Origin of the sequence: Nitrosomonas sp. (assembly GCF_020852615.1) — a bacterium.
Taxonomy (GTDB): domain Bacteria; phylum Pseudomonadota; class Gammaproteobacteria; order Burkholderiales; family Nitrosomonadaceae; genus Nitrosomonas.
In genome coordinates, this window is the sequence record NZ_JADZAJ010000024.1 from 1 (window position 1) to 57671 (window position 57671).

Annotated in this window: 50 protein-coding genes, 1 pseudogene and 1 riboswitch (1 of these 52 running past the window's edge); of the genes and pseudogenes, 33 read left to right on the forward strand and 18 right to left on the reverse strand. The window is 51.2% G+C overall.

Going from position 1 to position 57671, the window contains the following annotated elements; all coding sequences use genetic code 11:
• A partial coding sequence (locus IT527_RS05740) for a YraN family protein (protein ID WP_292967629.1) occupies window positions 1–262 on the reverse strand: 262 nt, incomplete at its 3' end.
• Window positions 263–370: 108 nt separating this feature from the next.
• Entirely contained in the window at window positions 371–2158 is a 1788-nt protein-coding gene (locus IT527_RS05745) for an ABC transporter ATP-binding protein (RefSeq protein ID WP_292967573.1), read from the reverse strand.
• Between the two features lie 215 nt (window positions 2159–2373).
• Here IT527_RS05745 and rsmI point away from each other — a divergent pair, with 215 nt between their 5' ends.
• Both rsmI and pyrC read left to right on the forward strand, forming a co-directional pair.
• Window positions 2374–3246: a 16S rRNA (cytidine(1402)-2'-O)-methyltransferase gene (rsmI, locus tag IT527_RS05750; protein WP_292967574.1), complete on the forward strand. Its 873-nt coding sequence runs from the start codon at window positions 2374–2376 to the stop codon at window positions 3244–3246.
• A 126-nt stretch (window positions 3247–3372) separates the two neighbouring features.
• Window positions 3373–4458, forward strand: a complete 1086-nt coding sequence (pyrC, locus tag IT527_RS05755; RefSeq protein ID WP_292967575.1) for a dihydroorotase — start codon at window positions 3373–3375, stop codon at window positions 4456–4458.
• Window positions 4459–4521: 63 nt separating this feature from the next.
• On the opposite strand, the gene IT527_RS05760 is transcribed toward pyrC, so the two are convergent.
• The 6 genes from IT527_RS05760 to IT527_RS05785 all read right to left on the reverse strand — a co-directional run bounded on the left by IT527_RS05760 (window position 4522) and on the right by IT527_RS05785 (window position 10638).
• Window positions 4522–5118 (reverse strand): FABP family protein, encoded by a 597-nt coding sequence (locus tag IT527_RS05760; protein WP_292967576.1) that lies wholly within the window; start codon window positions 5116–5118, stop codon window positions 4522–4524.
• A gap of 133 nt (window positions 5119–5251) precedes the next feature.
• Window positions 5252–6337: a sulfate ABC transporter ATP-binding protein gene (locus tag IT527_RS05765; RefSeq protein ID WP_292967577.1), complete on the reverse strand. Its 1086-nt coding sequence runs from the start codon at window positions 6335–6337 to the stop codon at window positions 5252–5254.
• Window positions 6334–7212, reverse strand: coding sequence for a sulfate ABC transporter permease subunit CysW (cysW, locus tag IT527_RS05770; RefSeq protein WP_292967578.1), 879 nt, complete (start codon window positions 7210–7212; stop codon window positions 6334–6336). Before cysW ends, IT527_RS05765 begins: the two co-directional genes overlap by 4 nt.
• A 9-nt stretch (window positions 7213–7221) precedes the next feature.
• Window positions 7222–8085, reverse strand: a complete 864-nt coding sequence (gene cysT / locus IT527_RS05775) for a sulfate ABC transporter permease subunit CysT (RefSeq protein WP_292967579.1) — start codon at window positions 8083–8085, stop codon at window positions 7222–7224.
• Window positions 8086–8118: 33 nt separating this feature from the next.
• The gene (locus IT527_RS05780; RefSeq protein ID WP_292967580.1) at window positions 8119–9126 is read right to left on the reverse strand and encodes a sulfate ABC transporter substrate-binding protein; all 1008 of its coding nucleotides are present in this window, start codon (window positions 9124–9126) and stop codon (window positions 8119–8121) included.
• A gap of 27 nt (window positions 9127–9153) precedes the next feature.
• On the reverse strand, window positions 9154–10638 hold the full coding sequence (locus tag IT527_RS05785) for an alginate export family protein (RefSeq protein ID WP_292967581.1): 1485 nt from the start codon (window positions 10636–10638) through the stop codon (window positions 9154–9156).
• Window positions 10639–11148: 510 nt separating this feature from the next.
• Here IT527_RS05785 and IT527_RS05790 point away from each other — a divergent pair.
• Window positions 11149–12282, forward strand: a complete 1134-nt coding sequence (locus tag IT527_RS05790; protein ID WP_292967582.1) for an alkene reductase — start codon at window positions 11149–11151, stop codon at window positions 12280–12282.
• A 116-nt stretch (window positions 12283–12398) separates the two neighbouring features.
• On the forward strand, window positions 12399–13241 hold the full coding sequence (gene rpoH / locus IT527_RS05795) for an RNA polymerase sigma factor RpoH (protein WP_292967583.1): 843 nt from the start codon (window positions 12399–12401) through the stop codon (window positions 13239–13241).
• A gap of 62 nt (window positions 13242–13303) precedes the next feature.
• Here the strand turns inward: rpoH and IT527_RS05800 are convergent, their stop codons facing one another.
• Window positions 13304–14014, reverse strand: a complete 711-nt coding sequence (locus IT527_RS05800; protein ID WP_292967584.1) for a type 1 glutamine amidotransferase — start codon at window positions 14012–14014, stop codon at window positions 13304–13306.
• Between the two features lie 233 nt (window positions 14015–14247).
• Here IT527_RS05800 and IT527_RS05805 point away from each other — a divergent pair, with 233 nt between their 5' ends.
• The 10 genes and pseudogenes from IT527_RS05805 to IT527_RS05845 all read left to right on the forward strand — a co-directional run bounded on the left by IT527_RS05805 (window position 14248) and on the right by IT527_RS05845 (window position 26036).
• The gene (locus tag IT527_RS05805; protein WP_292967585.1) at window positions 14248–15642 is read left to right on the forward strand and encodes a DUF2868 domain-containing protein; all 1395 of its coding nucleotides are present in this window, start codon (window positions 14248–14250) and stop codon (window positions 15640–15642) included.
• Window positions 15642–17096 (forward strand): DUF3482 domain-containing protein, encoded by a 1455-nt coding sequence (locus IT527_RS05810; RefSeq protein WP_292967586.1) that lies wholly within the window; start codon window positions 15642–15644, stop codon window positions 17094–17096. Before IT527_RS05805 ends, IT527_RS05810 begins: the two co-directional genes overlap by 1 nt.
• A 582-nt stretch (window positions 17097–17678) precedes the next feature.
• Window positions 17679–18344: a hypothetical protein gene (locus IT527_RS05815; protein ID WP_292967587.1), complete on the forward strand. Its 666-nt coding sequence runs from the start codon at window positions 17679–17681 to the stop codon at window positions 18342–18344.
• A 36-nt stretch (window positions 18345–18380) separates the two neighbouring features.
• Window positions 18381–19073 carry a hypothetical protein gene (locus IT527_RS05820; RefSeq protein WP_292967588.1) on the forward strand — a complete coding sequence of 231 codons (693 nt, stop codon included), beginning with the start codon at window positions 18381–18383 and terminating at the stop codon, window positions 19071–19073.
• A gap of 6 nt (window positions 19074–19079) precedes the next feature.
• Window positions 19080–20441: a hypothetical protein gene (locus IT527_RS05825; protein ID WP_292967589.1), complete on the forward strand. Its 1362-nt coding sequence runs from the start codon at window positions 19080–19082 to the stop codon at window positions 20439–20441.
• Window positions 20438–20671 (forward strand): annotated as a pseudogene (locus IT527_RS09720) (carboxypeptidase-like regulatory domain-containing protein); the annotation flags it as partial. The gene IT527_RS05825 and the pseudogene IT527_RS09720, both read left to right, overlap by 4 nt.
• A gap of 264 nt (window positions 20672–20935) precedes the next feature.
• Window positions 20936–22528 (forward strand): hypothetical protein, encoded by a 1593-nt coding sequence (locus IT527_RS05830; RefSeq protein WP_292967590.1) that lies wholly within the window; start codon window positions 20936–20938, stop codon window positions 22526–22528.
• A gap of 11 nt (window positions 22529–22539) precedes the next feature.
• Window positions 22540–23652 carry an aminotransferase class I/II-fold pyridoxal phosphate-dependent enzyme gene (locus tag IT527_RS05835; RefSeq protein ID WP_292967591.1) on the forward strand — a complete coding sequence of 371 codons (1113 nt, stop codon included), beginning with the start codon at window positions 22540–22542 and terminating at the stop codon, window positions 23650–23652.
• 28 nt (window positions 23653–23680) lie between these two features.
• Window positions 23681–25180 (forward strand): peptidoglycan-binding protein, encoded by a 1500-nt coding sequence (locus IT527_RS05840; protein ID WP_292967592.1) that lies wholly within the window; start codon window positions 23681–23683, stop codon window positions 25178–25180.
• Window positions 25181–25229: 49 nt separating this feature from the next.
• Window positions 25230–26036 (forward strand): amidohydrolase family protein, encoded by an 807-nt coding sequence (locus tag IT527_RS05845; protein WP_292967593.1) that lies wholly within the window; start codon window positions 25230–25232, stop codon window positions 26034–26036.
• Between the two features lie 26 nt (window positions 26037–26062).
• On the opposite strand, the gene IT527_RS05850 is transcribed toward IT527_RS05845, so the two are convergent.
• The 3 genes from IT527_RS05850 to ppc form a co-directional block, all read right to left on the reverse strand.
• Window positions 26063–27436 carry a sigma 54-interacting transcriptional regulator gene (locus tag IT527_RS05850; protein ID WP_292967594.1) on the reverse strand — a complete coding sequence of 458 codons (1374 nt, stop codon included), beginning with the start codon at window positions 27434–27436 and terminating at the stop codon, window positions 26063–26065.
• Between the two features lie 274 nt (window positions 27437–27710).
• Window positions 27711–29732, reverse strand: coding sequence for an integrase (locus tag IT527_RS05855; protein ID WP_292967595.1), 2022 nt, complete (start codon window positions 29730–29732; stop codon window positions 27711–27713).
• A gap of 228 nt (window positions 29733–29960) precedes the next feature.
• Window positions 29961–32762, reverse strand: a complete 2802-nt coding sequence (gene ppc / locus IT527_RS05860; RefSeq protein ID WP_292967596.1) for a phosphoenolpyruvate carboxylase — start codon at window positions 32760–32762, stop codon at window positions 29961–29963.
• Window positions 32763–32888: 126 nt separating this feature from the next.
• Here ppc and hemC point away from each other — a divergent pair, with 126 nt between their 5' ends.
• The 3 genes from hemC to IT527_RS05875 all read left to right on the forward strand — a co-directional run bounded on the left by hemC (window position 32889) and on the right by IT527_RS05875 (window position 35995).
• Window positions 32889–33815, forward strand: a complete 927-nt coding sequence (hemC, locus tag IT527_RS05865) for a hydroxymethylbilane synthase (protein ID WP_292967597.1) — start codon at window positions 32889–32891, stop codon at window positions 33813–33815.
• 3 nt (window positions 33816–33818) lie between these two features.
• On the forward strand, window positions 33819–34637 hold the full coding sequence (locus IT527_RS05870) for a uroporphyrinogen-III synthase (protein WP_292967598.1): 819 nt from the start codon (window positions 33819–33821) through the stop codon (window positions 34635–34637).
• A gap of 188 nt (window positions 34638–34825) precedes the next feature.
• Window positions 34826–35995 carry a heme biosynthesis protein HemY gene (locus IT527_RS05875; RefSeq protein ID WP_292967599.1) on the forward strand — a complete coding sequence of 390 codons (1170 nt, stop codon included), beginning with the start codon at window positions 34826–34828 and terminating at the stop codon, window positions 35993–35995.
• Between the two features lie 3 nt (window positions 35996–35998).
• Here the strand turns inward: IT527_RS05875 and IT527_RS05880 are convergent, their stop codons facing one another.
• A complete protein-coding gene (locus tag IT527_RS05880) occupies window positions 35999–37045 on the reverse strand; it encodes a CDP-6-deoxy-delta-3,4-glucoseen reductase (RefSeq protein ID WP_292967600.1) in 1047 nt (348 codons plus the stop codon).
• 29 nt (window positions 37046–37074) lie between these two features.
• On the opposite strand from IT527_RS05880, the gene IT527_RS05885 reads away from it, so the two are divergent.
• The 6 genes from IT527_RS05885 (at window position 37075) to IT527_RS05910 (ending at window position 41966) form a co-directional block, all read left to right on the forward strand.
• The gene (locus IT527_RS05885) at window positions 37075–37974 is read left to right on the forward strand and encodes an SDR family oxidoreductase (RefSeq protein ID WP_292967601.1); all 900 of its coding nucleotides are present in this window, start codon (window positions 37075–37077) and stop codon (window positions 37972–37974) included.
• 75 nt (window positions 37975–38049) lie between these two features.
• Entirely contained in the window at window positions 38050–39270 is a 1221-nt protein-coding gene (locus IT527_RS05890; RefSeq protein ID WP_292967602.1) for a type II secretion system F family protein, read from the forward strand.
• A gap of 175 nt (window positions 39271–39445) precedes the next feature.
• Entirely contained in the window at window positions 39446–40306 is an 861-nt protein-coding gene (locus tag IT527_RS05895) for an A24 family peptidase (RefSeq protein ID WP_292967603.1), read from the forward strand.
• A 2-nt stretch (window positions 40307–40308) separates the two neighbouring features.
• Window positions 40309–40920 carry a dephospho-CoA kinase gene (gene coaE, locus IT527_RS05900; protein WP_292967604.1) on the forward strand — a complete coding sequence of 204 codons (612 nt, stop codon included), beginning with the start codon at window positions 40309–40311 and terminating at the stop codon, window positions 40918–40920.
• Window positions 40921–40990: 70 nt separating this feature from the next.
• Complete coding sequence (gene zapD, locus IT527_RS05905; protein WP_292967605.1) at window positions 40991–41746, forward strand: cell division protein ZapD; 756 nt, start codon at window positions 40991–40993, stop codon at window positions 41744–41746.
• 28 nt (window positions 41747–41774) lie between these two features.
• Window positions 41775–41966, forward strand: a complete 192-nt coding sequence (locus IT527_RS05910) for a DNA gyrase inhibitor YacG (RefSeq protein ID WP_292967606.1) — start codon at window positions 41775–41777, stop codon at window positions 41964–41966.
• Window positions 41967–42000: 34 nt separating this feature from the next.
• Here IT527_RS05910 and lplT read toward each other — a convergent pair whose 3' ends face one another.
• Window positions 42001–43266, reverse strand: coding sequence for a lysophospholipid transporter LplT (gene lplT / locus IT527_RS05915; protein WP_292967607.1), 1266 nt, complete (start codon window positions 43264–43266; stop codon window positions 42001–42003).
• A 194-nt stretch (window positions 43267–43460) separates the two neighbouring features.
• Here lplT and nhaC point away from each other — a divergent pair, with 194 nt between their 5' ends.
• From nhaC to IT527_RS05955, 8 genes are all read left to right on the forward strand, one after another.
• Window positions 43461–44879, forward strand: coding sequence for a Na+/H+ antiporter NhaC (gene nhaC / locus IT527_RS05920; RefSeq protein WP_292967608.1), 1419 nt, complete (start codon window positions 43461–43463; stop codon window positions 44877–44879).
• A 599-nt stretch (window positions 44880–45478) separates the two neighbouring features.
• Window positions 45479–46282, forward strand: coding sequence for a carbonic anhydrase family protein (locus tag IT527_RS05925; protein WP_292967609.1), 804 nt, complete (start codon window positions 45479–45481; stop codon window positions 46280–46282).
• A gap of 332 nt (window positions 46283–46614) precedes the next feature.
• A riboswitch (glycine riboswitch) is annotated at window positions 46615–46713 on the forward strand.
• A gap of 91 nt (window positions 46714–46804) precedes the next feature.
• Window positions 46805–47884 (forward strand): glycine cleavage system aminomethyltransferase GcvT, encoded by a 1080-nt coding sequence (gene gcvT / locus IT527_RS05930; RefSeq protein ID WP_292967610.1) that lies wholly within the window; start codon window positions 46805–46807, stop codon window positions 47882–47884.
• A 77-nt stretch (window positions 47885–47961) separates the two neighbouring features.
• Window positions 47962–48351, forward strand: coding sequence for a glycine cleavage system protein GcvH (gcvH, locus tag IT527_RS05935; RefSeq protein ID WP_292967611.1), 390 nt, complete (start codon window positions 47962–47964; stop codon window positions 48349–48351).
• A 64-nt stretch (window positions 48352–48415) separates the two neighbouring features.
• The gene (gene gcvPA, locus IT527_RS05940; protein ID WP_292967612.1) at window positions 48416–49774 is read left to right on the forward strand and encodes an aminomethyl-transferring glycine dehydrogenase subunit GcvPA; all 1359 of its coding nucleotides are present in this window, start codon (window positions 48416–48418) and stop codon (window positions 49772–49774) included.
• 66 nt (window positions 49775–49840) lie between these two features.
• Window positions 49841–51292, forward strand: a complete 1452-nt coding sequence (gene gcvPB / locus IT527_RS05945) for an aminomethyl-transferring glycine dehydrogenase subunit GcvPB (protein ID WP_292967613.1) — start codon at window positions 49841–49843, stop codon at window positions 51290–51292.
• A gap of 31 nt (window positions 51293–51323) precedes the next feature.
• A complete protein-coding gene (locus IT527_RS05950; RefSeq protein ID WP_292967614.1) occupies window positions 51324–52259 on the forward strand; it encodes a carbohydrate kinase family protein in 936 nt (311 codons plus the stop codon).
• Between the two features lie 168 nt (window positions 52260–52427).
• Window positions 52428–53234: a lysophospholipid acyltransferase family protein gene (locus tag IT527_RS05955; RefSeq protein ID WP_292967615.1), complete on the forward strand. Its 807-nt coding sequence runs from the start codon at window positions 52428–52430 to the stop codon at window positions 53232–53234.
• Here IT527_RS05955 and IT527_RS05960 read toward each other — a convergent pair.
• From IT527_RS05960 to IT527_RS05970, 3 genes are read right to left on the reverse strand one after another with little or no spacing between them, the layout of a single operon-like run.
• Window positions 53182–53982: a symmetrical bis(5'-nucleosyl)-tetraphosphatase gene (locus tag IT527_RS05960; RefSeq protein ID WP_292967616.1), complete on the reverse strand. Its 801-nt coding sequence runs from the start codon at window positions 53980–53982 to the stop codon at window positions 53182–53184. The two genes, IT527_RS05955 and IT527_RS05960, sit on opposite strands and share 53 nt — an antisense overlap.
• An 8-nt stretch (window positions 53983–53990) precedes the next feature.
• A complete protein-coding gene (gene dapB, locus IT527_RS05965) occupies window positions 53991–54797 on the reverse strand; it encodes a 4-hydroxy-tetrahydrodipicolinate reductase (RefSeq protein WP_292967617.1) in 807 nt (268 codons plus the stop codon).
• Window positions 54794–55282 (reverse strand): outer membrane protein assembly factor BamE, encoded by a 489-nt coding sequence (locus IT527_RS05970; RefSeq protein WP_292967618.1) that lies wholly within the window; start codon window positions 55280–55282, stop codon window positions 54794–54796. The genes dapB and IT527_RS05970 overlap by 4 nt, the downstream gene beginning before the upstream one ends.
• Before the next feature lie 212 nt (window positions 55283–55494).
• Between IT527_RS05970 and fur the strand changes: the two genes are divergently transcribed.
• Complete coding sequence (gene fur, locus IT527_RS05975) at window positions 55495–55935, forward strand: ferric iron uptake transcriptional regulator (protein ID WP_292967619.1); 441 nt, start codon at window positions 55495–55497, stop codon at window positions 55933–55935.
• A 52-nt stretch (window positions 55936–55987) separates the two neighbouring features.
• Window positions 55988–56557, forward strand: coding sequence for a hypothetical protein (locus tag IT527_RS05980; RefSeq protein ID WP_292967620.1), 570 nt, complete (start codon window positions 55988–55990; stop codon window positions 56555–56557).
• A gap of 73 nt (window positions 56558–56630) precedes the next feature.
• Here the strand turns inward: IT527_RS05980 and IT527_RS05985 are convergent, their stop codons facing one another.
• A protein-coding gene (locus tag IT527_RS05985) for a ferric reductase-like transmembrane domain-containing protein (protein ID WP_292967621.1) crosses the window boundary here: on the reverse strand, window positions 56631–57671 show its 3' portion. The gene runs 351 nt beyond the window's last position; 1041 of the gene's 1392 nt are visible here — the last part of the coding sequence; its start codon lies off the right edge, out of view — the gene reads right to left on this strand; it ends in the stop codon at window positions 56631–56633.

Genomic DNA, 57671 nt, shown 5'->3' on the forward strand with positions numbered 1-57671 from the left:
CATGCATTGCCAGATAATGCCGGGCGGCGCGTATCAGTTTAAGCTGCTTGGCGGTGGTGATGCTGGCGGCTGCGCCACCAAACCGGTTGCCGGAACGCATCCGGACTTCAACGAATACCACCGTGTTGCCTTCCTGCATGATCAGGTCGATTTCACCGAAGCGGCAGCGGTAGTTGCTTTCCAGCAACGTCAGTTTCTGCTGCTGGAGGAAGATTGCTGCCCGCTGCTCGGCATCGCTGCCTTTGTTGCCTGCGGATGACATGGGTGTATTTGTCGTTATTGGCAAAAGATGCTGGATTACTTCATCCTTTCAGGATTCGCAAAGATGGCTTTTTTACGGTTATGCGCCACATTCGGAAGAATCCATTTTTTATCCATGTGCTCTCATCTTTTCCCCGGTTTGCACCTGCCACAGGTTGGTGTACAGACCGTTTTGTGACAGGAGAGCTTCGTGTGTGCCGGTTTCCACGATTTCACCCTTGTCCAGTACATAAATACAGTGGGCGTTACGGATGGTGGACAGGCGGTGGGCAATCACAATGGTGGTACGGCCAACGGTAATGTGTTCCAGAGAACGCTGGATGGCGGCTTCTGTTTCGTTGTCCACTGCGGAAGTGGCTTCATCGAGCACCAGCACCGGCGGATTCTTGAGAACAGCGCGAGCAATCGAGATGCGCTGCCGCTGGCCGCCGGAGAGTTTCTGCCCGCGTTCTCCCACGATGGTCTGATAACCATCGGGCAGTTCCATGATGAAATCATGTGCTTCGGCTGCTTTGGCTGCGGCAATGACAGCTTCCATACCGGCGTCAAACGTGCCATACGCGATATTTTCATACACCGTGCCGTGGAACAGGTAAACATCCTGACTGACCAGTCCGATGGATTTGCGCAGATCATGCAAGCGCAGGTCATGAATATCATGGCCATCCAGCAGGATGCGGCCCCGTTGCGGTTCGTAAAAACGCAGCAGCAGTTTAACGATCGTACTTTTGCCGCTGCCGGTGGCGCCGACCAGCGCAATCGTTTGCCCGGCATGAACAGTCAGGGAGAGATGGTTCAGTGTTGAGGCGCGCCGCTCATAGTTGAAGCTGACATCATCAAAGACGATTTCACCGCTGACCCGTTCAGTCACCAGCGTTTGCGGCCCGTCCACAATGGTCGGCTCAGCCTGCAGTAAATCCAGCACACGATGGGTGGAAGCCATTGCGCGCTGGAACAGATCCAGTGTTTCTCCCAGACGGGTAAGTGGCCACAGCAGACGTTGTGTCATGAATACCAGAATACTGTATGCACCAACATTGAGTTCGCCGCCGGCAGCCATTAACCCCGCTGCAACCATAATGGCGCTGAAACCGAGTGCGATCACCATGCGGATGATGGGGACGAATGCAGCACTTAACGAGATGGCATGCTGGTTCTTTTCCAGATAAATCCGGCTCTCACGTTCAATCTGGCCAAGTTCATGCTGTTCGGCGGTATAGCTTTTGATAGTGGCAATTCCACCCAGATTATTGGACAGGTAGCTGTTCAGGATACTGACCTGTTCGCGCATGGCGAGGTAGCGCGGGGCAATGCGCTTCTGGAACAGCCATGAACCGGCAACGACAAATGGCATGGGCAGTAACGCCATCCATGCCACACCCGGGGTCAGGTAGATGAACATGCCACCCACGGTAATGACGGTGGTGAGCAGCTGGATGAGATCATTCGCTCCCACATCCAGAAACCGCTCCAGCTGGTTGATGTCATCGTTCAGGATGGCCATCATTCCCCCGGTGCTGCGTGCCTCAAAATAGGCCAGTTCCAGTTTCTGGACGTGGTTGTAGGCATCCAGGCGCAGCGTATGCTGGATGCTCTGTGCCAGGTTGCGCCAGCAGAGCTTGAGCAGATACTCCCAGATGGATTCAAACCCCCAGACGATAAACGTGATTGCGGCCAGTATCCACAGCTGGGTGGAGACATCCGGGTACCCCAGCCGGGCGAATACGGAAGATTTCTGGTTGACGACAATATCCACCGCCATACCGATCAGGACAGGCGGGGCCAGATCGAACAGTTTGTTGAGAATCGAAAATAGTGTGGCGAGCCAGATGCGGCCGCGAAAAGCACTGCCGTAGTGCAGCAGGCGAACCAGCGGAGAGGTTGAGTGACTGGACATGGGATCGGGTTGGCTGATATTCAAATGGATTGATGGAAAAGTGGACTGATGGAATCAGGTGCTGCGGCAGATTGTCTGTTGTTTTGTTTGTCGCTTTATTTGCTGACCTATCCTTCCATCGGCAGCATCCGGTACATTGGAAAAGCGGGATAACTGCCGTATAGTGCGGCCACGCCCACCGGCAAATAACAGAACTCATGTTTCATCATCAGAATATGCCAGCTGCTGCAGGAATAGCCAAAGGAACATTATATGTGGTTGGCACACCCATCGGGAATTTGCGCGACATTACCCTGCGTGCGCTGGAAGTGTTGTCGGCAGTTGACTGCATCGCAGCTGAACACGTCCAGCACGCACAAAAACTGCTGGCCGGACATACACTGCCCGCCACATCCCGCATCTTGCCGCTGCATCAGCATAATGAAGGCAATGCGGCAGAGAAAATCATCGGGCTGTTACGAAGCGGCAAATCAGTGGCACTGATTTCCGATGCCGGCACGCCGGCCATTTCTGATCCGGGCGCCTTGCTGGTGCAGCAGGTGCTGGCACAACATTTTCCGGTTGTGCCGGTTCCCGGCGCCAGTGCGGCATTATGTGCCTTATCCGCTTCCGGGCTGATTGCGCCGCATTTTTTCTTTTATGGATTTTTACCGGCAAAAAGCGGGGAGCGTCAGCGCAAGCTGGCCGGTTTGAAAACGCTATACGCCTGTATCCTGGTTTTTTATGAAGCACCGCATCGCATTCTCGAAAGTGTGGCAGACATGGTTGCCGTATTGGGTGCTACCCGTGAAATCACGTTCGCCCGTGAACTGACCAAGCTATTCGAGACGATTCATACCTGTGCGCTGGGAGAGGCACCGGACTGGCTGCAGGCCGATGAAAACCGGCAGAGAGGCGAGTTCGTTTTACTGCTGGCGCCGGCCGAAGAACCGGACCAGGAAGACATCAGTCCGCAGGCCGTGCATACCTTATCTGTTCTGCAGCGGGAGCTGCCTCTGAAACAGGCCGCACAATTGACTGCAGAGATTACCGGTGAAAGCAGAAAAAAACTGTATGCCCGGGCACTGGAACAAAAGACAGAAATATGACAGTTTCAGTTATCGTCTTTGGAACGCCTGTGGCGTAAAGCATCCAGCCAGACCTGGGAGTTTTTGCTGCTGTGAGATTCCGGCGGAAAATTGGTGTTTATTTTTTGATCAGTGAGGAAAACAGGGTTGAACGATACAACAGGCAAACTGACACTTACCCGTCCGGATGACTGGCACCTGCATTTGCGTGACGGCGATGCGATGCGATCGGTGTTACCGGACACCGCCCGGCGTTTTGCGCGCGCTATCATCATGCCGAATCTCAAGCCGCCCGTTGTGACGACTGAACAGGCGGCTGCCTATCACGCCCGTATTCTGTCTGCTTTGCCGGATGAGCTGGCCGGGCGGTTCGTGCCGCTGATGACGCTGTACCTGACGGATTCCACTACACCTGAAGAAATCACTCGGGCAAAAGAAAGCGGCCTGGTGCAGGCAGTAAAACTTTATCCTGCCGGGGCAACGACACACTCCGATGCGGGTGTGACAGACATTGCCCGCTGTGAAGCCGCGCTGGAACAAATGGAAAAGCTTGATATACCGCTGCTGGTGCATGGAGAAGTGGTTGATCCCGCAGTGGATATTTTCGACCGGGAAAAAATTTTCATAGACCGGGTAATGATTCCGCTGCTGCAGCGTTTTTCGGGATTGCGCGTTGTTTTTGAACATATTACAACCCGCGATGCGGTTGCATTTGTGCAGTCCGCACCCGGCCGGGTGGCTGCCACGATCACGGCGCACCACCTGATGCTGAACCGCAATGCCTTATTTGCCGGAGGCCTGAACCCGCATCATTACTGTTTACCGGTACTGAAACGGGAGATTCACCGTCAGGCACTGCTGGAAGCAGCGACCAGTGGTCATGCGCGCTTTTTCCTCGGGACTGACAGTGCACCACATCCGGTTAAAGATAAAGAATCAGCCTGTGGTTGCGCGGGTATTTACAGTGCCCATGCCGCTATCGAATGCTATGCCGAGGTATTTGAACAGGCAGGCAGACTGGATCAGCTTGAAGCATTTGCCAGTTTTCATGGCCCGGATTTTTACCACCTGCCACGCAACACCGGCCAAATCACACTGATAAAAGAAAGCTGGCGGGTACCGGAACAGGTTGAACTGGGTGAAGACAGGCTGATACCGCTCAGGGCAGGGGAGCAGGTTGGCTGGAAGCTGATGGAATGCCCTCCCGGTCAGAGAGTCGTCAGACCCGGCTGAGGTAAGGAGGCAAGTACGCAACCGGCTGATCCTGCTGTCACACGCCCCGAGCTTCTTTTGCCGTCAGGAATGGCAACAGTTGCCGGATATACGGTGCAGTGTATTTCTGTCTGTATGCTGCATTTCCCTGCCGCCGATGGCTGCGAGCTTTAATACAAGCGTTTGCTCATAACTGAACGATCCATCATCATTCAGAGTGAATGATCCGCTGAAATCTCTGAGCTCCGCACGCGCTGACAGATATTTGTTCTGCAAAATGCCGTAATTCGGATCACCCGGGGTTGCCTTGAAATGAAGTACCCTGTCGCGTGCCTTGGCATCACCGCCAGCGATCATGGCGATCCCGCGGCCGAAGACTACAACACGCATGATCTGGCCAGTAGCCTTTTCCCACAGCAGATAACCGACTTCGTCGTGGAACGGATCCATAGCCTCTTCGCCATGGCGCCACGCGGTCATTTTGTAATTGAGCCCTTCGAGTGACTGTTTACCGTTTTCTGTTTTGGGAATCGGGTGGAACCAGGCTTTCTCAAAATAACCGGTCTTTCCCGTTTGGTCATCGGCATTGTGGTATGACACGTCAACACCTGTGTTGCCTTCCCATTCACCGACCAGCCAGGTGAGTGGCCCGAGTCTTTGCGGGCCGAGAATTTCATCCATGGCAAACTCTCCTTATGTGGTTGTCAAGAGATTTACACTATACGCAGGCATAAGTCTGAATACAATTTTCATAAGGCATGACAAAAACAGGGGATAAATCAGGTTTACGGGCTGTCCTCTACCCGGATGAAAGTCAGGAAAGTGCCAGATGGCGGTCACCTGGAAACAAATCCAGCCGGCGTGGTTTGATAAACACCTGATCTCCTTTCGCCAGTCGCAACTCACGAAAGCGCGCCTTGCTGATTTCGGCGTAAATATTATCTGCGCTCTGATTGTCTTGGCCTGCCAGTTCCAGCCGTACGATCGGGCCGATGGCAAGAATATGGACAATACGGGCAGCCAGGGCAGGTTCACCGTTTAATGTCCGGTTGACCTCAATGTCATGTGGCCGCACATAGGCGATGGCATTGAGATCTTCGGCTTCCGGGTACTCCGGGGCGTCAACTTCGAGATCGCCGATCCATGCATGGCCCTGATGCACACGCCCGTGGAACAGATTGACGTGCCCGAGAAATTCATACACGAACGGATTGGCCGGTTTTTCATACACTTCATCGGGGGTGCCAATCTGTTCGATACAGCCCCGATTCATGACCACAATCCGGTCTGCCACTTCCAGGGCTTCTTCCTGATCATGTGTCACGAAGATACTGGTCATATGCATGTCATCATGCAACTTGCGCAGCCAGGCACGCAGCTCCTTGCGCACCTTGGCATCCAGCGCACCGAAAGGCTCATCCAGTAACAGCACACCGGGTTCGACTGCCAGTGCCCGTGCCAGTGCGATGCGCTGGCGCTGCCCTCCGGAAAGCTGGTGCGGATAACGGTCTGCCAGCCAGTCGAGTTGCACCAGTTGCAGCAGTTCGGTCACGCGCTGATGAATTTCCCGGTTGCCGGGGCGCTGTTTTCCGGGGCGGACACGTAAGCCGAAAGCCACATTATCGAAAATAGTCATATTGCGAAAAAGGGCATAATGCTGAAAGACAAACCCAACGTGCCGGTCACGAATGTGTTTGTCGGTCGAATCTTCCTGATTAAACAGCACCTGCCCGGAATCGGCTGTTTCAAGGCCGGCTATGACCCGCAGCAGTGTGGTTTTACCGGATCCGGAAGGGCCCAGCAGCGCGAGCAATTCTCCCGGTCTGACTTTCAGATTGATGTTGTTCAGGGCGGTGAAAGCGCCAAACTGCCTGGAAAGATTGCGTATTTCGATAGTCATGAATGGTTTCCTCTGGAGGCTTGTTGTGCCACCTTGGCTTCAACCAGTGTTTTCAGTGCCAGCGTAACCAGTGCAAGTAACGCCAGCAGGGAAGCCACTGCAAAAGCGGCAACAAAGTTGTATTCGTTGTAAAGAATTTCGACGTGCAGGGAAAGGGTGTTGGTCAGGCCGCGAATGTGCCCGGAAACGACCGAGACAGCGCCAAATTCACCCATTGCTCTGGCGTTGCAGAGAATGGTGCCGTACAGCAATCCCCATTTAATGTTGGGAAGGGTGACGTACCACAGTGTCTGCCAGCCACTTGCGCCCAGAATGATGGCAGCTTCTTCCTCCTCGCTTCCCTGTGCCTGCATCAGTGGAATCAGCTCACGTGCAATGAACGGCACAGTGACAAAAATTGTTGCCAGAACGATGCCGGGTACGGCAAAGATGACGGAAAGATCGTGTTCACGCAGCCACGGGCCTGCCCAGCCCTGCAGACCGAATATCAGTACGTAAATTAATCCGGCGACAACAGGAGAGACAGAGAATGGCAGATCGATCAGGGAAGTGAGGATACTTTTGCCGCGGAACTCGAATTTGGCAATCGTCCAGGCGGCTGCAATACCGAATAGCAGGTTGAGCGGTATGGCGATGGCAGCTGCGATCAGGGTCAGGCGGATGGCGGCGAGAGCATCGGGTTCAGTGATGGCGACAAAATAAACTTCCCATCCTTTTCTCAGTGCCTCAAAGAAAACTGCCACCAGGGGCAGTAAAAGAAAAAGCGACAGGAAGGAGAGGGCCAGCAGGATGAGTATCCGGCGTACCTGCGGTGATTCCTGCGTCACCACCTTGTGCGGTGCCGGAGAGGTCTGGGATAACGGGATGGCAGTCATGGTTTTCCTTTATGCTTTGGTGCTGCGACGGCGCACCTGCCATTGCAGCAGGTTGATGATCAGCAGAAGAATGAATGAAATCACCAGCATGACGACAGCAATGGCCGTTGCACCGGCGTAATCATATTGTTCGAGTTTGGTGATGATGAGTAATGGCGTGATTTCCGAGACCATTGGAATATTGCCGGCGATAAAAATGACGGAGCCGTATTCGCCGATGGCACGGGCAAAGGCCAGCGCAAAACCGGTGGTCAGTGCGGGCAGCACTGCCGGAAAAATAATGTACCGGAAAGTCTGCCAGCGCGTTGCGCCCAGCATGGCGGCAGCTTCTTCCAGTTCTTTCTCGATGTCTTCCAGTACCGGTTGAACGGTGCGAACGACGAATGGCAATCCGATGAATGTCAGCGCAACGAAAACACCAGCGGGAGTGAAGGCCACCCTGATTCCCAGCGGTTCCAGATACTGGCCGAGCCAGCCGTTTCCGGCATAGATCGCGGTGAGCGTAATGCCGGCCACGGAAGTGGGTAATGCAAATGGCAGATCGATCAGGGCATCGACCAGGCGCTTGCCCGGAAACGGGTAACGTACCAGCACCCAGGCGACCAGTAATCCGAACCATGCATTGACCGTTGCGGCTGCCAGTGAGGCGCCGAATGTCAGCCGGTAGGAGGCGACGACCCGGGGCGCAGTTACCGTGTTCCAGAATTCCGGCCAGGTCAGTTGTGCGGTGTGAATAAAGGCTGCTGATAACGGGATCAGCACGATCAGGCTAAGATAAAGCAGCGTAAAGCCAAGTGCCAGGTTGAAGCCGGGTAAAACAGAGTGGCGCTTGCCAGAGTGATGCTTGCCGGAATGATACTTATGATTACTCAAAATTCAGATTCCCTGATGATCCGGTCGGTCCGGTTACTGATATTCATAAATTTTGTCGAACAGGCCGCCATCGCTGAAATGAATGTGCTGTGCCAGTTGCCAGTTGCCTGCCACTTCATTGACGGTAAACAGATTGACTGTCGGAAACTGATGAGCGTATTTCCTGGCGATTTCCGGATCACTCGGCCGGTAGAAGTTGCGTACCGCAATTTCCTGTCCTGCTTTGCTGTACAGATGTTCGAGGTAAGCCCGGGCAATGTTACGCACGCCATGCTTGTCGGCATTTTTATCAACGATGGTGACAGGGGGTTCAGCAAGAATGCTGATCGAGGGGATGATGATTTCGAATTTCTCCTGGCCATATTCCCTGAGTGCCAGGAATGCTTCGTTTTCCCATGAAATCAGAACATCCCCTATGCCGCGCTGGATGAAATTGATGGTTGATCCGCGTGCCCCTGAATCGAGTATCGGGACGTTTCTGTAAAGCCGGGTGAGGAACGCCTGTGCTTTTGCTTCATCACCCTCATATTTTTTCAGGGCAAAACCCCACGCCGCCAGATAATTCCAGCGTGCGCCACCTGATGTTTTCGGATTGGGGGTGATGACGGCAACACCGGGTTTAATCAGGTCGTCCCAGTCCCTGATTCCTTTGGGATTATCTTTGCGTACCAGCAGGACGATCGTCGAGAGATAGGGTGAACTGTTGTTGGGCAGGTGCTGCTGCCAGTCGGCCGGAATCAGGCCGGACTGTTTGCTGATTGCATCGATGTCGTGAGCAAGGGCGAGTGTCACTACATCTGCAGGTATGCCGTCGATAACCGCGCGTGCCTGCTTGCCGGAACCGCCATGAGACTGCCTGACCGTGATTTTTTCACCGGTTTTTTCCTGCCAGTGACGGATAAATTCGCGGTTGTATTCCTCATACAGCTCGCGTGTCGGGTCATAGGAAACGTTGAGTATCGTCTGTTCGGCCAGAGCATGGCGGGTGCATACCAGGCCCAGGATCAGCAATCCGGCTGTCAATCCTGTATTGAATTTCATCTGATTTCCCTAATGGATAAGCTGATGTTATTTGAATGCGCTGACAGCGACTTCTATATAGAAAAAATCCGTACCGGCAGTGGTATCTCCCAGTTCCGCCAGCTGCCGGTTTTTTACGAATCCGCCGTTGAACCAGTGCGAATAGCCCAGTGTGGTACTGATATGGGGTGTCAGCTTGTAACGGGCACGAATATCGGCAGAATGTCCGAGAAAACCGCCGCTGCTGCCGCTGCGATCACGGTTGTATTGGCTGCTGTTGAGCAGGTTGTTGAAACGATCAGTTTTACTGGCGAGCCAGAAGCCGTTATAGCCGCCATCAATTTGTAAATCCGGATGTGGCTGGAACTCTGCCTTTATTTTGGGTGCCTGGATGTTTTCCATGATGATGTTGTCATCAGCTGACCAGGGGCGTGCAAAACCGAAAAATCGTTCAAAGCGGTTGTTTGTGTTGTCATTTGGATTGCGGTCTCCGCTTGCGTAGCCATAAAAAACACTGATGCGCGGTTTCCAGGCGATTTGTCGAAAGGTATAGCCGAATTCGAGCAGATAGGCATGTGCCGATTTTTTCTGTCCGCCGTCGCGGCCAAACTGATAAATGGCACCAAGATCAAAATCCACTTCAGTGTCGGGCACAACACCGTAGGCCCGTATGGCGGGAGAGTGGATTTCACGTTTAATTCGGGTTCCACCATCGCCATCCTGCATTAATCCCATGTAATAGGGCTGCAGGGTGATTATTTTCGACCATTGGCGAAAATGTCCGATTACGCCGTAAAACCACTGGCCTTTGTCGCGCCGATCAAATTTGTCTGTCAGTCTTATGACCGGCTGCACGCCCCATGCATCCAGTTCCCAATCATTCGATTCCCGGCCGAAGGTAATGCGGAAACCTTCAAAATTATTGGTGGTGTTGCGCCACTGATTACTGGCCAGTAAGCGCCGATCCAGTGTTTCCCAGGCCATGCGGCCGGCCCGGATCCTGACAGGACGGTAATTGCCCGGGTCGTCACGCCCCAGCGCATCTCTGAAATAGAGTTCACCATAGGTCTGGATCAGTTCGAATTCATTCCAGTCGCGGTTATCTTTAGGGAATTTACCGTTATAGCGGCGTGCGTCTTCAAATTCGACAGCGAAACGCAGGGGATCCAGGATTTCTTTGATGCCCAGATAAGCCCGTGTCCGGAGTAAAACAGGGTCATCCGTGGTAATGCGAGAGCGCCGGATATCATTGTGACGATGTTCATAGCGTACGCGGTAATCCAGCCCGGCATCCAGCCAGTCAAGACTGCTGAAAGCACCGATCCCCGTTTTGGAGAGAGTACGCACATAACGGGGCGGGTCGGATTCCGGCTGAGTGCTGTAACTGCGGGCGGACTGATAGAAATCTGGCGGTATCGTTTCCCGTACTGCCTGATTGCTCCCGGTTGCTGTGAAACTTTCTTTCGCGTAAATCATGCTGGTCTGTAACAGAAATAGGATCAGGTAAAGCCATGCCTGTGTCGGGTGCTTCATTGATATCCTCGTGCCGGAAAGAAGTTATCTGGGGATTCTCTGAAAAACGATCGGTGTGGACCACTGCGTTAAAAACAGCCTCAAAATACTTGTTTATTATCTGTAAACTGCGTTCTGTTGCCTGTTTTTATCCGCTTTTTTCTTTGTGCCAGCTGTCTCGTTAACGTTTTTCAGAGAATCCCGGGTTTTCCCGGTCGGGTGATCGCAAGGTTTTCAGCAGTAATAAAATAAAGCGTGTTCCTGCTGTGATTGCTGTTTCAATATTGCCCGTGCGAATGCAGAGAAGATACCAACAATTATTTATCATTAAAAATAATAAATAATGATTTCTTTATTTATATTTTGTATATAAAGAAAATTATCCGATGGTTTGCCGCGCTTTGCCTGCATTACCGGTTTTTATCTGTTTTTTCTCTGGATGGCGGTCCCACCAGCGTTTTTTGGAGGATTTCCGGCAAAATGAGACAATTCCGGTAACACGCCTTTATTTTTATCTCATTGCAAATAATTATGGTTATGACACTTTTTGATCCATTTGATCTTTCCGGTCTGTCACTTGCCAATCGTGTCGTCATGGCACCGCTTACCCGCAATCGCTCACCCGGGGCTGTTCCGCAACCCGCCACTGTGACCTATTACGCACAGCGTGCCAGTGCCGGACTGATTATTACGGAGGGGACGGCCATTTCTCCGCAAGGGCAGGGTTATGCAAATGTTCCGGGGCTTTACACCCGGGAGGCGCTGAATGGCTGGCGTGCTGTAACTCAGGCTGTACATGCCGGAGGTGGCAGAATTGTCGTGCAGTTGTGGCATGTTGGCAGGGTTTCACATAACAGCCTTCAGCCAGATGGCCAGGCTCCGGTGGCACCATCCGCTATTCAGGCGCAGAGCAAGACTTATCTGATTGATGCCGGCGGTCAGGGTGGTTTTGTGCCGGTTTCACTGCCGCGCGCACTGGAAATCAGCGAACTGCCCGGAATTGTTGAGGATTATCGTCGTGCTGCACGGGCAGCTATTACGGCCGGTTTTGATGGTGTCGAAATTCATGCTGCCAATGGCTATCTGATCGATCAGTTTCTGCGTTCAAATTCCAACCGGCGCAGTGACGATTATGGAGGCAGCATTGAAAATCGCGCGCGATTCCTGTTTGAAGTGGTCAGAGCAGTTTCTGATGAAATCGGTGCGGTGCGTACCGGTATCCGATTATCGCCCGTCACCCCCGCCAACGATATGTTCGACCCGGAGCCCCAGCTGCTGTTTGAATATGTGGTACGCGGCCTCGCAAGAGATGCGCTGTCCTACATTCATGTTATTGAAGGTGCCACTGGTGGCGCGCGTGATTATCAGCAGGGGAGTGCGCCATTCGACTATGCTGCCTTGAAGCAGGCTTACCGTGATGCCGGTGGCAAGGCTGCCTGGATGCTCAATAATGGCTACGATCCTGTGCGTGCCCGGCAAACAATCGAAACCGGTCAGGCAGATCTTGTTTCCTTTGGTCGCCTGTTTATCAGCAATCCGGATCTGGTTGAACGGTTGCGACTGAATGCACTGCTGACAGAACCTGACAGCAGCACCTTTTATGGTGGCGGTGAGCATGGTTATATCGATTATCCTTTCCTGCACTCCTCGAATAAACCGTTATAACAATGCTAATCGTGTTAGCACTCATGAACTATGAGTGCTAAAGTATGTCTATTACGCTTAATTACATGGAGTCCGTTTGACCTGGGGCTCATTCTGAATAATTAAAGGAGACAACCATGAGTGAGGTTATGACTTTGCCGGTGATAACAGGTGGAGATCTGGATGGTTATATCCGTGCAGCCGGCAGTTTCCCCATCTTATCCCGGGAAGAGGAGATTTCTCTGACTAAACGCATGCGGGAAGAGGGTGACATCAGTGCTGCGCACCAGCTGGTACTGTCCCATTTGCGTGTGGTAGTGACTGTTGCACGTGGCTATCTGGGATATGGGCTGCCGCATGCTGATCTGATTCAGGAAGGCAATATCGGCCTGATGAAGGCTGTCAGACGGTTTGATCCTGAACGGGGTGTCCGGCTGATTTCCTTTGCAATTCACTGGATCAGGGCGGAAATTCATGAATTCATTATGCGTAACTGGCGGCTGGTCAAGATTGCCACGACCAAACAGCAGAGAAAGCTTTTTTTCAATCTGCGCAGTATGAAGAAAGGACTGGATACAATGAGCCAGGCTGAAGTGGCTTCGATGGCAGAACAGCTGGGTGTCAAGGCTGCAGAAGTTGTCGAAATGGAAACACGTTTCAGCGGGCGGGATATTTCACTGGAACCGGTAACAGACAGTGATGAAGATGATTTCAGTCCGATCGCGTACCTGACTGATGGATCGGATCCATCCCGGGAACTGGAAAAAGAGCAACTGGAGCAGCTGACACATGCCAGACTGAAGCATTCACTGGATGGCCTGGACGAACGCAGCCGCCGTATTATCGAAGCTCGCTGGCTGCAGGAAGATAAAGCGGCTACGTTGCATGAACTGGCGGATGAGCTGGGTGTTTCGGCTGAGCGAGTGCGCCAGATTGAAGCCAAGGCGATGAAGAAAATGCGGGCGGAGATAGCGGTGTAATCATTGCAGGAACTGTTCTCAGACTGGCGGCCGTGTAATGCGGCCGTCAGTATTTCAAGTTTTTAAGTCTTCAAAGCGGTAATCCATTTCCTGTACAGACGGTCTGCAACTGATTGCAGTGCAGCAATGCGGTTGTTCAGGCTGGCCTGAATTTCTTCCGATGTGGCCACTGCGGGACCCCCCTGGTTTTGCAAGAGCTCGGCAGCATTTGCCTCGCACCATATTTCCACCATTTCACAAGTCATTTCAATATGGCATTGCAGGCCCAGATGTATTCCCTGCGCAAAAGCCTGATTGGGGCAGTAGGGGCTGGATAACAGCCGGGCTGCTTTTTCCGGGATGCTGAAAGTTTCTCCGTGCCAGTGAAAGGCTTCAAATTCCGTGAGGTCGCTGCCAAACCACGCATGGGCAACAGGCGAATTTTCTATATTGACCTGTCCCCATCCCAGTTCCCTGACCGGGTTGCCAGTGACTGTGCCACCCAGGGCGACTGATAACAGCTGCCCTCCCAGACAATGGCCCAGAACCGGAATATCGGCTGCCACCGCCCGTCTGATGAGCAATTTCACCTGGCTGATCCAGGGTAAATCGTCGTTTACACTCATGGGCCCTCCCATCAGTACCAGGCCACTGTAACTGTCCGGATTTTCCGGGGGAGATGCCCCTTCATCCAGGCAGATAAGCTGGCCGGGAATGTGATGGTGGTGGAGAAATGTGGCAAAATAGCCGGGCCCTTCGATCGGGAAAAACCTGAGAATTGCGACGGGTTTCATCGATAATATCCTTCCTGGAATAAGTGAACAGATTTCACTGCCCCCTTTCGGGTCTGCCGAATTGTTCAGTAGAACGTGGATTGTACGGCTTTCCGGTTTTTTACGGGAACGAGGTTGTATTACGATATGCCGGAATGAAATGACAGTCTGCTTCGCCGGTAAATGGCGAATTTTCCGGATTGACGCCTGGAAGGGCACTCCGTTTTTATTTCTCCTGCTTTGGTATCAAAATAGTGAAGGCATTAAAAAACCACGATTTCAATGATCTGGTTCGGCTGGAACAGCTGCGACATATCGAAACCGGACAGCCGCAGGCGCTTTCCTATGCGGGTATTGCGAGTATGGAAGCGTATCCGGCTTCAGGTTTCAGCTACCCGGCTTTTCTGGAAAGGCTGCTGGATCGCGCTCACCATCTGATTCATGATAATCACCTGGATGAAGTGCTCCGGCAGCCGGGGAAGCTGTTTGTGCGAACCGGCAGAGTTATCCTGCTGCTGGCGGCCATTCTCGGGGGGCTGGCTGCAGCTCATGCAACGGGCGAATCTTCCACATTGAATATTTACTGGCTGCTGGTTGTTCTGCTCGGGTTCAATTTCCTGTCAATGTTGCTGTGGTGTATCGGGATTTCCCTAAATATCCAGGGCTTGAGTTCAGGTATTGCGGCGCAACTGGTCTGCTGGCTGCCTTTTTATTTCAGGAAAAAGGAAACGGATTCTGTCAGCACCCTTGCCGCGCGTGCCTGGTGGGAAACCTGTCTGTCCGGCAGGGCGGGCAGGTGGCGGATCAGTGTGCTGACCCACCAGTTCTGGCTGGTTTATCTGCTGACCGGCATGGGTGTATTAATCCTGCTGATGCTGGCAAAGCAGTATGATTTTGTTTGGGGGACGACACTGCTGCCGGAGAACAGCCTGCCGGAACTGACCCGTTTGCTGGGGGTGCCAATGCAGCATATTGGCCTGATTGTGCCGGACAGCGGGCAGATTGTGGCCAGCCGGATCGGTGCAGGTGTGCAGGATTCAGCCATCCGAAGTGCCTGGGCCGGGTTTCTGGTGGGGGCACTGGTTGTCTATGGATTATTACCCCGGCTGATCCTGATCCTGTTGTCTTTCTGTATGCTGAAGCTGTCGGAGTACCGCTACAAACTGGATTTGTATCTGCCTTACTATGTCACGCTGCGACAGAGCCTGATAGCTAAAGAATTTGTAACCAGTGTGATCGACCGGGATCCGGGCATGGGAAAGGAACAGCCGGCGCTGGCCGCCCGCAGTGAACATAACCGCCCTTTCCCTGCAGATGCGCTGGTGATCGGTATTGAGCTGGATAATCATGCTGCCTGGCCGGAAGGGGTGGTGTGCCAGGAAAATGTGGCAGATCAGAAAACATTTATCCGTGTTTCAGATACGCTTAAAAAATCCAGGCATGCATTGCTTATTGGCGTGGCGGCACACCGGCTGCCTGATCGCGGGGTGCAGCGAATGATAAGCGAACTGGCAACACTGGCTTCCGGCCAGGTCTGGCTGATGCTGCTGCCAGGCAGTTCTGCGATCCCGGTTGCGGAATCACGCAAACAGGCCTGGTACCGTCTGGCACAGACTTGTGCGATTCCGGCCGAACATGTCCTTTCCTGATGACCATACATTCTGAAATGAAATCTGCCGGTACAGCGCCGGCACAGGGAACACCCCTGCTGGAGATAGCGGTTGTCGGCCATACCAATACCGGAAAGACGTCGCTGATTCGCACCCTGCTGCGCAGTACCCGTTTTGGCAGAGTTGAAGATGCTGCCGGGACAACCCGGCATGTTGAACGGGCGACTATTTTTGCCGGTAGTGAAGCGGTGCTGAATTTGCACGACACACCCGGAATCGAAGATGTCTATGCGCTGCAGGACAGGCTGCATGTGACTGCTGCCCGCAACAAACGCCTGACACCGGTTGAGCTGCTGGAAAAATTTGTGGCTGCAACACCACTTAATGATTCGCTGGAACAGGAAGCCAAAGTTATCCGGCAGGTATTGCGCAGCGATGTGCTGCTATATGTAATCGATGTGCGTGAACCGGTACTGGAAAAATATCTCATTGAAATCGAGACACTTGGCAAGGCGATGAAGCCCATGATCCCGGTCTTCAACTTTACCGCATCGCATCGGGCAGAACTGGATCTGTGGAGAAAAAAGCTGGCAGCGTTCAACATTTATGCCTCGCTTGAGCTGGATACCGTGGCATTTGCTTTTGAAGCAGAGAAACGCCTGTACCAGAAAATACAAAGCCTGCTGGAAGATCACTACACCCGCCTGCAGCGTCTGATCGACCATCGTGCCAGAGTCTGGAACCAGCTTTGTATGTCGGCTGCCCGGCGGATTGCAGGGTTAATCATCACTGCAGCATGCTACCGCGAGCATACGGGGCAGACTGGAAATACGGGAGGGGATACGCGGGATTTAGCGGAGGCTTCCTCTGCTGCAGCCAGGCTGCAGGATTTTGTTCGCCAGGCAGAGCAGCATTGTCTGGCTGATTTGCTGAAAATGTTCAATTTCACAGATAACGATATCGAACTGCAAAAAATACCGGTACAAAACGGTTACTGGCAGCTTGATCTGTTTGCACCCGGTGTGCTGAAAGCCTATGGTCTGGATGTTGGCAGTGCTGCTCTTAAAGGTGCTGCTGCCGGAGCGGGAATTGATCTGATGGTGGGGGGATTGAGCCTGGGGGCAGCCAGTATCCTGGGCGCCCTTGCCGGAACCGGCTGGTCTACCTTCAAGCGTTATGGCAGGGAAATCCAGGCAAAAATCAAAGGTACCCGCTGGTTATGCGCGGATGACACTACTCTGCAATTATTGTACCTGCGCCAGCATCAGCTGCTGGACAAACTGATGAACCGGGGACACGCCGCCTGTCATACCGATCAGGTGGGGCAGCCGCCGGAGCGTGGCGAGCTGCCGGAAGACTGGCAGCAGATTATTGATATGCTCAGGCAGAACCCGGCGTGGGGCGGATCATCAGCGCTTCACGATCACGATGCCCGGTATGGCTCAATCGAAAAAAGGCTGACGGATGCTTTGCTGAAGAGCCCGGCACTTTAGGTTCCGGCTGTAATCAGCCAGCCCTGAGCCTGCCGTCCAGGCATGCCGCGTGCCCCGGGGTGAAAGATATATTTGCAGGAAAGTCGTCCACAGCATGCATCCCATGCCATACCGTGCCATGCGAGAAAAGTTATCCCCGCCTTTTCCGAAAAATTATCACTGTACTGCTAACCAGGCACCCTGTCTGGTCGTTATCCAATCCCGGTTAACAAAATCCCTGCACTGATCAGGTGCGCCTGCAGTACCGAAATTTCTTTCGTTGTGTGAGTAATACGGGTGGTGTTTACCGAAATCAGCTTCGCCTGATCTGGAATCACGTAACCAGTCCACATAGCAGTCTGCACATCATCGCGCTGTAATAATATTGTTATTATTCAATCTGTTATATTCATTTTTTACTGAATTTCCCGGTATTTTTAGTTTTTGGCATGTTGCTTGCTTCTATCTGATGTGAAGGCAGCCGGATTAAACAGGTTGACCCTGCGAGAGCGGAATCCTGAACTCGTTAACGTATGTCTGCATGGCTGATATGAGTCATCAGACAAGGTTTTTGGGGAAATTAAAACATTGGAGGGCCAGATCATGTACGAGAACGAAAATATTTTTGAATTCGATCCGGAAATAAGTGGTTTTGAAGCTGAACAGTATGAAGGTGAGCAATTTGAGTATGGTGAAGCGGAGTGGGGTGAAGTCTTTAACGAAAATGAAGTGATGGAACTGGCTGCCGAACTTCTGGAAATCAGTAATGAAGCGGAACTGGATCAGTTTCTGGGCGGATTAATCAAGAAGGTCGGAGGAGCCATTGGCAAGGTGGTGAAATCCCCTATCGGCCGAGCTATAGGTGGGGTGATCAAAGGTGTTGCCAAAAAGGCGTTACCCATTGCAGGTGGTGCTTTAGGTGCCTATTTTGGTGGGCCGCTGGGAGCAAAGATTGGCAGCGGGCTTGCCTCTGCAGCTGGAGGTGCGCTTGGGCTTGAGCTGGAAACACTGAGTCAGGAAGATCGTGAATTCGAAGGTGGAAAACAGTTTATCCGCTTTGCTGCCAACACCGCCAGGAATGCCCTGTCGGCCCCTCCCTCCGGTGATCCGCGCAGTGCCGCACAAATGGCTGCAAATAAAGCTGCACAAATATATGTGCCCAATCTGACAGCGAGAGCGAGGACGGCCATGCCTGTGGTCGTGCCGGGCAAAGGGCAGGGAGGCAGGTGGATCCGGCGAGGCCGCAACATCATTATTCTCAATACCTGAATTATTCCTGAACGTATTTTTGAGGAGGATGACATCATGCATGACATTGATCGCACTACGCTGGAAGCCAATACCGATCTGGAAAATTACGAACACGATCAGTATGAATATGGGGAATCGGGTGAAGCAGAGTGGGGGGGCGAAACCGCTGTTTTTAGCGAGGTCGAAGCGATGGAGCTTGCAGCCGAGCTTCTGGAGATCAGCGATGAGGCAGAGCTGGATCAGTTCCTGGGGGATCTCATCAAAAAAGCGGGCCAGGTGGCCGGAAAATTTGTCAGATCGCCAGTCGGGCAGCAGCTGGGTGGGTTGCTGAAAGGAGCGGCCAAAAAGGCTTTGCCGATGGTGGGCAGCGCCATTGGCGGTTATTTTGGGGGGGCGGGTGGAGCCAAAATTGGCGGTCAGCTGGCTGCTAATGCCGGCAGGATTTTTGGCCTTGAACTGGAAGGGTTGAGTCATGAAGACCAGGAATATGAAGTTGCCAAAAGGTTTGTACAACTCGCCGGTGCTGCGGCAAAAAATGCAGCGTTAGCACCACGGGCAGTCAATCCCGCAACTGCCGCACAATCTGCGATAGCCACCGCTGCCCGGCAACTTGCGCCGGGTCTGATTCGCGGTACGCCAGCGATCGTCGCCGGTGCAGCCGGCAGTCCGTGTCCTTCCTGCGGACGGGGTGCTGTGAGCGGGCGCTGGATCCGGCGCGGAAACAAAATTATTCTGCTCGGAGCATAGCCTGCCATGGTTACCGCTTCCTATGCCACGTGGATGCTTGAGCAGGAGGCTCGTGCCCTGCTGACCAGACTGAAACGGGTCAAACCTTTTGCCCTGCACGAAACCATGTTGCCTGCCGCATCACTGTTACCGGCAGCACAAACCGGTATTGAGCGTTATCTGATGCGGGGGCGACAGGAATTAAGGAGGCTGATCCGGCGCTACATCGCATGGCTGCGCAGCCCGTCCGGCCGAAGGGCGGCACCCGCCCATGCACAGCGGTTGTTCTCGCTGCTGCGGCTGCGATTCAATACAGTGCTGACACAGTTTGATCTGTTTGACGATGCCCTCACGCAGCGCAGTGAAAATGAAGTCGGCGTCTGGCTTGCCGGCCTGGAAGCGGTTTCGGCGGATGCACTTGTCATTCCGGGGCATTACTACGAGGTACCGCCGATCATCTGTTATCTCGATCGCGGTATTGGTGCGGCAATTCGCCGTGTAAGGACACGACTGCCGGGTGGCGGTGAAAATCCGGTAGTAATGATTCGCATTCCCCGGGAACGTATGGTCGGTAGTGGCGTTGCTTCTTCCCTGATTCATGAAGTCGGTCATCAGTCTGCTGCACTGCTGAACTTGGTCAATTCCCTGCGGCCTGTTTTGCAGGGGATGAAACGGGGCAGCGGAGTGTACAACGTGGTCTGGTCACTATGGGAACGGTGGATTTCAGAGATCGTTGCGGATTTCTGGTCGATCGCCCGCATTGGTATTGCCGCCACACTCGGATTGATGGGTGTGGTCAGCCTGCCACGTGCCTTCGTATTTCGCCTGAGTCGGGATGACCCGCATCCGTCACCCTGGATTCGCGTCAAACTGGGTTGTGCAATCGGGCAGGCACTTTATCCCCATACGCAATGGCAGCATCTGGCTCAGCTATGGGAAGACTACTACCCGCTGGACGAATTGAATGCTGCACAGCGGCGCAATTATGAAATGCTTCAAGCGACATTGCCCGGCTTTGTGACACTGCTGGTCAATCATCGCCCGCAAAGCCTGCGTGGAGCGAGTCTGGCCGAAGCCTTACAGGTACAGAACCGCTCGCCGCAACAGCTTCAGACACTGTTCTCCATCTGGCAGCAGCAGCCTGCGAGGATGTATCAGGCTTCGCCGGTTCTGACTTTTGCCGTGATCGGCCAAGCACGTGCCGATGGACGCATGAGCCCGGAACAGGAAAGTGCCCTGCTGGGAAAGCTGCTCACCCACTGGGCATTGCGCAATACGTTGAAAGCAGCGGCAGATTGTTCTGCGAAGCCGCAGCAACCTAACCTTTTGCCGGCAGGTTACTGCCAGCAGAATCGTCCTGTTAACTATTCATTTAGGAGAATAACATGAACCTTTCAATAACCCTTAATGTGGGACCTGCCATATCAGGTAAAACAACAGGTATAGGAATTCTTTCCAACGCGAAAGTTGTTGTGACAAATACAAGCCAAATTAAGCAATCTGGAAAAACTGATAACAATGGGAAAGTGACTTTTGAGAATCTTGATGCAGGGTGTTACAAACTGACATTTCCAAATCTTCCGGCTGGATGGGACTTTACTGATTCTAACTTTGAGATTTCAATAGAAAATAAGGATGTGGAGGTAACTTATACAGTTAATAATAAAAATTTCAGCGGACTGGCTTTAGAGGCGATAGATGTTACAGGTTGTCCTACCACTCATATTACACAGGGCCAGGGTTTCTGGATAAGAGTTACTCTACCCAGTGGTATAACGGCGAAGACGGTAGATTGTTACGCATATAGGAATGGGGGAAAGCAGAGTTGTGCACAAAATCAGGGGAGTGTTCAAGAGAATGTATACGTAGCTCAGGTATTGGGGGTGACCGATACAGCTGGCCCTCTTATGATTGCTGCAAACGTGGGGTTAGTGACAGATCAAAATACTGAGGGAAGTGGTGAGTTTACAAATATTGTTCTCAGATTGACGAACACAATCAACGTTGATGAGAGTAAGCAAATTATTGGTGGGCAAGTCAATACTACTACTTCATTAACACGTACTGAGACCTCTTTCACAGAAGATACGGCGTTCTGGACTGCGATTCGCAACAGTACGGAGGCACTGTCGTTCAACAACTATTTCAGTTTTATGAATCAAATTTTCTGTGACCCGAAGGGGGATGGTACAGGTTCATGTAACAAATATAACGAATTATTAACAAAACGTTTTCTGCCCTTTACCGATTCTGATACGTATCGAGTTGTTAAAGTGGCTACCGAAGCTTTTGTGATGGTAAATTGCGGTGTTCTCGCTCAAAAAGATTGCAATGGTCTGTCAAAACAGCCATTTAATCCGGATCTGGACAACGCCTATCTCAGCAGGCGAGATTTACCAACTTCACAAAATTTAAGCGGGATATTTAATAGTCAATATTTGGTTGGGGTAAATGATAACAGGAATGTTCTCCCCTATCTCGCCGTTATTCGCCGCAAGTTGCCTGATATTCCAATAAACAGTATTGGAAATGAACAAGATAATTCGGGTCGTGATGCCGATGTGTGTTACGGGTTGTTACAAGAGAAGCTTGCCAATCCCTGTTTGCTGGAACTGATCTGGTCATACTGGCATGAGGAAGGCATGCTGGTGCAAACGTCCAATGCCATTACCCGGCGGTTCCAGAATGTGCGTTCATCCGACCGGGATCCGCTTGCCAGCATGGAAATGGATCCGCTGCGCCCGCTCAATAATCTGCTATGGGGTTACATTCAGGATGAGCAGCACCGCCTGACCGTTAACCGCCGTAATTACGAGTACGATCATCATTACGGGTTGCGGCTGGAAGGCAAAGCAGTACAGAATTTCCGGCCCGCCGATACACGTTCCAAGTTCCTTGAGGCTTTCCATCACCTGCTGAGGCTGTGTACCGTGTTCTACAAGCAGGATGACGATACCACTGTCAAGGCGGATGCTTTTCCGGTGCTCAACGCACTGAAGGAAGTGCATCTGATCCTGTCCCAGGGGGCGCACAACCAGTTTGGCGACCTGCCATCGACTGCCCGTATCGAAATGCTGATGCAGCAATGGATACTGGCCAGGCCCGAGTTCCGTGAACTGCTGCCGACACGGGTCATGGTGGCTTATCCCGAACCCTGGATGGATCGCGTTGATGCCATGAAGAAACTGCAGGGCTGGACCGATACCAGCGTGTTGCATTTCCGCAATCTGGGAATGTTTGGTGAGCAGCTGCTGCTTTCCGTCCGCTGGGGACATTGGAGCGACGAGTTTGAGCCCGTAAAGGCGCTTAACTGGGCGCGATTCTTCCGTCCGCAGATACAGGGTTATATCCACGCCTATCGCGCAGCGACAGGGGCTGATTTGTCAGCTGATCCAATCGTCAATGCCCGGGTTGATTCGACCCTGCCGTCGGTACTGTTGCAAAAACGCCTGGCGAGCCAGCAGCGGGCTGTTTGAGATGTATCCCGATGATCAATTTTACTTCGGCGCTCTACTTGGGGCTGCATCACCCCGGCCGGGTCCTGCAGCCGTGGCAGCAGCTTTCACTGGGGGTTCCCGCCGCGCTGGCCGAACCACCCGGTGCTGTGGAAGTTGCACAACAGCTGGCGCAGTTGCAGGGGTGTGAACAGGGGGTGCTGCTGCCTTCCACATTGCATCTGTTCTGGGATTTGTGCGGCATGCTGTTTCAGCAGCGGGCAATATTGTTTCTGGATGAAGGGACTTATGCAGTTGTGCGTTGGGGAATGGAGCGATTCCGTGCAAAAGGAGGGGAAGTTCACATTTTCCGGCATCACGATCCTGATGCACTGCTGACACAAATCAGGCGGTTTGCGTATGGCAGAAGAAAATATCCGGTGGCAGTTGCCGACGGGTTTTGCCCGGCGTGCGGTCATGCTGCGCCAGTTAAGGCATATCTGGAAACAGTCAGGCGCTTTGGTGGTTTGCTGGTACTGGATGATACGCAGGCGCTGGGGATTCTTGGAGAATCGCCGGCATTGCATACGCCGTATGGCAGGGGAGGTGGCGGAGTACTGCGCTGGAGCGGAAATTCCGGGCCGGACATTATAGTGGGTTCATCCCTGGCAAAAGGTTTGGGAGTACCGGTTGCGATCCTTGCTGGAAGTAAGAAGCTGATCAAACGATTTGAAACGGCGAGTGACACCCGGGTGCACGGCAGCCCGCCGTCTGTGGCTGTAATTCAGGCGGCCCGGCATGCGCTGATTATGAATCAATCCCGGGGCGATGGGCTGCGGCAGAGGCTGGCACAGCGGGTTGCCCGGTTCCGTAGCGGCCTGGCGGCAATGGGGTTGAATACAGCTGGTGGCTGGTTTCCTGTCCAGATTTTGCGGGGGATCGATGGAAATGAGGCGATACAGGTACATCAGTTCCTTTCCCGGCAGGGTATTCAGACCGTATTGTCCCGTCCCCGTGGCAGCAGTGTGGCTCACCTGAGTTTTTTAATGACAGCGCGCCATACTGTCGGGGAAATTGACCAGTGCATCGACGTACTGGCTGCGGTGATACATGGCTTTCGAAGAAACACTGATCGTAACGGGAAACCGGATGCGCTGGCTTTGTAAAGTAACCACCATATACGGGAGGTAAATCATGAATCAGGAATCCGGGTTTGAAACCATACCACTGGAATGGATGCCGGAAGTACCGGGGGAAGCGTTTGAAATAGAGGGTGAGCGTGGAATACGGCGTTCATTTGCAGGAGCGGGAAGGCGTAGCGTGCAGCCGGGTGCGCGACCGGTTATGCGGCCGGGGGTGCGCCCTTCAGGATCTGGAATAAGAACAGCGGGCCGGCACCCGGCTTTTTCAAGATCACCTTCTTCTTCCAGAGGGTTGCGGAGATCGCCTGGCGATGCTGTCTATGAACCTTATCCGGTCGTGGATGAGCCTTATCCTGCCGAGCCGGACAGTGCATCCGGTTCAGAGCGTGTGCGCTGGCTGCAGGATTGTCTGAATCAGGTGATGGGAACACGGCTTGCGGTGACAGGAATCATGGGGCCGGAAATACGCAGCACTATTCGGGGTTTTCAGCGCAGACAGGGATTAAGGGTGAGCGGTATTGCCGGGCCGGATACGGAAGCGGCATTGAAAACAGCCTGCGGAAAACAGAATGCTCAACTCCCGGTGAAGGAACTGGAATCCAATGTAATAAGCCGCATGGGGGAGTGGACAGCAGCGGAATTACCTGCTGTGTTCCGTAAAAATTACAGCAAACTGCTGAGTTATATGTCACCGGCAGATCGGAAAATCTGGGCCGGCAGGCAATGTTACCGGCTTTCACACTATCGCAGTGCTCCACAACAAGGCGGAGTTTATCTGCTTGTTTTTCGCAATCGCACACCTGGCGGGCATATCGGTTATATCGGCGAGACCGGAAACCTTTATAACCGGGTACGGGGATATCACCGGGATGTAATATTCCTTGGCCTTAATCCTGATCATTATTCCATCTGTTGGGTGCTGACCCCTCAGCACAAGGCAATTGAAGCCAGTCTGCGGGCCGTTCTGAATCCGACCGGCCTGGTCACCAATCAGCGGGAGCTTGAACTCGCCTTCGAAAGCCCCTTCAGTGAAGCCGAAGAACTTGAACTGGCTGCTGAGTTACTGGCTGTTTCCAATGAAGAAGAGCTGGATTTGTTTCTGGGAAAACTGTTCCAGGGGATCGGCAGAGGTCTGAAGAAAGCTGGCCGTTTCGTTGGCAGGAAAGTATTGCCGGTATTGGGTAAGGGTTTGAAGGCGATTGGTAAAATGGCACTGCCAATAGCGGGTAAGGCACTGGGGACTTTTATTCCAATACCGGGGGTCGGTACGGCTATTGGTGGCGCCATCGGAACAGCTGTCAGTAAAGCACTTGAGCTTGAATTTGGCAGTTTTCCTTCTGAGGAAGCGGAACTGGAAATAGCGAGACGGTTTGTGCGTATTGCCGCGACAGCTGTCGGCCAGGCTGCCCTGGCTGATCCGTATGCGGATCCTGCCGCGGTTGCCAATACTGCTTTGGCAACCGCAGCACGGATGCATATGCCGAATCTGCCAGATCACTACGTTGCCGGAGCTTTAAAGAATGACTTGCATAAAATAGGCGGGGTTGTCTGATACCGGGCAATCGGGTAAGTAACGGGATACGTTATTCAGCAGGGAGGTGATGATGATCATTGATTGTCATTGTCATGCCGGGAGTGGTGATGGTCTGACGGGGCCCTGGGATACACGCGCTTCATTGAAGCATTATCTGCTGCGTGCCAGGAAGGCTGGAATCCGGCGCACTGTATTATTTGCGGCATTTCATTCGGATTATGCGATTGCCAATAAGGAGGTCGCACAAATTGTGGCCGGCCAGCCTGACCGGTTTTACGGTTTTGCTTTTGTGCATGCAGCAAGAGATCGCGGGCGGATACACAATATGATCGAGACTGCTGTCAGGCAATATGGTTTTGTCGGCATCAAGGTGCACCGCCATGATGCGGCCATTACCCGTGAGATTTGTATGGCTGCCCGGGCTTATGCTTTACCGGTGCTGTACGATGTGGCGGGTGAGGTGTCGGTATGTGAGTTGCTGGCACAGGAATATCCGGATGTCAGCTTTATCATTCCTCATCTTGGCAGTTTTGCTGATGACTGGCGCGCGCAATTGGCCCTGATTGATCATCTGGTTCGCCATGCCAATATCTATACCGATACTGCCGGGGTGCGGCGTTTCGATCTGCTGGAACAAGCGGTCCGACGGGCAGGGGCTCACAAGATTTTATTCGGTTCGGATGGGCCATGGCTTCATCCGGGTGTTGAGTTGGCAAAAATTAAGGCATTACGTCTTCCCTTGCAGCAGGAAGCGTTGGTTTTGGGAGCAAATTTGCATAATTTGATCCACCCTGCACGAAGGCAATGGCCACTTGCTCCGGCAAGGCGACAAAGAGCGGAGCAGCAAAACAGGCAAGCTGTTTTCCCGGATTAAGGTTTGCGGTAAGGGGGGCGTAACTGTTATGTGCTGTTTTTCTGACGTTGTGCGGCTCTGCGCAATTGCAAGGCACGGTCAGTGACACCGAGGCGTTGTGCGGCACGCTGCAGATTACCGTCTGCTTCATCCACAGCGATACGAATTGCAATTTCTTCTGTATCCTTGCTGATGACTTTGAGCCCCATTCCACGGCTGAGCGCTATTCGAATCGCCCGTTCGAAATTGATATCCCGCCATTCTTTCCGGTTTTCGGATAAGGCCGGCCGTTCATCAGGCGGAATACAGCCCACTGTGAGAGGGCCTTCACCTGCATATCGGCACAGCATCCGTGAGACAACCTGCTTGAGATCACGCACATTGCCCGGGTATTGTCTGCACAACAGATATTCCTGAACAGGTTTATCAAGAATGGGGATATTTTTGTATGTACTGCTTTGTTTCAGGAAATGACTTGCCAGTGGCAAAATGTCATCAGTTCGTTCACGCAGAGGCGGTAAGCAGCATATAAAGCCGGCAATTCTGTAATAGAGATCTGCGCGGAATTCACCTCGTTGAACTTGTGCCATGAGATCGCGGTTGGTAGCACAAATTAAACGGAACGAGGTGCGTTGCCAGGCGTTGCCACCGACACGTTTGTATGTTTTCTCCTGAATTACCCGTAAAAGCTGGGTTTGCATGGCCGGAGACAATTCACCAATTTCATCCAGAAAGAGTGTACCTCCATTGGCAAGTGCGAATACTCCATCCCTTGAAGTTGCTGCTCCCGTGAAAGCTCCGCGCTCATGGCCAAAAAATTCACTGCCGGCCAGCTCCGGCACAATTGTTGAGCAATCCAGGATAACCAGCTCACCTTTGTCAGGGCGGGGATCCATGGTGTGAATAAGATTTGCCAGTAATTCCTTGCCTGTGCCGCTTTCTCCGAGAATCAGAACCGGTGCACTGGTGAAATATGCCACTTCAACGATCTGGCTCAGGATGGTTTTTAGTGCCTGGCTTTCTCCGATCAGTGTCTGTTTAACATCGGGTGAGTTAACCATGGTATTTACCCGCTCCCAGCGGCGCAGGCGAGAAATGATTTCATGGATGATCAGGCCATGATTGGAGCATGTAAGTACATCAGTGGCTCCAGCATCCATCAGTTTCCAGATCGTATCGCCTGGAATGGCTTCGCAACAAAAACAGGTCAGAACCCGGGTTTGACCATTGTGACTGAGTTCATGCAGTTCCTCGAAGGTTTCAGAGGTAATTCCATTGCTGAAAATCACGCCGGAATTGCAGAAACACTCATCGCCATGGTTTCTGATTTCAATCCCCTGGCTGGTCAACTGGTTAATAATGCTATCGGCAATCTGTTTCCGATAATTGCTGTCCCAGTGTACCCAAATTTTGATAGACATCTGAACCTCCAATTTCTGAATTTAGAGAGATACCTCGTAAATAAAGAGAAAACAGGAGTTTGTTATTATTGATTATTAAGGGTTAAGTTTTATTTTCTCGGTTGACCTGTTAAGACGCTGCTGAATGATTAAGGAAGTAATTTGTTATCAGATGTCTCTGAAAGCGGGTGCAGATTGACAGATTGTTTTTAATGCACTGCCCTTTTTACCCGGCATTTCTGTGTCATCTTGTTTTGATCTCCAGTTTTTCAGGTACTTTATCAATAGCAAAGTTTCAGCTCGCATATCCCGGAGTCGTATCGCAATCTGGCGAAATACCGGGGGGAACCGGATAAAACAGATTGACTGATTCAATCGGGTATTTGACCCCGGGAGGGGCGTAAACGCCATAATCCGACAGTTCTGTTGGTGAGATATAGCCTGTAACCGCTTCAAGATCAGACAGCCGTATGCCCTGTTTTACCAGATAGAGAATGTAGGTATTGCGCAGTATCCACGCGGAAACAGGCCGGGTTGTTGCCAGCCCGGCGTCTATCTGCATACAGTTCAGCAATGCTTCCAGATCTGCCTGATTCAGACGGTTTCCGGCGGGGTCAATCAGGCAGTAACCGTGTTTGCGGTAAAGTGTGGCGAGAGTGGGATGCAGGGGGATTGTTCTGGCAGAGACATTCCTGACCGTAAGCGAGTTGTTTTCAAGATCAATATCATCATTCTGCAGACTGGTGATTTCATCCAGTGTCAAACCGCTCAGCAGAAAAACAAGCAGCTGTTTTTCCTTGAGGCTGGCTGACTGGAAGAGTGCGGCAATCTGCTGGGTAGTAAGCTCGCTGATACTGACATGTTCAAGCGCCTGCACGGATTTTCCGGGAAGATTGACTGGTGTCGATGGCAAAGTGTCCAGAGAGTTATGGGACAAATTCAGGTTATCCTGGTTGTGCAGGTGAATACCAGACAGGTGGATAGCCAGTTTTTCCTGTTCCTTGTGCATCAGGAATTCAAAGATCCAGATGGCAGCCAGCCCCAGCAACAGGGAGGCTAATGTTGCGATCATGGCATTCCATAAGTAATCCGGCCTGATGGAGCTGTGGGGCAGAAAAGCACGTTCGATGACGTCAACATAGGGGTATTTTCCGGTGTGCTGTGCCTCAACCTGAGCCAGTCTTGCCTGGGTGTCACGGTAGAGTTGTTCCAGTTCTTCCAGATCGGATTTCAATGCATCATGTTCAGTAAAGCGGGCAGTAAATTCAGCTGCTTTTTTTCTGTGCTGATCGAGCTGTTCCTGTATTGAACGGGTAGCCTGCCGGGCAGCAGCATATTCCTGTTCCGCTTCACTGATGACGATAGACTGTCCTTTATGGCGAGTCTGCTGAATTTCATTTTCCAGTGATTCCAGTTTTTCCGGGATTACCTTGAGATCCGGAGATAAAGCCATGTATTCACGAGTGTACTGCCGATCCAGCTCTTCCAGCTGCTCCCGTAATTCCTGGGCGCGTTTTTCGAGTGTGCTCAGAGTGCGGGAATCTTCGCTGGGAACAACGGTTTGTCCTCTTTTAATTGATTTTCTGACGGCATCGAGACGGGCTTTGGCTTTGACTTCTTCTTCACTGGCCTTATTCAGTGAATCAGTCAGTCCCTTGAGGCGGGCGGGTGCTTCATTGTCCTGCCGTTCGGCAGAAACAATCGCGTTTTGCTGTCTGAACTGCTCGAGTTCAAACCTTTTTAGCTCAATTTTTTTAGTCAGTGTGGAGAGCTCATCCTGCATCATCTCTATTGTTGATCCTTTGGATCGGGCTGTTTCTGCTGATCGCGCATCGAGATAAACGTCAATCCAGGTGTTGATGATACGTGGCAGTAACTCGGGCTTATCTCCTTCAGCGACCATTTCAACCAGGTTGGTGTCAATTACCGGCCGAACGTCCAGCATGTCGCGAATTGCAGCAGGACTTAAATCAACTCCCGTTTCAGTACCGTCGTTTCTGCGCAGACGATTCACGGTTTCTGTTAACAGTTCCGGCCCGAGAAGAATCTGTTTCTGAATGGCAACATGCTGAATATCAGCCTCTCTGCTTTCCTGATCGATTGCGGTTTTCGTGACTGTCAGCAGTGTGGCGTAGCTCTGGTAGATTGCCGGCTGTAAAAAAACGAAACCGAGCGATAACAGCAGGCTGGATAGAAAAACAGCGGTAAAGATAACCAGCCGGGTGGGTTTGAGCTGAGCGAGATAGCTGAAAAGAAGAGAGAATGGTCTTCCCGCATTGGGGATTATATTTTCCAATCGAGGAGACTCTTTGTTCATTTTTTATCCCGGTCGTAATGATCAGATTAATGGAAGAGCCGGGTGAATAAATAAAGCTCCAGCCTCGGCACTTGCTCAATACTAAAAGATGCAGGCAGTCACGAAGCTGATTTTAGAATCGGGTAATCAGAGCCGGCACCCATCTTTAAACTGTATCGGTTTTTATGACAGATTACTGTATTTTTTATCATCGCGACGGACCCCGGATAAGTCACTCCTGAAAAAAGGTTAACCACTGTTCCTGAGCCCGGTAGCCACGCCATTGATGGTCAGGTGAATTGCACGATGAACGGTATCTTCATCGTCTCCGGAGCGATAGCGGCGGAGCAGTTCTATCTGCAGGTGATTCAACGGGTCGATATAGGGCGTCCGGATACGGATACTGCGAGCCAGTGTCGGGTTGTCCTGCAGTAATTCGGAATGTCCGGTAATGGCAAACAGCCACTTCACGCAACGTTCCCACTCATGACGGATGCTGGTAAAAACGTTTTGGCGCAGCTCAGCATCCGTTACCAGTTCCGCGTAGCGTGAGGCGATACCCAGATCGCTCTTGGACAGCACCATATCCATGTTGGACAGCAGGGTTTGCAGGAAGGGCCAGCTGCGGTGCATCTCTTGCAGCTGTTTCAATGCATCCTGGGCATTTTCGGCTTGCTGAATGTAATTTTCCACAGCAGAGCCAAACCCGTACCAGCCGGGAAGCATTGTACGATTGAGGCTCCAGCTGAATACCCATGGAATTGCACGTAAATCTTCAATTTTGTCAGAGGGTTTGCGTGAAGTTGGCCGGCTGCCGATATGCAGGCCGGCAATTTCACGGATCGGGGTGGATTCCTGGAAGAACTGCTTGAATCCCGGTGTTTTATAAACCAGATTGCGATACGCTTCGCACGCACCGGAAGACAATGTTTCCATGATCTGGTGGAACTGGGGAGCGTGATACTGAACGGCATCACGCTCCAGTAAAGTGGATTCAATGGTGGCTGCAACCAGTGTTTCGAGGTTGCGCCGACCGATTTCAGGATCGGTGTATTTGCTGGCGATAACTTCTCCCTGCTCTGTGAGCCGGATCTGGCCGCTGACGCTGCCTGGAGGCTGCGCCAGGATTCCCTGGTAGCTGGGGCCGCCACCACGCCCTACCGTGCCGCCGCGGCCGTGGAACAGACGCAGTCTGACACCGTGACGGTTAAATACTTTGGTCAGTTCAATTTCAGCCTTGTAGATTTCCCAGTTGGAGGTAACGAAGCCGCCATCCTTGTTACTGTCCGAATAGCCCAGCATGACTTCCTGCAGATTGCCGCGTGAAAGCAGCAGCTTGCGGTAATCCGGAAGAGAGAACAGCTCATCCATGACATTGGCGCAACCGCGCAGATCATCAATTGTTTCAAATAACGGAATAATGTTTACCGTTGATTGCGGGTCATCTCCAAAATGCAGCAGCCCGACTTCCTTCAGCAGCAGGGCAACTTCCAGGATGTGTACCACCCCGGTTGCCATCGAAATAATGTAATTGGGCAATGCGGCATGACCAAAGCGGCGCTGAATTTCAGCTGCCATTTTCAGGATACGCAGCTCGCTTTGTGTCAGATCGGAAAAATCCGAGAGGGAGGAAATCAGCGAACGCGAGCGTTTGAGCTCGGCCAGCAGCCATTCAGCGCGCTCGGAACGGGACATCCCGGTGTAACTCCGGTTATCCCGGACATTTTTCTCATATAACTCGGAAATAACCTGCTCATGTATTCTGCTGTGCTGTCGCATATCCAGTGGTGCGAGGTGAAAACCGAATACATCTGCGGCCCGGCGCAGATCCCGTAATGTGCTCTGGGCCAGTTTGTCCGAGCGATGCTGTTTCAGTGAGCGGATAATGATGTCAAGATCATGTACAAACTCGGCACTGTCAGCATAAGGTTCGGCGTTGCTCTCCTGGTAGCGGCCACCAACACAGGGACCCAGGTGTCTGCTGGTTGCAATCAGGCGGGCGTGAATACCGAGAAATACACGCCGGTAAGGTTCATCAATTCTGCTGGCGGGCAGGCCGGGCGCAGTGGAAGCCAGTCCTTCCAGCTCACTGGTTACTTTGATCAAACGCTCGGACAGGCTCATGGTCTGGCCGATTTTTTCCACCTCGCTGATGTAGAAATCCAGTATCAGTGCCGAGTGTCGTTCGGCAGCATGCAGCATGATCTGATGGGTGACAAAAGGGTTGCCGTCCCGATCTCCGCCTATCCAGCTGCCGATTCGCAAAAATGAAGCGATGCGCGGTGCCGATTTATCCATGTGACGTTCCAGGAGATCTTCGATTTTGGCGTAGATATAGGGGATTTGTCTGAGGAAGGTGTAGTGGTAATAGATGAGGCCATTTTCGATCTCATCCTGCACCGTTAGTCTGACAGACCGTAATACCCGTGTTTGCCATAGTGTCTGGATGGCAGTACGCAAACCTTCCTCGTTATGGCGCATTTCATTGGGGGTGAGCTGGGTGCGATCCCGTTCTTTGAGCAGGCGCTGGATTTTGAGCTGATAGTCCAGAATACTGCGTCGCTGTACTTCGGTCGGATGTGCTGTTAATACCGGGGAGATCAGGGCACTGGCGAAAAAATCCTGCAGTTGCTCGGTATTGATCCCTTTTGCCACCACACGCTGCAGCGAAAGTGTAACGCTGCCGTCCTGGGGAGGAGAGCCTGCGCGCAGATGAGCACGGCGACGGCGGTTATGGTGCAGATCTTCAGCGATGTTTGAAAGCAGCGAGAAATAGCTGAACGCACGCACAACAGCAATGGTTTCCTTGTGGCTGAGGTGGTTGAGGATGGCATCGAGTTCGTGCCTTGCCGCTTCATCCTGATCCCGCCGGAAGCGTACGGATGTTTGGCGGACAGTTTCGACCAGATCAAACATGGCTTCGCCTTCCAGTTCCCGTATGGTGTCTCCCAGCATGCGCCCCAGCAAGCGAATATCTTCCCGCAACGGGTAATCCTTTTCGTTAGGTATGTTTTTTTCGGGAATAGCATTTGCTTGGGTGTTCAGACTCATTGTTGAGTGTCTCCTGTGATCGTGAATACGGGGGTAACCGAGGTGAAGGTGTGGTTTTCCGCCATCATCCGCGCCAGAGCTGGCCATGCTAGAATGGCGGCGTTGTCACAAATTCAGAATTCTGTTATGTCCAGTCCTAAAAAAATTGTAATTGCATCACGCGAGAGCCAGCTCGCTATGTGGCAGGCGAATTTTATCCGCGGCCGTTTGCTCGAATTATACCCGCAAACGGATATCACCATACTTGGCATGACGACCAGAGGAGATCAGATTCTGGACGTTTCTCTGTCGAAAATTGGTGGTAAGGGGCTTTTTATCAAAGAGCTTGAACTGGCTCTGGAGGATGGTCGCGCTGATATTGCCGTACATTCCATGAAAGATGTACCGATGACTGTTCCGCCCGGTTTTCGGCTGGCGGCCATTACAGAACGGGAAGATCCGCGCGACGCATTTGTTTCAAATAACTTTTCCAGCTTGGAAGAGCTGCCGGCCGGGAGTGTGGTGGGGACTTCCAGTTTGCGACGTGAATCTCAGTTGCATGCACGTTTTCCTCATCTGCAGGTTCGCCCGCTGCGTGGCAATGTGCAGACCCGTTTGAGAAAACTGGATGAAGGTGAATACAGTGCAATTATTCTGGCTGCAGCCGGGTTGAAGCGCCTGGAGCTGGGGTATCGCATACGCATGCTGTTACCGCCTGAATTGAGTCTTCCTGCGGTGGGGCAGGGTGCCCTGGGGATTGAGTGTCGTGACAGTGATTATGATATGGCTGAATGGATGAAACCGTTGCATCATATTACAACCGCTTATTGTGTGCAGGCGGAACGTGCCATGAGCCGTGTACTGGGAGGCAGCTGCCAGGTGCCCCTGGGCGGGTTTGCCGAGATTTTCGAAGATGTGTTGACTTTGCGCGGTTTTGTGGCGACACCTGACGGATCAAGAATGATTGCCGATAAGCTATGTGGTAAGCCTGAATCAGGGGAGCAGATGGGGCAGCAGTTGGCCCGGAATCTGATGGCCCATGGCGCAGAGGAAATTCTTGCATCCCTGGTTTGAGAGGTGATTGAGACTGGAGCAGGGCCGGATTTAACATCCGGCCAGTTAGCCGGTAAAGGCATCCTGATTACTCGTCCTTTGCACCAGGCGGGCAATCTGGCGACACAAATCAAATTGCTTGGCGGAGAACCCTGGCTGTTTCCCGTGCTGGAAATTTCTGACAGTGAAAACAGGCAGCCTCTGCTGGATACGATTGTTCGACTCGATGAATTTGATCTGGCCATATTTGTCAGCCCGAATGCGGTAGAAAAAGTGATGTCTCTGATCCGGGCCGGTCGCGGCTGGCCTCGGCATGTATCAGTTGCCACGGTGGGTAAAGGTAGCGCCCGGGCACTCGAACGTTATGGTATTACCCGTGTAATAGTTCCCGAAGATGGTTCTGATAGCGAAGCACTGTTACGAATGCCTCAGTTGCAGGTAATGCAAAACAGGCGTGTGGTAATTTTTCGCGGGAATGATGGGCGAAAATTACTTGGGGATACGTTGCGTAACCGTGGGGCGAATGTTGAATACGTGGAATGTTACCACCGCCACAAACCGGAGATCGACCCGTTGCCGTTGCTAAAGCACTGGCGTAATAATGGGATTCAGGCTGTGATCATAAGCAGCAGCGAAGGTCTGGATAATTTAATTGACATGATTGGTGAAACCGGCAAACAATTACTTGAAGCGACGCCGGTATTTACTGCGCATGATCGGATTGAATGCAAGGCTGTCGCATCAGGTATCAGAAAAATATACCGTACTTCTCTGGGGGATGAGGGGACAGTGCAGGGGTTGCTGGAGTATTTCGGGAAAAATAATCGTGCGAGTTACCCTTGATCTTGTAAATCACCGAGTTTTACTGGAACTGTAAGTGCAGTAATCCCCCTGTTGCTCTGCAACTGGAGTGTGAGTGTATTCCTGACCGGAGGGCGGCACCGTTAAGGGTTGTTAACCTGTTTACCGGATGCCGGAAAGTTTCTGGAAAGCGTGTATCGCGATCAATTCATTATGAAAGGGGAGAGGGGATGAAGCTGGTGTTCTGGTTATTTGCACTGTTTGCGGCAGCTACTGCCATTGTGCTGACTGCGTATTACCATACGGGTTCGGTGCTGTTTACTGTACCGCCTTACAAAATTGAGTTTGCATTCAACACGTTTATCCTGATGGCGCTGTCTGTTTTTACTTTGTTTTATGCGCTGCTGAGGATAGTGGCCAATTTATCCGGGTCACGCGAAAAAAAAGTTGAGCGGCTGACAGGATCCGGACTGAAGACATTTTTTGAGACGGAGTACGATACTGCTGCAGGGATTGCAGAAAAGGCTTTCAAACTTGCTGATAAACAGGCTGATAAGGCTTTGAATGCGGTGATAGCGGCCCGATCAGCACATCAGTTAAAAAACTATGCACAACGTGATCGTTTACTGGCTGCTGCAAGAGAGCTGGCGCCTGGCGACAGAGCACTGACACTGATTACTCAGGCGGAACTGTTGCTGGATGAGGGACGTCATGCTGATGCGCTGGCAGCACTGCAGTTACTTTATTCCACGGGCGGCCTGCAAAGAACGGCAGTACTTTTGCTGGAATTAAAAGCACACCAGCTGGCGGGTAACTGGGATTCCGTGCTGGAGTTAACTGAAATCCTGGTGAATCGTCCTTCCGTTGACAGAGTGCTGATAAATGAACTGCGGCACAGTGCCCACCTGGAAAATATCCGTAAAAATGCGAAAGATATTGCTCTGCTGAGAAAATACTGGAATAGCTTGTCGAATCACGAAAAACTTGACGGGAAGCTTGCGGCTGCGGCCGCTCGAGCCATGATTTCCCTGGGAGATAGTGCCACCGCCCAGAAGATTATTGAGAACAGTCTGGATATTCAGCCTTATCCCAAGCTTGTGGCATTGTATGCGGATTGTAAAAGTAGTGTGGTCAGCTGGCAGATACAGCGTGCTGAAAGCTGGCTGGCGAAATATCCAAATAATGCCCCCCTGCTGCTGACATTGGGAAAGCTTTGCACTTACGGAGAGTTATGGGGTAAGGCGCAGAGCTACCTGGAAGCCAGTCTGTCAATAGAACCGGGGTATCCGGTACATCTTGCGCTGGCACAGCTGTTTGAAAAACTGGGTAAGCAGGAAGCAGCGAATGAACACTATCGCAAGGGGCTCGATTTTGCGCTGAAACAAATTGCAACAACCTGATATTCAGGTTGTTGCCGGTTTGGAAGGGGCAAACGCGTCAGAGAAAAAATTCTCACTTTGCAATCCGTGCCGGTGAGAAAAGTCATCAAAAGCGGCTTTTACCATGGCAGGGGCACCGCACGCATAGACCTGGCAATCTGCCAGTGTATGCATGTCATCCATAACGGCCTGATGTACCAGTCCGGTTTTTCCCTGCCAGTTATCATCAGCAAGCGGTTCAGATAATACCGGGATGTAGCTGAAGTTTTCATTCCCGGTTGCCCATTTTTCAGCCAGATCATTCAGATAGAGACCATCCCTGGTTCGTGCTCCCCAGTACAGCCTGATTTTGTTATGGGCAAAACGGATATTTTCTGTATAAAAAATATGTTCGAGCATACTTTTTACGGGAGCAAAACCAGTTCCACCGGCAAGGAAGATAATGGGAGTATCTTTTGCAGGGGTGTCACGCAGGAAAAAAGATCCAAGCGGCCCTTCGAACCGGAGAATATCTTTTTCTTTCATATGAGAAAAAACATATTCTGAAAATACACCGCCTGTGTAATTACGGGTATGCAGTTGTAGAAACTCATCATTACCGGGAGAATTGGCCAGTGAAAAGCTGCGACGCTGGCCATCTTTCATCAGGATATCGATATACTGGCCGGGCAGAAACTGTAACCGCTCGTTTGCCGGCAGTTTCAGATAAATCACCATAACATCGGATGCCACGTGCTCAAGCTTATGTACCCGGCATGGCATGGTACGGATTTTAATATTCCTGATTGCTTCGATTTCCTGGCATTCAATTTCCAGATCGGAGAGCGGCCGGGCGCAGCAAAAAAGTGCAAGTTGCTGAGATTTTTCCTGCGCTGTCAGCGCTTCTTCGCTGTAGGTACCGTAATCAATGATCCCTTGTATAATTTTTCCCTTGCATGTACCGCAGGAACCATTGCGGCAGCCATAAGGCAGGGACAATCCATGGCGTAATGCCGCTTCAAGAATAGTTTCAGTGGGTTCAGCAGTGATGATACGGCCACTTGGCCTAAAGGTAATACGGTAAGACTCCATCTGACGGATATGGGTTACAAATAAAAGTTATGAAAAACAGGTTGCTGATCGTAGGGTGTGGTGATGTGGCCTCAAGGGTGGCAGGTCTGCTTGGAAAGCGCTATCGGTTATTCGGTTTGTGTCGCAGGGTGGAAAATTTTGACAGTCTGCGTCTGCTGGGTATCAGGCCGGTAGCGGGCGATCTTGACCAGCCTGCAAGCCTTAACAGGATGGCTGGACTGGCTGCCCGTACAGTGCTGCATCTTGCCCCTCCCCCTGGTCACGGTGAGTGTGACACACGTACCGCACATTTGCTGTCCGCACTTTCCCGCCATGCATCCGAAACACAAACAGGAATACTACCACAACAGCTGATCTATATCAGTACCAGTGGGGTTTATGGCGATTGCGGCGGGGATTGGGTAAATGAAAGCTATCCGGTAAATCCGAAAAATGCACGGGCTCTCAGACGGCTGGATGCGGAACAGCAGGTCAGAAACTGGGGGAGACGTAATGGTGTGAAGGTATCCATTTTGCGTGTGCCGGGGATTTATGCGCATGGTCGTCTGCCACTCGAGCGTTTGCAGCAGGGTACTCCTGCATTATTGTCAGCTGAAGACAGCTACACCAATCATATTCATGCTGATGATCTGGCCCGTATTATCGTAGCTGTACTGCGTTCAGGCAGACCGGGCAGGATTTACCATGCAAGCGATGATTCCTGTTTGAAGATGGGGGAGTATTTTGATCTGGTGGCAGATCATTTTGTATTGCCTCGTCCGAAAAGAATTACCCGCCAGGAAGCACTGAAGGTGATTTCTCCCGGCCTTCTGTCCTTCATGCTCGAATCGAGACGTTTGACCAATAATCGTATGAAACAGGAATTGTATGTTCGGCTGCGCTACCCGACTGTTGCTGACTGTTTGGCTGAAATGAGGCGCTTCTGTTAATGGATTATTAAATTTTTCCGGATTTTTTGCCGTAACAGCCATGATCCTGTTCAAAAAGTTAAAAAGGAAATGGGTATGGCAACAATCACTGCTTCAGAAAAGAAAATCAGGGAATTCAATTTTTTGTGGGAAGGAAAGGATAAGGCCGGTAAGGCAGTTAAGGGTGAAATGCGTGCCGCTGGTACGGTTGTGGTGACATCTACGTTACGCCGTCAGGGTATCAGGGTGACAAAAGTGACCAAGGCCAAAACAGGTGGAAAAATCACTGATAAGGATATTACGCTGTTCACACGGCAACTTGCGACGATGATGAAATCAGGCGTGCCTCTGCTGCAGGCTTTTGACATTGTGGGCAAAGGGCACAGTAACCGTGCCGTAGCAAAACTGCTGATGGATATTAAGTCTGATGTGGAAACAGGCAGCAGCCTGGCCAGCGCGTTCAGGAAACACCCGCTGTATTTTGATTCGCTGTTTTGTAATCTGGTAGCAGCAGGAGAGGCTGCCGGTATTCTGGACAGTTTGCTGGACAGACTGGCAACCTATAAGGAAAAAATTCAGGCAATCAAAGGGAAGATCAAATCGGCCCTGTTCTACCCTGTTTCAATTATTGTGGTTGCGTTTATCATTACCGCTGTCATCATGATATTCGTCATCCCGGCGTTCAAAGAGCTGTTTCAGGGATTCGGAGCCGATTTACCCGCCCCAACCCTGCTGGTGATGACGATTTCCGATTTCTTTGTAGATTACTGGTGGGCAATTTTTGGTGGTGTTGGTGGTGGATTCTATGCATTTTTCTATGCATGGAAACGCTCCACGGCAATGCAACGTGTGATGGATCGACTGGCATTGCGGCTGCCAATATTTGGAGAAGTGATTCGTAAAGCGACGATTGCCCGCTGGTCTCGTACCCTTTCAACGATGTTTGCAGCTGGTGTTCCACTGGTTGATGCGCTGAATTCTGTGGCAGGGGCTGCCGGGAATCAGGTGTATTTTGAGGCAACCAAAAATATACAGAATGAAGTCAGCACCGGCAGCAGTCTGGTGGATGCAATGACGATGACCAACGTTTTTCCTTCCATGGTATTGCAGATGGTTTCTATCGGGGAAGAATCAGGTTCACTTGACGCGATGCTCAGCAAAATTGCCGATTTTTTTGAAGCAGAGGTGGATGATGCAGTAGAAGCGCTTTCCAGCCTGATGGAACCGATGATCATGGTGGTGCTGGGAACCCTGATTGGCGGGATGGTCGTGGCCATGTATCTGCCTATCTTTAAAATGGGCCAGGTGGTTGGTTGACAGGTGTTTGTCGCTCGCTACTGCGTAAACAGAGACAGGTAATGTATTACCCTAAAAACCTCGGTTGACCGTTTGTTTGTTGCCTTAACATCATGACAGTTTTCAACTTTATCTCCATTTTCGTATTCACCTCTCTGGTGAGTTCACTCCTGCCCGTCCAACCGAGGTTTTTAGGATGAATTTTCTTAATGTTCTGCAGGCCTCACCCGTTTTATCCATCTCGTTTGTGGCGATTATTGGTCTGATTCTGGGCAGTTTTCTGAATGTGGTAATTTACCGGCTACCTGAGATGCTGAAACGTGAATGGCAGTTGCAGTGTGCAGAGCTGCACGGTGAGCAGATAAAGGTGCTGCCGGTATTTAATCTGGCTGTTCCAGGATCCGGTTGTCCGCAGTGTGGCCATAAGATTTCTGCTCTCGAAAATATTCCGATTATCAGCTACCTTTTTTTACGGGGGCAATGCGCTAACTGCCGTGCCCGTATTCCAATCAGTTATCCCCTGGTGGAAGCGCTGACAGCTGTGTTGAGCGGCCTGGCTGCCTGGCATTTCGGTTTTAGTGCAATCCTGCCGGCTGCTCTGATTTTTATCTGGGCCATGATCGTTCTGACCTTTATCGACCTGAACACGCAGTTGTTACCGGACAGCATCACTCTGCCATTATTGTGGATAGGGTTAATCATCAATCTGAATAACAGTTTTGCCGATATTCATTCAGCTGTAATCGGTGCAGTTGCCGGTTATCTCACACTCTGGAGTGTTTTCTGGCTGTTTAAATTGCTGACGGGTAAGGAGGGTATGGGGTATGGTGATTTCAAATTACTGGCAGCGATTGGAGCCTGGCTGGGGTGGCAGTTACTGCCGCTGGTTATTTTGTTTTCTTCTGTAGTGGGAGCTGTCGTTGGCTCGGTATTGATTCTGACAGTCAATCGCTCCGGGAATGCAACGCTGCCCTTTGGCCCTTATCTGGCCGGAGGTGGGCTGGTAGCTTTGTTCTGGGGCAGCCAGATTAATCAGGCTTATCTGGCGATGTTCTGATCATGGCCTTCATTATCGGGCTGACTGGCGGGATCGGTAGCGGAAAGACGCGGGCAGCTGATTTTTTCAGGGGGCTGGGTGTCGATATTGTCGATGCTGACGAGGTTGCGCATGGTTTGACTCATTCGGGTGGCAAGGCAATCACCCTGATCCGTACTGCTTTTGGTGATCATGTTATCTCGGAAGATGGCTCGATGGACCGGATTGCTATGCGCAGGCTGGTATTTTCCGACAGAACAGCCAGGCTTAAGCTGGAATCCATACTCCATCCGCTGATTTATCAGGAAATTCTGCATCATCTTTCACTCATTCGATCTGAATACGGCGTCCTGGTTGTGCCCCTGCTGCTGGAAACCGGTAACTACCTTAAACTGGTGAATCGTGTACTGGTGATTGATTGTCCTGAATCCCTGCAAATTTCTCGTGTCATGCAGCGCAGCAGGCTTAGTGAGCAGGCTGTACGTGACGTGATAGCGGTGCAATGTATGCGGGAAGAGCGCCTGACACAAGCAGATGATGTGATTGTGAATGATTCCAGTGAACAGTATTTGCAGCAGCGGATACAGGAACTCCATCAGAAATATCTCATACTTGCCCGCAGTCACAGCCCTTGAACGATTCTGGTAAGATGTGTGCATATTGCATTTCTCGATATGCTGAAACCCAAACGTCATCTTACTTACCGTGATCTGTTACGAATTACCTCTGAATGAACGAATTCGCATGCTGTTAAGGCTGGAAGATTTGTTCGACAAAATTGATTTTTTCTCAGCCAGAGAAGCCTCTTTCGAACACCACTCTGTCCTGGTTGCTCTGTTTGAAATCCTGGATGTGACCAGTCGATCTGATCTCAAGTCAGATTTGCTGCAGGAGCTGGACAAGCAGCGAACCATGCTGGAGGGCCTGCGCAGCAATCCGGATGTATCCGAGCAGGCGCTTGACCATATATTGCAGGATATTCGGGCGGCATTTCGTGGTCTGCTGGATATACCAGGCCGGATTGGCGGGCATTTGCGTGATGATGAGTGGCTGATGAGTGTCAAGCAGCGCATGAATATTCCTGGTGCGGCGTGTGAATTTGATCTGCCGGCTTATCACTACTGGTTAAGTTTGGCGCCGGAGCTGCGCCGGGCTGATCTGAAGGATTGGATAACGCCCTTTACTCCGATTCGCAGTGGAATCAATATTGTGCTTAATATGCTAAGGAACAGTGGCAGGAATTACCATTTCACGGCGGTTCAGGGAGTGTTTCAGCAGACTGGTTCAGAGCACCAGGCACATTTGCTGAGATTGCACATCAGCAGTGAATTTGCCTGTGTTCCTGAGATTAGTGCCAATAAATATGCTTTGAATATCCGGTTTGTTCCCTGGCGACCGGATCACAAAGCCGATGTTTATGAAGAAGATGTTCCCTTTGAGCTGACTTTCTGCAGTTTATGAGCATGCCTGTAAATGAACGGGGGCAGGCATGATTAAACCCCCTGTCGTAAATTGTCCTCAATGTGGTGAGGCGGTTGTTTGGGATAAGTCCAGCAAATTTCGCCCATTTTGTTCCGAGCGGTGCAAATTACTGGATCTGGGGCAGTGGGCCACCGATTCCTATCGCGTTCCGGAAGAAGAACCGCGACAGGAAGACAGCCGGAGCCCTGATGAATACTAGCCAGCCAGGCTGACACCATCCCGGCGGGCGCACATCAGAACTGACGTTCCTGTGTACCGATCAGATAAAGAGAATCCTGTTTACTTTGATTGTACAAATGCCATTTGCGAACCAGGATCATCGTGGTGGAGACAAATAATCCAAACAGGGTAATGACAGCGTAAACGCCCACATCAAACCAGATCAATAGCGCGTAGAGCGACAGCATAGTAAGTATGCCGAGGTTTTCATTGAAATTCTGAACTGCAATGGAGTGACCGGCACCCATCAGAATATGCCCGCGATGCTGCAGCAGGGCATTCATTGGCACCACAAAAAAACCGGCTAATCCACCAATGGCGATCAGCAGTACAACTGCAACCCAGAGATTTTGTACCGTCACCATAAGAATAACCACAATTCCCATGGCGATACCGAGTGGAATGACATCCAGCGACCGGCGCAGCGAAACCAGCTTCGCTGCCAGTATGGCACCTAATGCAATACCTACCGCAACCACTCCCTGCAGCATTGCTGCCTGATTTAAGGCATAGCCAAGTGCAGCTTCCGCCCACTTCAGTACGATAAACTGCAACGTGGCGCCCGCTCCCCAAAACAAGGTAGTGACAGCCAGTGAAATCTGCCCCAGCTTATCGAACCACAGCAGTTTCAGGCAATGTACAAAATCATGAAACAGAAAAATCGGGTTTTTTTCAAGAATGCGGTGGTCAATTCCGGTATCAGGAATATACAGGTTGGTAACGGCCGCAATGCCATAAAACAGCATGATGACAATAAAGCCGGCATCAACAGCGGTTGTGACCAGGGGCAGGTTCAGGGAGAGCAGCACTGATGCTACTGAGGGGGTGATGAGCAGACCGCCAATAACGGTACCAAGAACGATTGATCCGACAGTCAGCCCTTCCATCCAGCCATTGGCGATTACCAGTTTTTCAGGGGGCAGCAATTCTGTAAGTATGCCGTATTTTGCCGGGGAATATGCAGCTGCTCCTAGTCCGACAACTGCGTATGCTCCCAGCGCCGAGAATTGATGAGCAGCGAAAAACAGTAATATGCAACCCGCAATTTTGATTGAATTACTGATGAACATGACCCAGCCCTTGGCCATGGAATCGGCAAAGGCGCCGACAAGCGGTGCCAGTACGACATAAAACAGTACAAAAACAAATTTGAGCATGGGAGTAAGATAGGCCGGTGCATGCAGATCGACCAGCAGGGCAATGGCCACAACCAGTAGTGCATTATCTGCCAGAGATGAAAAAAACTGCGCTCCCATAATGGTATAAAACCCGCGTCCCAAATTCTTCTCCCAGTCTGTTTATCAATATATCAATGGCTTGAGGGCCTGTTAACTTTGCAGCGTTATATCATGAAAACTGGAGGTAACGAATTCCAGTTTTTAAAATTATTATCTCTGATCCCGAAAGCAGGTCCGGGGGAAAACAGGCTGGTGAATCTTTCTTCGGGTAACTGCAGTGTTACAGAGTCCTGATAATGACAGCAAATGAGAAAGCAGCGATAGAAGCGTTACCGGCTGTATTACCACTACCTTCTTTCTGGCAGTCGGCTGTTTGTTTTACAGGGGTGCTACTGCTGATTGCCCTGGGTTTGTTTATGTTTCAGATCAGCCTGCATGTGCTGATTTTTCTGGCACTGGTTTGGACCGGATTGCATGCGCGCCGCCTGGGTTATCCGTTTATTGCCATTCGCGGCATGATGGATGAAGGTATTACCAGAGCACTGCCGGCAATTTATATTTTTATGCTGATCGGTATGGTGATTGCCAGTTTTATGCAAAGCGGCACCATTGCAAGCTTGCTGTATTTTGGCCTCGACTGGCTCGATCCTGCACTGTTCCTGGCAGCCGGATTCATATTGTGCAGCCTGATGTCGGTTGCGACCGGAACTTCCTGGGGAACTGCCGGCACCATTGGTGTTGTGCTGATCGGGATCGGTAGTGCCATGGGTATTCCGCTGCCGCTGGTGGCCGGTATGATCGTGTCTGGTGCAACGTTTGGTGACAAACTGTCGCCCATATCCGATACCACTAATCTGGCAGCGATGAGTGCCGGTACGAATCTGTACCGGCATATCGGTTCGATGCTGTACACCACCCTCCCCACATTTATGATTGTCTTGAGTATTTTTGTCGTATGGGGCCTGCGATATGGAGATCATCATCTGCCGCAAGAACACCTGACCGAGATTCGCAGTGCTTTGGCAGATTCCTTCCGGGTGAACGGAGCAGTCACCTTGCTGCCACTGCTGGTGATGCTTGGTATGAGTGTCAGGCGTCATGCTGCTGAAGTCAGTATGACGTGCAGCATATTGCTGGCACTGGTGATTGCCGTGGTATACCAGGACAGAAATGTTATCGATGTGATTAATGCTTTATGGCAGAACTCACCGGGCAATACCGGTATTGCCGGCATTGATGAGTTACTTGGGCGTGGTGGTTTGTTCAGCATGGCCTGGACTCTGTTGCTGTCCGTCATGGCATTGGCACTGGGCGGCATTTTGCACCATACCGGGTTCTTGAGAGTGTTGCTGATGAAATTGATTGCACCGATCAATCGGGCCGGTACGCTGATTGCGGCTACTATTACATCGGGTCTGGCTGGCAATCTGGTCATGGGAGAGGCATATATCTCGATTATCCTGAGTTGCCAGCTGTTCAGGCGGGTTTATCAGGAAAAAAATCTGGATCCGGCTGTTTTGTCACGCTCTGTTGAAGAAGGCTCAACATTGACGACCGGTCTTATTCCATGGACAACTGCCGGTGTCTTCTATGCGGCAACTTTGGGAGTCCCAACACTGGACTATGCCGGGTATGCTTTACTTAATCTGCTGAATCCGCTGGTATCAGTCGTGATGGCGACGCTGGGTATCGGGTTGTTGCGCCCGAATCATTAACTGACATGGAACGCATGCAGGAAGTGAGTCCGGGGATCCATAAACGGCTGCTCATTCATTTACAAGAGCTGCAGTCTGATCGGGCGATTCTTCAACCGGGTTAAACCATTCCAGTCAGATACATCACCATGTGCTGCGCCAGGTTCACAAAATCTTTCTGTCGTTTATCTATCCTGCCTGTGTTTTTATCGGATTGACTTAATCGAGAGCAGTGCTTGATGAGTAATCATTTTCTGATCTTTTTCCATTTATCTCGTGATAATCTGAACATGCATTCCGGGTAACAGGTGAATGTGATTTACGTACGAAGTGAGAGGAGAAAGACAATGCATATTAAGCTTTTCTTGATAGCTGTACTGAGTTTAAGTATTTCCTGTTTTGCTGAATCGGAGAGGGATCAGCCCGAGCTGTTATCAGAGACTGATCAGGCCGGGAGTGCACGGACCGGGAATGAGCAGCCGGCACGGATCGAAGCAGGGAAGAAAACAGCTGAGCCGCAGCCCCCGCAAGAAACCAGCTTGGACAAACAATCTTTGATGATTGACTATTGCAGAAAACATACTTGTTAATCCAATAACTTATTTAACTGGAGCTGATTTATGAAAACAAAAATGTTGGCAAATCTGGTTGCTTCAATAATGCTTGCAGGTTATGCGGGCTTTGCTGTATCTGCTTCGCCCCACTGGTCTTATGATGAAGAATCCGACTGGGGGGCGATTGAAGATACTGCGCAAACGGCCGTACCGTTAAATTATCCATACGCAGAATGTGGTATTGGCAAGCATCAGTCACCTGTCGATCTGGCAGATGTGAAGATTGTAGATTCGAAGCTGAATAAACTTGCAGCACGATATGGCGTTGATACACCTTCATTTTTTAATACCGGACACGCCATACAAGTTAATGTTTCCAAGAATTTTACGGGTGGGCTGAAGGTTGGCAAGGAACTGCTTCCGCTGGTTCAGTTGCATTTTCATGAACCAAGTGAGCATGTTTTTAAAGGCAAGAAATTCCCGGCAGAGTTGCATTTCGTACATATCAGTAAAGACGGGCGGATTGCGGTGCTGGGTGTGGCTATTGATATAGGCAGGGAAAATGCAGCATTTCAGACTATTCTTGACAATATGCCGCATAACTACGGTGAAGCAAATTCAACTTCCGGAATTAAGTTCAATCCGGCAAAATTACTGCCTTCAGGGGCAAATACAGACAACCTGAAGTATCTGACCCTGGCGGGCTCTCTGACAACGCCACCTTGCAGCGAGGGGGTGCAGTGGTACATTCTGACCAAATCAATCACAATTTCAGCTGCCCAGCTGGCGCAAATGAAAACTTTCTACAGTGGTAATGCCAGATCAACGCAGAACCTGAACGAAAGATCGATACTGTCCAATCATCACTAATCTGTTTTGAGCCAGGTATGATGATTTCTCCCCGGTGTATTTCTATGTCCGGGGAGACTTCTTTTTATATGGATTTGCCTGGTTCCAGTACATTTTCTGCTTACCCGCCGGTCGGGTAACTGTCAGGTAATCCAATCCGGGGCAGGGCTTCTTTTTACGTTTTTTTCGATCTTGCTTTGCCTTGTCTTAACCTCGCCGGCTAGGGTATAGTGCGACCTGCTAATAATTTATCCAGGCAGGAGAGTGCGCTGTTGTGTAGCACACAGTGTCACCGAAGGCGTAACCCCCCGGAATCGCTCAGGTGTGGCCGTAAGGCTTGAGTAACTGCTTGTGATTGGCAATCTGGAGAGTGCTGAAGCGATGTCAGCCACCGAAGGGGCATGCGGAAAATAAACCGTAAAACTCTCAGGTAAAAGGACAGAGGGGAAGTTACTGTTTGTCAGCGGTTTCGTTATGAGCAGTATTGAACGAATGCAGGTTGTGCAGATAAATAACACCCCTTTTACTTTTTAGAGAGAATAAATGCTTAAAACAACTCCTTTAAACGCCGCTCACCGGGCCATGAATGCCAAGATGGTAGATTTTGGCGGCTGGGATATGCCTTTGCATTATGGTTCACAGCTGGATGAACACCATATTGTCAGGCGTGATGCCGGCATGTTTGACGTATCTCATATGCTGGCAGTTGATATGCGCGGTGAGAATGTGCGCCAGTTTCTGCGTGGATTAGTAGCCAATAATGTCGATAAGCTGACTGTTCCGGGCAAGGCGCTCTACACCTGCATGCTGAATCCTGCCGGCGGAATTATTGATGACCTGATCATTTATTTTCTGTCTGAATCCTGGTTCCGTCTGGTGGTAAACGCCGGTACGGCAGATAAGGATATCGACTGGATTACCTCACAAGCTCACCAGCTTGCACCCGATCTGACCATTACCCCGCGTCGTGATCTTGCCATGATCGCCGTACAGGGGCCTAATGCTCGCGCAAAAGTGTGGGCTGTTATCCCTGGTTCTCAGGTAGTTACAGAAAATCTGAAACCATTCCAATCAGTAGAACTTGGTGATTATTTCATCGCGCGTACCGGTTACACCGGTGAGGATGGTTTTGAAATTACGTTACCTGCCGGTCAGGCTGCTGATTTCTGGCAGAAGCTGCATGCTGCAGGTGTTGCTCCAGCCGGACTGGGTGCACGTGATACCCTGCGTCTGGAGGCGGGGATGAATCTCTATGGGCAGGACATGAGTGAAACTGTTGGCCCGCTTGAATCAGGGCTTGCATGGACGGTAGACCTTAAAAGTGAGCGTGACTTTATCGGTAAACAGGCATTGCAGGCGCAACCGGTCAGTCAGCAGCTGGCCGGCCTGGTACTGCTGGATAAAGGGGTGTTACGCAGCCATCAGAAAGTGATTGCCCGACAGGGGGAGGGGGAAATTACCAGCGGCGGATTTTCTCCAACCATGAATCAGTCAATCGCGCTGGCGCGTATTCCAGTCGGGGTGGCTGCGGGTGATCAGGTTCACGTTGTCGTACGGGATAAGCAGCTTGCTGCAAAAGTTGTTAAATATCCCTTTGTGCGTAACGGCCAGGTACTGGTTTGAGGTTTGATTTTTTGCTGAAGTCACAACGAATTCAGCGTGATTATTTTTTAAATATTAAGTTTGGGGAGTACAGATAAATGAGCGTTCCAGCAGAACTGAAATATACAGAATCGCATGAGTGGGTCAGATTGGAGGCAGACGGCAGTGTAACAGTGGGTATTACTCAGCACGCCCAGGAATTGCTGGGGGATATGGTGTTTGTTCAATTGCCGGATGTGGGACGTACACTGGCTCAGCGTGAAGATTGTGCCGTGGTGGAATCTGTCAAGGCAGCATCTGATATTTATGCTCCGGTTGGTGGTGAAGTCATTGCAGCCAATACTGATGTGGAATCTTCTCCGGAAAAAATAAACGAGGATTGCTATGCGGCGTGGTTGTTCAGACTTAAGCCGGCCAGTGCTGATGAAATCGGTGGTTTGCTTGATGCCGGTGGTTATCAGAAGTTACTGGATAGCGAAGCACACTAAGGGTGCTGGCGGTATCGCTGCAACTATCACTTTTATAGTTTTTCTGGATAAATTATAGCCAATCATGCCATTTATTCCCCATACAGAAGAAGATGTCGCCGAGATGCTTGCCAGCATTGGCGCTAAATCTATTGATGAATTATTCGATGAAATTCCTGCTGAACTCAAGACGGGAAAATTGACTCGGGTACCACCCGGTTTGAGTGAAATGGAAATTTCACGCCTCATGCACGAACGAGCACAGCAAGATGGGTTTTATCTCAGCTTTATTGGTGCGGGGGCCTATGAACACCATATTCCGGCAGCCGTCTGGCAGATAACAACCCGGGGCGAGTTCTATTCTTCCTACACGCCTTATCAGGCGGAAGCCAGTCAGGGTACATTGCAGTTGCTGTATGAATACCAGACCATGATGGCCTCACTGACAGGTATGGATGTTTCCAACGCCAGTCTGTATGACGGTGCATCAGCATTGGCTGAAGCCGCTCTGATGGCAGTGCGTCAGCACAAGACTTCCAGGCGCATTCTGATTCCTCAGACAGTGCACCCGATTTATCGCAGGGTGGCACGCACCATTGTCAGGAATCAGGCGATTGAAGTGGTTGAGGTGCCATATGATCCGGCCACCGGGCAGGTAGCTATGGATAAACTTGACCAGTTTGCACGGGAAGAATTTGCGGCGCTGGTGATTCCACAACCCAATTTTTTTGGTGTGCTCGAGCAGGTTGACGCACTGACAGACTGGGCGCACGACAAGCAGTCCCTGGCGATCGCGGTGGTTAATCCAACTTCACTTGCCATGCTCAAACCACCTGGAGAATGGGGGCACCGGGGAGCAGATATTGCAATCGGAGAGGGTCAGCCTTTAGGAATCCCGCTTTCCAGTGGCGGGCCATACTTTGGATTCATGGCCTGCAAGCAGGAGCTCGTGCGGCAAATGCCCGGGCGTATTATCGGGCGAACTACTGATCTGGAAGGGAAAGAGGGGTTTGCGCTGACATTGCAGGCGAGGGAGCAACATATCCGTCGTTCGAAAGCAACTTCCAATATCTGTACCAATCAGGGACTGATGGTAACAGCGGCTACAATCTATATGTCATTGCTGGGACCAGAGGGTTTGTACCGGGTTGCCGCACAATCTCATGCAAATACACTGTCTCTGATCGAACAGCTGGAAAAATTACCTGGTGTGAAAAAAGCGTTTAACAGTCCATTCTTCCATGAAGCGGTGCTCCAGCTGTCTGTGCCGGCTGATAAAGTTCTGAATAAACTCAAAGCACAAGGTGTGCTTGGAGGGGTGTTGCTTGAGAATTACTACCCGGACTTGAAAAATACACTGCTGGTTTGTGCTACTGAAACCAAAACAGCCGAGGATCTGGACAAATACACTGAAATGCTGCAGGAGGCGCTGACTGGTGTCTGAAATCAGATCAGGCTGGAGTAGCGTTATATTACTGTACTGAATAAATTCATCCATATAAGATAAAACATGCTGATATTCGAACATTCCCGTAAGAATCGTCTGAATTATTCTCAGGCACCGGCAACCCGGCCTGCCAAAAACAATATCCCGGATAATCTGAAGCGCAAAACCGTTCCCTTATTGCCTGAAGTTTCTGAAATGGATACGGTGCGCCACTATACCCGTCTGTCCCAGAAAAACTTCTCGATAGATACGGAGTTTTACCCGCTTGGCTCCTGCACCATGAAATATAACCCGCGTGCCTGTAACTCTCTGGCCATGCTGCCGCAATTCCTGTCACGTCATCCGCTGGCTCCTGAAGATACGGGGCAGGGTTTTCTGGCCTGTATGTATGAACTGCAGGAAATATTAAAAGATGTCACGGGTATGTCGGCGGTCAGCCTGACATCGATGGCGGGTGCGCAGGGTGAACTGATTGGTATTACGATGATTCGTGCCTACCACGAAGCTCACGGAGACACCGGGCGTACTGAGATCATTATCCCGGATGCTGCGCACGGTACCAATCCCGCTACCGCCGTCATGTGTGGCTATAAGGTCATTGAAATCCCGACCAATCGCGATGGTGATGTGGACATGGAAGCCCTGAAAGCAGCAGTTGGCCCCAGAACGGCGGGTTTGATGCTGACCAACCCTTCCACTCTGGGGGTGTTTGAGAAAAAAGTGGCGGAAATGAGCCGGATCGTGCACGAAGCGGGGGGGCTGCTGTATTACGATGGCGCCAACCTTAATGCCGTACTGGGTAAAGTGAAGCCGGGTGATATGGGATTTGATGTGATTCATATGAATCTGCATAAAACTTTCTCGACGCCTCATGGAGGTGGTGGGCCTGGTGCAGCACCCGTCGGTGTGGCTGAGCGCCTGCTGCCTTATTTGCCGATACCAATTGTGGCATACGAACAGGGCACCTATCGCTGGTTGACGGAGAAGGATCGTCCTCAGACTATCGGGCGTTTATCTGCCCACATGGGAAATGCCGGGGTATTACTGCGTGCCTATATCTACGTCAGGCTGCTGGGGGCAGGGGGGATGCTCCGTATTTCCGAGTATGCAACGCTCAATGCCAACTATCTGATGGCAGAGTTGCGCAAACTGGGTTTTGAGATTGCCTATCCCAACCGGCGCGCCAGTCATGAATTCATCGTCACTATGAAGGAAATCAAGGACAAGACCGGAGTGAGTGCAATGCATCTGGCCAAGCGCCTGCTTGATAAGGGTTTTCATGCACCAACCGTCTATTTTCCGTTACTGGTGCCGGAATGTTTACTGATTGAGCCGGCTGAAACTGAATCCAAGGAAACACTGGATCACTTCGTTGCTGCAATGAAGGAGATTCTGGATGAGATTGCTGCACAGCCGGATATGGTCAAGGCTGCTCCACACGATATGCCGCTGCGCAAGATTGATGATGTCAAAGCTGCCCGTGAACTTGATCTGGTCTGGAATCCGGCAGGCTGATCCAATATCTGCACAATAATCCTGGACTGATATGCATACGCTAATCTGCGGCTCCATTGCTTACGATACCATCATGGTGTTTGAAGATCGCTTCAAACGCCATATTCTCCCGGAAAAAATTCACGTTCTGAATGTCGCATTTCTGGTGCCGGAAATGCGACGGGAATTTGGCGGTTGTGCGGCAAATATTGCCTACAACCTGAAGATGCTGGATGGTAAGCCATTGATAATGGCAACCGTTGGGGATGATTTTCAGCCCTACACCTACAGACTGGAGAAGCTCGGGTTAGCTCAGACTCATATCCGTCAGGTACCGGGCACCTTTACGGCACAGGCATTTATTACTACTGACCTGGATGACAACCAGATCACGGCTTTTCATCCGGGCGCAATGAATTTTTCACACCAGAATAATGTGAAGGATGCTACCGGCATCAGCCTTGGTATTGTTGCCCCGGACGGCCGGGAAGGAATGCTTGCGCATGCGCGTGAATTTCATGAAGCCGGCATTCCTTTTATATTTGATCCCGGCCAGGGATTACCCATGTTCAATGGAGATGAGCTGATCGATTTCATTGAAAAAGCTGATTATGTGGCAGTCAATGACTATGAAGCACAGCTGCTGCAGTCGGTCACAGGGTATACACTGAGCAAACTGGCCACACTGGTTGAGGCACTGATTGAGACCAAAGGTGCGGAAGGTTCAGTCATTTATGCTCAGGGAAAGCAATTTCAGATTCCTGCTGTGCGTCCGCAGAAAGTGACTGATCCAACCGGTTGCGGGGATGCCTACCGCGCCGGAATACTTTATGGTATTGCCCAGAATATGGATTGGCAAGCTACCGGCCAGCTTGCGTCGCTGATGGGAACACTCAAGATTGCTCACCGGGGGGGCCAAAATCATCAGTATCAGCGTGAAGAGATTGGTCAGCATTACTTTGAAGCTTTTGGCAGCCATATTTTCTAGTCTGATCCAGTCTGAATTAGTGCCTGGCAACGGATAGAGGATAGTTCCAGGCGACGTTCGCAAACTATCACACAATGCCAGGCAGGTATCTGTCCTGAAGAGTGCACATAGTGCATGGAACAGATCCGCTCAACCTGATTTTTTCAGAATAATCGTTTTTTACTGACCATGGCTGTAACTGGCGTTGCCAGGCTAACCACCAGAGCTGTCCGGTTCATCAGGCTGATCCTGCATATTACTTCCGGGTTGCTGCAGTCGTTCGTTCTCCCGTATATCAGTGCAACCCGCCAGAATCGGATGGCCAGTAACTGGGCGCGGAAATTTCTTCGAATTCTCAATATAAAGCTGTCGTTGAGCGGCACCTTACCCGTCTGCGACCGGCAAGGTGCCATTCTGGTTGCAAATCATATTTCATGGCTGGATATCGTGGCTATTCTGGCCGTATACCCGGTACGTTTCGTCGCTAAAGCAGAAATCAGCACCTGGCCCGTACTGGGGAGGTTGTGCAGGAATGCCGGAACCCTGTTTATTGAACGGGAAAAACGCAACGATACATTGCGTATCAACCAGCAAATAGCTGGTGTTTTAAAGAGCGGACATTCAGTGGTGATATTTCCCGAAGGTACAACCGGCGATGGGGATGTGCTGCGGCATTTTCATGCCTCTTTACTGCAGCCTGCTGTTACAACCCGGACGCTGCTTTATCCGGTTGCTATCCGATACAGCAGTTGTGATGGTTCACGGAATTCGAGTGTTGCTTACGTCAGTGTAACGATGCTGCAATCCCTGATACAGATACTGGCGGAACCGGAGATTCGGGTGGAACTGATTTTCAAAGAGCCTGTTTCCGGTGCTGACAGAAATCGCCGTGAACTTGCACGACTGGCAGAAAAGGCGATTGCACGGACGTTATCGCTTAATATCAGGCACATGGCACCTGAAATACCTTCCGATCTTCCAGTCGAACGGATGTAAGATGCCCCCGCCAGACGCAGCCCGTATCCAGAGCAATCAGATTGGGAGTCAGATATAACCCCAGCGCAGACCAGTGCCCGAATACAATGGTTGTGTTCCTGCTGGCACGCCGGGGGATTTCAAACCAGGGCAGTAAACCATTTGGAATAGCGGATACCCCTTCTTTACAGGCAAAATTCATTCTGCCTTCCGGTGTGCAGACACGCATGCGGGTCATGGCATTGATGATGACGCGCCAGCGATCCTCTCCACGCAGGGCATTGTGCCAGCAATCAGGTTCGTTGCCATACATTGAACGGGAAAAGGTTTGGAACTGGCCACTGCGAATAATTGTTTCCACTTCCAGCGCCAAGTCTACCGCCTGTTCAGTATCCCAGTCAGGTAGCAGGCCGGCGTGAACCAGTGCATAGCCATCTTCGTGATAAAACAATCGCTGCTGTTTTAGCCATTCAAGCAGATCCTTGCTGTCGGGAGCCTCCAGAACTGATTGCAGGGTATCACCACGACGCTGACTGGCAGAGCCTGCTGCAATGGCTAAAAGGTGAAGATCGTGATTACCCAGTACCACTGTAGCGGCATCGCCCAGTTCCATCAGGGTGCGCAGTAATGAGAGAGAATCCGGCCCGCGGTTAACGATGTCACCCACCAGCCATAACCTGTCACGGGTGGGATTGAAACCGGTTAGATCAAGCAGTTCAAGAAAGTGCCGGTGGCAGCCTTGCAGGTCACCGATTGCATAGGTTGCCATTGTGAAAATCAGCGCAGGCCCAACACATCCTGCATGTCGAACAGCCCGGATTTTTTGGCGGCAAGAAAACGGGCGGCATGCAATGCGCCTGCAGCAAAGGTTTTACGGCTGCTGGCTTTGTGGGTAATTTCCAGGCGCTCGCCCACCCCAGCGAATAATGCTGTGTGATCACCCACAATATCTCCGCCACGAATGGTCGAGAATCCGATCGTATCCGGGGAGCGTTCACCGGTATTGCCTTCACGCCCGTAAATCGCAACCTTGCTTAGGTCCTTGCCTTGGGCCTGTGCAATCACCTCACCCATGCGCAGTGCTGTGCCGGAGGGGGCATCTACCTTATGGCGGTGATGTGCTTCGATGATTTCAATATCGTAACCCTCAGGCAATGCTTTTGTCGCAATCTCGAGTAATCTGAACAGCAGGTTTACGCCCACACTCATGTTGGGAGCGAGCACGATGGCGATATCTCTGGATGCCTCATGGATGATTTCTTTTTCTTCTGATGAGAACCCGGTTGTGCCGATGACCATTCTGACACCTAATTTACGGCATGCTGCCAGATGTGACAGGGTGCCGGCCGGGCGCGTGAAGTCAATCAGCACATCGCTGCCGGCCAGTGCAGAGGCATAGTTGCTGCTGATCGCCACGCCCGGGGGAGTTCCGGTTAAATTGCCAATATCTTGCGACAGGTAAGGATTGTCAGGTTGTTCCAGTGCGGCAGATAATCGCAAATCATTTGCTTCAGCAATGGTTTCCAGAATTGTCCGGCCCATGCGACCGGTACTGCCGGCAACAGCGATGTTTAATGATGTCATTGATTATCCTTGTAGAGATTTGTTTTATTTTCCCTGAGAAAATCTACAGTTCCTTTTTTATCAGCTTCCTCGTTCATATTGCTGCCAGCCTCAGGAATAAATCCGAATGATTCTTCGGAAGCGGGAGCAGGTGGAGAAGATTCAGTAAAAGCCGGGGGTAGCGGAAAATCACCCTGAATATGTGATAAACGGTCATCTCTGAAAAAAACGGTCAGTTTTTTTTCCTCTGCCAATCGTCCGCCTGGCGCTGTGCGATAAATGTAATCCCACCGGTCTGCATGAAATACATCTATCACCAGAGGTGTACCCAATGTAAACCGTACCTGGGAGCGCGTCATTCCCGGTTTTAGCCTGGCCACCATTTCATCCGTTACAAAATTTCCCTGCCGGATGTCGATTTTATAGGGTAATGAGGGGAGATAAGTGCAGTATGTCAGAGGAAGAAGCAGTAATAGCAGTAACAGTCGTAGGAGAAATGCGTGCATACCAGGTCAATATTTTTCAATCTGTCCGGGATAGGATACTATGAGCGATCAGCTACCCGGTTCAAGGTAAAATGTAAACAAAAAATGACTGTAATACGTATTATCGTGGCGAATTACGGGATTTTATTGCAGTAATGTGACGTGTTGTGCAGCAGGCCCGAATCGGGTGAATTGTCTCACAGATACAGCAAATATTTCTGGGTAAATAATTTATGAGCAAGTCGGAAAATTTGAGAAACATTGATCTTAAAACAATGGGGTTGAAGACAACCCTTCCACGTCTGAAAATATTGAACCTGTTTGAAAACAGTGCCATCCGGCATCTTTCGGCAGAAGATGTGTATAAGGAGTTGCTGAGCGGAGGGGAGGATATTGGTCTGGCAACGGTATATCGTGTGTTGACTCAGTTTGAACAGGCCGGTCTGCTGGAACGCCATCATTTTGAAAGTGGCAAGGCAGTGTTTGAACTGGCCAGCGATAACCACCATGATCATCTGGTATGTCTGCAGTGTGGCCGGGTGGAAGAATTCTACGATCCTGAAATCGAGAAACGACAGGCGAAGGTGGCCAGGGAACGCGGATTTGTGCTGCAGGAGCACTCTTTGTCACTGTATGCGGACTGTACCAAGGAAAATTGCCCTCATCGCAAATAACCGGCTGTATTATTAGGTTAATGCAGCTGCTTATTATCTTCCGGCCACTGATATGCAACAAACGATCAAAAATATACGCGGCATACTGATTTACACGGTGATTGTCCTGCTGGTTTCCGTGGCGTATTACATCTATGCCTATACTGCGCAGACGATTCCGGAAGAGCACAAAACTTTTCTCACCAAAATCGGCAAAAAACTGGGGGAGGCAGGCATGTGGCTGCTGATCTTCATCTATTGCCGCACCCTGCTCAAGCTGATACTGGGCCAGGGAAAACTGGCGCAACGCCTGCTGCCGGATTATGTCTCTCCTGTTGGATCTTCAGCACTGAATCAACTGCTGGCCTGGCTGAACCGGACACATATTTATTTTGGAATTGCCGCGGTAGCAGTAATTTTGCTGCATATATTCATGATGGATTTCTCGCGCTACAGCCATATTCTTTTCTTTCCCGCCCTGTTGGGCCTGGTAATCTGGCAGGGTGTTTTCGGATTATTTCTCACGCTGCGTTTTTCGACTGCAGAACTCAAGAAATTTTCTTATCTGGTACACGCCCAGTTTGTTACCGGTATTGCCATCGGAATCTTTGCCTGGCTTGGTCATGTGCTGATTGACGACTGATAACTGGTTTCCCGGCGTTGTATCAGAGCCGGATTAGTATCAACAGATTGAATGGAAATTCTCCCCGTATCTCCTATCGCATTAAAAAGAGTTCCTGATGAAAATGCTGTTCTGCGGGAAAACCGTGTGCAGCAAAATCTTTCTTTAATACTTCACCAAATCCGGCAGGCCCGCAAAACCAGATACTTGCCTCGCGCCATTCGGGAATTTCCGCCCGGATACGTTCACCGGTCAGATAGCCGTCACGAGCATCAATCAGCACATGCAGCCGGACATTTGAAGATCGGGCATCTTCCGCCAGTTTATTGAGCGCCTTCTCATCAATATCTGCGGTACTGTGAAACAGATCATATTGCTGGTTCTCGGGCCGGGTCTGTTTCTCTCCGGATAACGCCAGTTGCTTCATACGTGCGATGAAAGGCGTGATGCCGATACCGCCGCCGACCCAGATCTGACGGCGACAAGTATCACTAAACGTGAAACAGCCATAAGGCCCTTCGATCCTGACAGGTTGCCCCGGCTGAAGTTTTTCGTGCAGTTGGGAAGTGTGATCACCCAGCGCTTTGGTAATAAAAGTAATTCTGGAATTTTCCGCCTGCCAGCCGGATGCAATCGTGTAAGGGTGAGCACCTTCGGCAGCATCCGTCGTGGCAAAAAGAAACTGCCCTGGTTTGTGGCCGGGCCAGCCGGTTACTTCAGTTTCAATTTCCAGCGCTTTTACCCCCGGGAAATAATGCAGAGAGGTAATTTTTCCCTGCACTTGCCGTTTTGCACCGACCTTGCGCAGCAGCACCACAATGGCAGCCCAAATGCCGAAAACAAGTAATACGGCTACCAGTCCACCGACAGGAGAGAGCCAGTAGCTGTGTTTCAGGAGTATAACTGTGTGAAATACCAGTACGAGATAACACACTGCCAGCAGACGGTGCGTTTTGTAGAACAGGTGGTAAGGAAAACGCCTGATCAGTGCCAGTGCGATCAGCACAACAGTCACGCAGAAAATCCATTTACCGGCTTCTTCGGCAAGACAATGCCGGATCGAGAAGAGGGTTGCGAAATCGTTCCCGAAACCGGCCCCTTCGTTACAGCCAGAATGCGCCGCCCATCCCCGGTT

What these genes read in the sequence shown, in the direction of transcription:
- IT527_RS05745 (WP_292967573.1), bottom strand. Translation starts at nt 2,158, where the DNA reads ATGTCCAGTCACTCAACCTCTCCGCTGGTTCGCCTGCTGCACTACGGC.
- rsmI (WP_292967574.1), top strand. Translation starts at nt 2,374, where the DNA reads ATGCCAGCTGCTGCAGGAATAGCCAAAGGAACATTATATGTGGTTGGC.
- IT527_RS05760 (WP_292967576.1), bottom strand. Translation starts at nt 5,118, where the DNA reads ATGGATGAAATTCTCGGCCCGCAAAGACTCGGGCCACTCACCTGGCTG.
- IT527_RS05765 (WP_292967577.1), bottom strand. Translation starts at nt 6,337, where the DNA reads ATGACTATCGAAATACGCAATCTTTCCAGGCAGTTTGGCGCTTTCACC.
- cysW (WP_292967578.1), bottom strand. Translation starts at nt 7,212, where the DNA reads ATGACTGCCATCCCGTTATCCCAGACCTCTCCGGCACCGCACAAGGTG.
- IT527_RS05780 (WP_292967580.1), bottom strand. Translation starts at nt 9,126, where the DNA reads ATGAAATTCAATACAGGATTGACAGCCGGATTGCTGATCCTGGGCCTG.
- IT527_RS05785 (WP_292967581.1), bottom strand. Translation starts at nt 10,638, where the DNA reads ATGAAGCACCCGACACAGGCATGGCTTTACCTGATCCTATTTCTGTTA.
- IT527_RS05790 (WP_292967582.1), top strand. Translation starts at nt 11,149, where the DNA reads ATGGTTATGACACTTTTTGATCCATTTGATCTTTCCGGTCTGTCACTT.
- rpoH (WP_292967583.1), top strand. Translation starts at nt 12,399, where the DNA reads ATGAGTGAGGTTATGACTTTGCCGGTGATAACAGGTGGAGATCTGGAT.
- IT527_RS05800 (WP_292967584.1), bottom strand. Translation starts at nt 14,014, where the DNA reads ATGAAACCCGTCGCAATTCTCAGGTTTTTCCCGATCGAAGGGCCCGGC.
- IT527_RS05810 (WP_292967586.1), top strand. Translation starts at nt 15,642, where the DNA reads ATGACCATACATTCTGAAATGAAATCTGCCGGTACAGCGCCGGCACAG.
- IT527_RS05815 (WP_292967587.1), top strand. Translation starts at nt 17,679, where the DNA reads ATGTACGAGAACGAAAATATTTTTGAATTCGATCCGGAAATAAGTGGT.
- IT527_RS05820 (WP_292967588.1), top strand. Translation starts at nt 18,381, where the DNA reads ATGCATGACATTGATCGCACTACGCTGGAAGCCAATACCGATCTGGAA.
- IT527_RS05825 (WP_292967589.1), top strand. Translation starts at nt 19,080, where the DNA reads ATGGTTACCGCTTCCTATGCCACGTGGATGCTTGAGCAGGAGGCTCGT.
- IT527_RS05835 (WP_292967591.1), top strand. Translation starts at nt 22,540, where the DNA reads ATGATCAATTTTACTTCGGCGCTCTACTTGGGGCTGCATCACCCCGGC.
- IT527_RS05840 (WP_292967592.1), top strand. Translation starts at nt 23,681, where the DNA reads ATGAATCAGGAATCCGGGTTTGAAACCATACCACTGGAATGGATGCCG.
- IT527_RS05845 (WP_292967593.1), top strand. Translation starts at nt 25,230, where the DNA reads ATGATGATCATTGATTGTCATTGTCATGCCGGGAGTGGTGATGGTCTG.
- IT527_RS05850 (WP_292967594.1), bottom strand. Translation starts at nt 27,436, where the DNA reads ATGTCTATCAAAATTTGGGTACACTGGGACAGCAATTATCGGAAACAG.
- IT527_RS05855 (WP_292967595.1), bottom strand. Translation starts at nt 29,732, where the DNA reads ATGAACAAAGAGTCTCCTCGATTGGAAAATATAATCCCCAATGCGGGA.
- ppc (WP_292967596.1), bottom strand. Translation starts at nt 32,762, where the DNA reads ATGAGTCTGAACACCCAAGCAAATGCTATTCCCGAAAAAAACATACCT.
- hemC (WP_292967597.1), top strand. Translation starts at nt 32,889, where the DNA reads ATGTCCAGTCCTAAAAAAATTGTAATTGCATCACGCGAGAGCCAGCTC.
- IT527_RS05875 (WP_292967599.1), top strand. Translation starts at nt 34,826, where the DNA reads ATGAAGCTGGTGTTCTGGTTATTTGCACTGTTTGCGGCAGCTACTGCC.
- IT527_RS05880 (WP_292967600.1), bottom strand. Translation starts at nt 37,045, where the DNA reads ATGGAGTCTTACCGTATTACCTTTAGGCCAAGTGGCCGTATCATCACT.
- IT527_RS05885 (WP_292967601.1), top strand. Translation starts at nt 37,075, where the DNA reads ATGAAAAACAGGTTGCTGATCGTAGGGTGTGGTGATGTGGCCTCAAGG.
- IT527_RS05890 (WP_292967602.1), top strand. Translation starts at nt 38,050, where the DNA reads ATGGCAACAATCACTGCTTCAGAAAAGAAAATCAGGGAATTCAATTTT.
- IT527_RS05895 (WP_292967603.1), top strand. Translation starts at nt 39,446, where the DNA reads ATGAATTTTCTTAATGTTCTGCAGGCCTCACCCGTTTTATCCATCTCG.
- coaE (WP_292967604.1), top strand. Translation starts at nt 40,309, where the DNA reads ATGGCCTTCATTATCGGGCTGACTGGCGGGATCGGTAGCGGAAAGACG.
- IT527_RS05910 (WP_292967606.1), top strand. Translation starts at nt 41,775, where the DNA reads ATGATTAAACCCCCTGTCGTAAATTGTCCTCAATGTGGTGAGGCGGTT.
- nhaC (WP_292967608.1), top strand. Translation starts at nt 43,461, where the DNA reads ATGACAGCAAATGAGAAAGCAGCGATAGAAGCGTTACCGGCTGTATTA.
- IT527_RS05925 (WP_292967609.1), top strand. Translation starts at nt 45,479, where the DNA reads ATGAAAACAAAAATGTTGGCAAATCTGGTTGCTTCAATAATGCTTGCA.
- gcvT (WP_292967610.1), top strand. Translation starts at nt 46,805, where the DNA reads ATGCTTAAAACAACTCCTTTAAACGCCGCTCACCGGGCCATGAATGCC.
- gcvH (WP_292967611.1), top strand. Translation starts at nt 47,962, where the DNA reads ATGAGCGTTCCAGCAGAACTGAAATATACAGAATCGCATGAGTGGGTC.
- gcvPA (WP_292967612.1), top strand. Translation starts at nt 48,416, where the DNA reads ATGCCATTTATTCCCCATACAGAAGAAGATGTCGCCGAGATGCTTGCC.
- gcvPB (WP_292967613.1), top strand. Translation starts at nt 49,841, where the DNA reads ATGCTGATATTCGAACATTCCCGTAAGAATCGTCTGAATTATTCTCAG.
- IT527_RS05950 (WP_292967614.1), top strand. Translation starts at nt 51,324, where the DNA reads ATGCATACGCTAATCTGCGGCTCCATTGCTTACGATACCATCATGGTG.
- IT527_RS05955 (WP_292967615.1), top strand. Translation starts at nt 52,428, where the DNA reads ATGGCTGTAACTGGCGTTGCCAGGCTAACCACCAGAGCTGTCCGGTTC.
- IT527_RS05960 (WP_292967616.1), bottom strand. Translation starts at nt 53,982, where the DNA reads ATGGCAACCTATGCAATCGGTGACCTGCAAGGCTGCCACCGGCACTTT.
- dapB (WP_292967617.1), bottom strand. Translation starts at nt 54,797, where the DNA reads ATGACATCATTAAACATCGCTGTTGCCGGCAGTACCGGTCGCATGGGC.
- IT527_RS05970 (WP_292967618.1), bottom strand. Translation starts at nt 55,282, where the DNA reads ATGCACGCATTTCTCCTACGACTGTTACTGCTATTACTGCTTCTTCCT.
- fur (WP_292967619.1), top strand. Translation starts at nt 55,495, where the DNA reads ATGAGCAAGTCGGAAAATTTGAGAAACATTGATCTTAAAACAATGGGG.
- IT527_RS05980 (WP_292967620.1), top strand. Translation starts at nt 55,988, where the DNA reads ATGCAACAAACGATCAAAAATATACGCGGCATACTGATTTACACGGTG.